Source organism: Streptomyces sp. NPDC056835 (assembly GCF_042789485.1).
Classification (GTDB): Bacteria; Actinomycetota; Actinomycetes; order Streptomycetales; family Streptomycetaceae; genus Streptomyces.
Window position 1 is genome coordinate 1 of sequence record NZ_JBHUBB010000052.1, and the last position, 42628, is coordinate 42628.

Annotated in this window: 36 protein-coding genes, 2 tRNA genes and 3 pseudogenes; 24 read left to right on the forward strand and 17 right to left on the reverse strand. The window is 67.7% G+C overall.

Features of this window, described 5'->3' with window-relative positions:
- The first annotated feature begins 660 nt into the window (after positions 1–660).
- From ACFRMN_RS36185 to ACFRMN_RS36195, 3 genes are all read left to right on the forward strand, one after another.
- Positions 661–2661: a hypothetical protein gene (locus ACFRMN_RS36185; protein ID WP_383028175.1), complete on the forward strand. Its 2001-nt coding sequence runs from the start codon at positions 661–663 to the stop codon at positions 2659–2661.
- A 959-nt stretch (positions 2662–3620) separates the two neighbouring features.
- On the forward strand, positions 3621–3989 hold the full coding sequence (locus tag ACFRMN_RS36190; RefSeq protein ID WP_383028249.1) for a MerR family transcriptional regulator: 369 nt from the start codon (positions 3621–3623) through the stop codon (positions 3987–3989).
- Positions 3990–4762: 773 nt separating this feature from the next.
- A complete protein-coding gene (locus ACFRMN_RS36195; protein ID WP_383028177.1) occupies positions 4763–6394 on the forward strand; it encodes an MFS transporter in 1632 nt (543 codons plus the stop codon).
- Between the two features lie 159 nt (positions 6395–6553).
- On the opposite strand, the gene ACFRMN_RS36200 is transcribed toward ACFRMN_RS36195, so the two are convergent.
- Both ACFRMN_RS36200 and ACFRMN_RS36205 read right to left on the reverse strand, forming a co-directional pair.
- Entirely contained in the window at positions 6554–6697 is a 144-nt protein-coding gene (locus ACFRMN_RS36200) for a hypothetical protein (RefSeq protein WP_383028179.1), read from the reverse strand.
- Positions 6698–7111: 414 nt separating this feature from the next.
- Positions 7112–7327, reverse strand: a complete 216-nt coding sequence (locus tag ACFRMN_RS36205; protein ID WP_383028182.1) for a DUF6243 family protein — start codon at positions 7325–7327, stop codon at positions 7112–7114.
- A gap of 469 nt (positions 7328–7796) precedes the next feature.
- Between ACFRMN_RS36205 and ACFRMN_RS36210 the strand changes: the two genes are divergently transcribed.
- Positions 7797–9215: a DEAD/DEAH box helicase gene (locus ACFRMN_RS36210; protein WP_383028184.1), complete on the forward strand. Its 1419-nt coding sequence runs from the start codon at positions 7797–7799 to the stop codon at positions 9213–9215.
- A gap of 80 nt (positions 9216–9295) precedes the next feature.
- Positions 9296–9634: a thioredoxin family protein gene (locus tag ACFRMN_RS36215; RefSeq protein WP_383028187.1), complete on the forward strand. Its 339-nt coding sequence runs from the start codon at positions 9296–9298 to the stop codon at positions 9632–9634.
- 961 nt (positions 9635–10595) lie between these two features.
- Here the strand turns inward: ACFRMN_RS36215 and ACFRMN_RS36220 are convergent.
- Positions 10596–10775: pseudogene (locus ACFRMN_RS36220) on the reverse strand (hypothetical protein); the annotation flags it as partial.
- A 795-nt stretch (positions 10776–11570) separates the two neighbouring features.
- Between ACFRMN_RS36220 and ACFRMN_RS36225 the strand changes: the two are divergent.
- The 4 genes from ACFRMN_RS36225 (at position 11571) to ACFRMN_RS36240 (ending at position 13627) form a co-directional block, all read left to right on the forward strand.
- Positions 11571–11990, forward strand: coding sequence for an RNase A-like domain-containing protein (locus ACFRMN_RS36225; protein WP_383028251.1), 420 nt, complete (start codon positions 11571–11573; stop codon positions 11988–11990).
- Positions 11991–12210: 220 nt separating this feature from the next.
- Positions 12211–12609 (forward strand): hypothetical protein, encoded by a 399-nt coding sequence (locus ACFRMN_RS36230; protein WP_383028189.1) that lies wholly within the window; start codon positions 12211–12213, stop codon positions 12607–12609.
- 11 nt (positions 12610–12620) lie between these two features.
- Positions 12621–12926, forward strand: a complete 306-nt coding sequence (locus ACFRMN_RS36235; protein ID WP_383028192.1) for an RNase A-like domain-containing protein — start codon at positions 12621–12623, stop codon at positions 12924–12926.
- Between the two features lie 11 nt (positions 12927–12937).
- Positions 12938–13627, forward strand: a complete 690-nt coding sequence (locus tag ACFRMN_RS36240) for a contact-dependent growth inhibition system immunity protein (RefSeq protein ID WP_383028194.1) — start codon at positions 12938–12940, stop codon at positions 13625–13627.
- Positions 13628–13826: 199 nt separating this feature from the next.
- On the opposite strand, the gene ACFRMN_RS36245 is transcribed toward ACFRMN_RS36240, so the two are convergent.
- A tRNA-Gly gene (locus tag ACFRMN_RS36245) sits at positions 13827–13900 on the reverse strand.
- A gap of 243 nt (positions 13901–14143) precedes the next feature.
- Between ACFRMN_RS36245 and ACFRMN_RS36250 the strand changes: the two genes are divergently transcribed.
- The 3 genes from ACFRMN_RS36250 (at position 14144) to ACFRMN_RS36260 (ending at position 15476) form a co-directional block, all read left to right on the forward strand.
- Positions 14144–14326 carry a hypothetical protein gene (locus ACFRMN_RS36250; protein WP_383028197.1) on the forward strand — a complete coding sequence of 61 codons (183 nt, stop codon included), beginning with the start codon at positions 14144–14146 and terminating at the stop codon, positions 14324–14326.
- A gap of 69 nt (positions 14327–14395) precedes the next feature.
- Entirely contained in the window at positions 14396–14971 is a 576-nt protein-coding gene (gene dcd / locus ACFRMN_RS36255) for a dCTP deaminase (protein ID WP_129769924.1), read from the forward strand.
- Between the two features lie 7 nt (positions 14972–14978).
- Positions 14979–15476 carry a phosphoribosyltransferase gene (locus ACFRMN_RS36260; protein WP_351394142.1) on the forward strand — a complete coding sequence of 166 codons (498 nt, stop codon included), beginning with the start codon at positions 14979–14981 and terminating at the stop codon, positions 15474–15476.
- Between the two features lie 122 nt (positions 15477–15598).
- Here ACFRMN_RS36260 and ACFRMN_RS36265 read toward each other — a convergent pair whose 3' ends face one another.
- The 4 genes from ACFRMN_RS36265 to ACFRMN_RS36280 all read right to left on the reverse strand — a co-directional run bounded on the left by ACFRMN_RS36265 (position 15599) and on the right by ACFRMN_RS36280 (position 21448).
- Entirely contained in the window at positions 15599–16579 is a 981-nt protein-coding gene (locus ACFRMN_RS36265; RefSeq protein ID WP_383028200.1) for a Yip1 family protein, read from the reverse strand.
- Positions 16580–16716: 137 nt separating this feature from the next.
- Positions 16717–17895 (reverse strand): FG-GAP repeat domain-containing protein, encoded by a 1179-nt coding sequence (locus ACFRMN_RS36270; protein ID WP_383028203.1) that lies wholly within the window; start codon positions 17893–17895, stop codon positions 16717–16719.
- A 457-nt stretch (positions 17896–18352) separates the two neighbouring features.
- Positions 18353–20662: a (Fe-S)-binding protein gene (locus ACFRMN_RS36275; protein ID WP_383028205.1), complete on the reverse strand. Its 2310-nt coding sequence runs from the start codon at positions 20660–20662 to the stop codon at positions 18353–18355.
- Positions 20663–20905: 243 nt separating this feature from the next.
- A complete protein-coding gene (locus tag ACFRMN_RS36280; protein WP_383028207.1) occupies positions 20906–21448 on the reverse strand; it encodes a sugar transferase in 543 nt (180 codons plus the stop codon).
- 272 nt (positions 21449–21720) lie between these two features.
- Here ACFRMN_RS36280 and dnaK point away from each other — a divergent pair, with 272 nt between their 5' ends.
- Genes dnaK through ACFRMN_RS36300 form a run of 4 tightly spaced genes read left to right on the forward strand, consistent with a single transcriptional unit; the run spans position 21721 to position 25947 of the window.
- Positions 21721–23580: a molecular chaperone DnaK gene (dnaK, locus tag ACFRMN_RS36285; RefSeq protein ID WP_383028210.1), complete on the forward strand. Its 1860-nt coding sequence runs from the start codon at positions 21721–21723 to the stop codon at positions 23578–23580.
- Positions 23577–24239: a nucleotide exchange factor GrpE gene (grpE, locus tag ACFRMN_RS36290; RefSeq protein ID WP_383028213.1), complete on the forward strand. Its 663-nt coding sequence runs from the start codon at positions 23577–23579 to the stop codon at positions 24237–24239. Before dnaK ends, grpE begins: the two co-directional genes overlap by 4 nt.
- 48 nt (positions 24240–24287) lie before the next feature.
- Positions 24288–25478, forward strand: coding sequence for a molecular chaperone DnaJ (dnaJ, locus tag ACFRMN_RS36295; RefSeq protein ID WP_383028216.1), 1191 nt, complete (start codon positions 24288–24290; stop codon positions 25476–25478).
- Positions 25479–25482: 4 nt separating this feature from the next.
- Positions 25483–25947, forward strand: coding sequence for a heat shock protein transcriptional repressor HspR (locus ACFRMN_RS36300; protein WP_129769915.1), 465 nt, complete (start codon positions 25483–25485; stop codon positions 25945–25947).
- Positions 25948–26097: 150 nt separating this feature from the next.
- On the opposite strand, the gene ACFRMN_RS36305 is transcribed toward ACFRMN_RS36300, so the two are convergent.
- The gene (locus ACFRMN_RS36305) at positions 26098–27075 is read right to left on the reverse strand and encodes a LuxR C-terminal-related transcriptional regulator (protein WP_383028218.1); all 978 of its coding nucleotides are present in this window, start codon (positions 27073–27075) and stop codon (positions 26098–26100) included.
- 185 nt (positions 27076–27260) lie between these two features.
- On the reverse strand, positions 27261–28280 hold the full coding sequence (locus ACFRMN_RS36310) for a helix-turn-helix transcriptional regulator (protein WP_383028221.1): 1020 nt from the start codon (positions 28278–28280) through the stop codon (positions 27261–27263).
- 102 nt (positions 28281–28382) lie between these two features.
- Here ACFRMN_RS36310 and ACFRMN_RS36315 point away from each other — a divergent pair, with 102 nt between their 5' ends.
- Positions 28383–28679, forward strand: coding sequence for a 5'-nucleotidase (locus ACFRMN_RS36315; RefSeq protein WP_383028224.1), 297 nt, complete (start codon positions 28383–28385; stop codon positions 28677–28679).
- A complete protein-coding gene (locus ACFRMN_RS36320) occupies positions 28676–28996 on the forward strand; it encodes a hypothetical protein (RefSeq protein WP_030353182.1) in 321 nt (106 codons plus the stop codon). Before ACFRMN_RS36315 ends, ACFRMN_RS36320 begins: the two co-directional genes overlap by 4 nt.
- A 182-nt stretch (positions 28997–29178) precedes the next feature.
- On the opposite strand, the gene ACFRMN_RS36325 is transcribed toward ACFRMN_RS36320, so the two are convergent.
- A complete protein-coding gene (locus ACFRMN_RS36325; protein ID WP_383028226.1) occupies positions 29179–29583 on the reverse strand; it encodes a pyridoxamine 5'-phosphate oxidase family protein in 405 nt (134 codons plus the stop codon).
- A gap of 165 nt (positions 29584–29748) precedes the next feature.
- On the opposite strand from ACFRMN_RS36325, the gene clpB reads away from it, so the two are divergent.
- The 3 genes from clpB (at position 29749) to ACFRMN_RS36340 (ending at position 33386) form a co-directional block, all read left to right on the forward strand.
- The gene (gene clpB, locus ACFRMN_RS36330; protein WP_383028229.1) at positions 29749–32367 is read left to right on the forward strand and encodes an ATP-dependent chaperone ClpB; all 2619 of its coding nucleotides are present in this window, start codon (positions 29749–29751) and stop codon (positions 32365–32367) included.
- 151 nt (positions 32368–32518) lie between these two features.
- Positions 32519–33046, forward strand: coding sequence for a YbjN domain-containing protein (locus ACFRMN_RS36335; protein WP_383028232.1), 528 nt, complete (start codon positions 32519–32521; stop codon positions 33044–33046).
- 266 nt (positions 33047–33312) lie between these two features.
- Positions 33313–33386, forward strand: a tRNA-Met gene (locus tag ACFRMN_RS36340).
- Positions 33387–33435: 49 nt separating this feature from the next.
- On the opposite strand, the gene ACFRMN_RS36345 is transcribed toward ACFRMN_RS36340, so the two are convergent.
- From ACFRMN_RS36345 to ACFRMN_RS36370, 6 genes and pseudogenes are all read right to left on the reverse strand, one after another.
- On the reverse strand, positions 33436–34296 hold the full coding sequence (locus tag ACFRMN_RS36345; RefSeq protein WP_383028234.1) for a hypothetical protein: 861 nt from the start codon (positions 34294–34296) through the stop codon (positions 33436–33438).
- Between the two features lie 128 nt (positions 34297–34424).
- Positions 34425–36095: a restriction endonuclease subunit M gene (locus ACFRMN_RS36350; protein ID WP_383028236.1), complete on the reverse strand. Its 1671-nt coding sequence runs from the start codon at positions 36093–36095 to the stop codon at positions 34425–34427.
- A 198-nt stretch (positions 36096–36293) separates the two neighbouring features.
- Positions 36294–37454: a pyridoxal phosphate-dependent aminotransferase gene (locus ACFRMN_RS36355; RefSeq protein ID WP_383028239.1), complete on the reverse strand. Its 1161-nt coding sequence runs from the start codon at positions 37452–37454 to the stop codon at positions 36294–36296.
- Between the two features lie 13 nt (positions 37455–37467).
- Positions 37468–38670: a hypothetical protein gene (locus ACFRMN_RS36360; protein WP_383028242.1), complete on the reverse strand. Its 1203-nt coding sequence runs from the start codon at positions 38668–38670 to the stop codon at positions 37468–37470.
- Entirely contained in the window at positions 38670–39029 is a 360-nt protein-coding gene (locus ACFRMN_RS36365) for an N-6 DNA methylase (RefSeq protein ID WP_383028244.1), read from the reverse strand. The genes ACFRMN_RS36360 and ACFRMN_RS36365 overlap by 1 nt, the downstream gene beginning before the upstream one ends.
- Positions 39030–39181: 152 nt before the next feature.
- A pseudogene (locus ACFRMN_RS36370) lies at positions 39182–39304 on the reverse strand (aminotransferase); the annotation flags it as partial.
- A gap of 18 nt (positions 39305–39322) precedes the next feature.
- On the opposite strand from ACFRMN_RS36370, the pseudogene ACFRMN_RS36375 reads away from it, so the two are divergent.
- The 3 genes and pseudogenes from ACFRMN_RS36375 to ACFRMN_RS36385 all read left to right on the forward strand — a co-directional run.
- A pseudogene (locus ACFRMN_RS36375) lies at positions 39323–39403 on the forward strand (aminotransferase class I/II-fold pyridoxal phosphate-dependent enzyme); the annotation flags it as partial.
- Between the two features lie 882 nt (positions 39404–40285).
- Entirely contained in the window at positions 40286–40804 is a 519-nt protein-coding gene (locus ACFRMN_RS36380; RefSeq protein WP_365974788.1) for a DUF2617 family protein, read from the forward strand.
- Between the two features lie 54 nt (positions 40805–40858).
- Complete coding sequence (locus tag ACFRMN_RS36385) at positions 40859–42475, forward strand: polyamine aminopropyltransferase (protein WP_383028246.1); 1617 nt, start codon at positions 40859–40861, stop codon at positions 42473–42475.
- Positions 42476–42628 lie beyond the last annotated feature (153 nt).

Consider the following 42628-nt stretch of genomic DNA (forward strand, 5'->3'; position numbering starts at 1 on the left):
CCGCAGCTCAGCCATCTGTTCAGAGGAAAGATCCATACCCGACTCAACGACCACGGACGCCTCAGGTTCCACAAACAGAATCACAAGACACTAGGGGACGGGTTGGCGCGGTCCCGGCTGAACAAGACGCAGCTCGCGGTTAGGACGGAACTTAGCCGCACTACCGTGCAAGAGGCATTCCGAACGGGGGCGCCTTTACCGTCGGCCGATACGGTCGCGGCCTTGGCCCGGGCCCTGCATCTGCCGGACAATGAACTGCTGGAACTGCGGCGCACAGCTGCCGCAACGGCAGATCTCGCTCGTGGGTCTGACCCGGGTTGGCCAGGCAGGCCGATCGACGAATGGAGCCCACACGACTTGGAAGTCCATCCCGCCGGACCGGCTTTCAACGGGCACCGGTCGAGGACAGAACTCGCGCGGATGCTGCCTGGCTATGTACGGCGGGCACACGATCAGATCCTCGCTGATGCGGTACGCGACGTTTGCGCAGGCCGGAGTCGGATGGTGATCCTGGTCGGGGCGTCGTCGACCGGCAAGACACGAGCTTGTTGGGAAGCCGTCCAGCCACTTTCGGGGCAAGGGTGGCAGCTGTGGCATCCCTTCGACCCGACCCGGGCCAATGCTGCGCTCGATGGCCTTGAACGTGTGCAGGCATGCACGGTGGTGTGGCTCAACGAGGCCCAGCATTACCTCGGTGCACCGTTGGTGGGAGAGCAGATCGCGGCCGCGGTGCACAGCCTCCTCACCGACCCCTCGCGTGAGCCAATTCTGGTTCTAGGAACCCTCTGGTCCGAGTACGCCAACCAGTACACAGCTATGCCCGCCCCCGGCGAACCGGACCCACACAGTCGAGTAAGGGAACTACTTGCCGGCCGGATCCTCGCCATCCCGGACGCCTTCGATCAGCAGGCACTCTGCATGGCTGCCGATCTTGCTCAAGGGGGCGACCGGCTGCTGGCCGATGCCCTGACGCGGGCTGGCAACGACGGGCGAGTGCCCCAGGGCCTCGCCGGCTCCCCCGAATTGCTGCGCCGATACGCGCACAGTAGCCCCGCTTCCAAGGCTGTGCTGGAGGCTGCGATGGATGCACGTCGTCTCGGCATGAGTCTCCAGCTCCCTCAGGCGTGGCTAATTGACGCGGCAATTGATTACCTCGGCGATCAGGACTACGACCAGCTCACCGAGGGCTGGGCGGAGGAGGTATTCGCTGACCTCGCGCGCCCTGTCCACGGCAAGCAGGCGCTCTTACGTCGCGTCGCTGCCCGCCCCAAGCACCTTCCTCCCGGCAGCGTGGCGTGGGCCCCCGCACCAGTGCCTGATACAGGGCAGACATTTCGGCTCGCCGACTACCTCGAACAGCATGGTCGCACCACTCGACGGGCGAAGTGCCCACCTGCCTCGTTCTGGCACTCTGCCCATCGCCATCTTAGGAACGCCGACGACCTCTACAATCTCGCTGCGGCTGCCAAACAGCGATATCGCTTGCAATGGGCCCACCATCTGCGCAACCAAGCCGCCAACGCTGGCAGCACCCGTGCTCTCGTCGACCTGGCGCGGGAACGGGAGGCGGCCGAGGACCACGACGGTGCCCACGTTCTCTACCGGCAAGCGGCCGAGGCCGGCGACACCGGCGCTTTGCTCTATCTGGCGAGGGAGCGGGAGGCGGCCGGGGACTACGAAGGCGCCGAAGCTCTCTACCATCGTGCCATCGGTGTCGGCAGCACTGATGCAATGGTCCAACTGATGCGGATGCGAGAGGCGGACGGGGACCGCGATGGCGCCGAAGCCCTCGCGCAGCAAACCGTCGACGCCGGTAGTGCCAAAGGCTTGGTCTACCTAGCACTGATGCGGGAGAAGGCTGGGGACTACGACGGCGCCGAAGCCCTCGCAGAGCAAGCCGTCGGTGCCGGTAGCACCCGTGCTCTCGTCGACCTGGCGAGGGAGCGAGAGGCGGCCGGGGACTACGACGGTGCCGAAGCTCTCTACCAGCGCGCGATCGGTGCTGGCAGCACTGATGCAATGGTCCAACTGATGAAGGTGCGAGAGGAGGCTGGAGACAGTGACGGCGCCGATGCCCTCGCGCAGCGGGCTGCCAATGCTGGCAACGCCGATGGACTGTTGCAACTGGCGCTGATTCGGGGATGGGACCGCGCCGAAACCCTTTACCGGCAAGCCGTTGAGGCGGGCAGTACCGAAGCCGTGGTTCGGTTGGCGATGATGAGAGAGCTCGAAGGGGACCCCGACGAGGCCGAAACCCTGTACCAGCGAGTCGTTGAGATCGGCGACGCCGACGCCCTGGCTTTGCTGGCGGTGATAAAGGAGAGGGTCGGGGATCACGATGGCGCCGACGCCGTTGCCGAACGAGCCGTTGAAGCAGGCTCTACCGGCCTCTTGGGTGTCCTATCTCAACTGGCTTGGGAGCGAGAGGAGGCTGGCGACCTCGACGGTGCCGAAGCTCTCTACCGGAAAGCTGTCGAGTCCGGGGATAGTGGCGCCTTGTTCGACCTGGCGCTGGAACGAGAGCAGGCAGGGGACCGCGGGAGCGCTGGAGCCCTCTACCGGCAAGCCGCCGACGTCGGCGACGGTCGGGTGGACGCCATTGGACCCCGCTGGTGGCCAAATGGGCTTGACCCAGATGGCACACCCACCCCCCGCTGGTAGGTGGCGAGCACGCGCTCAAGCGCAGGTCCCGAGCGCATCACTGATGGGCTCTACGCCCCGCAGACACGCTCCTTGCGTAAGCCGAGGGACCGCATACGGGATTATCGACCTATGTGCCGAGGCGGCGCTGCCAAGGCATGGGCCGTGCGTCCCCGTGAAGCCGTCCCCGACTTGGCCGCATTTTGCTCAGACTATGACCCAGGCCACTGAAAAAGGTCTAGCTATCTGGGATGCCCCGGCGTCGAAGGTCAAGGATTCGCGCCCGAGTGTCCGTGAATCGGCGCTTCGCGTGAGCTTGGGGCACGTGGAGGGTACGCCGCCCTTTAATTGGACCAGGCAACAAATAACCCCCGGGCTACTGACCTGAGGTTCGTCGAAGAGCGGGTGACGAGAATCGAACTCGCGCTCTGAGCTTGGGAATCAGCGGTGCCCAGGAACCCCGCAGGGGTCTGATCAGGGATTACTTGTGCGTACGGGCTGCTGGGGGCCTTCTTGGCCTGACCGCTTTTGACCTTGGTTTACCGCGTTAAAGGGCTGAGTTGGGGCTGGACTGCCATTGGGGGAACCGAAGACTTCTCCGGCAGCCCAGTTCCGCTTGTGGCGAGGGACGATGTGGCCAGTGTTGCCGCGCGGTGTGCTGACGCGAACGAGCGGTTCTCCCGCTGCGGCCGGGCCGGCTCGTCCCGCTCGGCGCTGGTCAGGTCGTCCTTCTCGCCTACGTCGGCCTGGGCCTGGTTGACCCACAGCCGCACGGCGGTCTCGGTCAGGTCGAAGTCCCGGCGACCTGACGGATCGTGCGGTCACCGCGGCGGCGCAACTCGACGATCTCGGCCTTGAACTCGGGTGTGAACGAGCGGCGAGGGCGTGGCTTCTTCTTCGTGGCCGGCGGGCCGATTGTGTCGGCCGGATGGGTAGGCTCAAAGCAGCGTGAGGCGGACCGGCAGGTAGTGGAGGTGCGGGTGCGGATCGGCGAGTTCTCCCGGCGTACGGGAGTCAGCGAACGGCTGCTGCGGTACTACGAGGAGCAGGGGTTGTTGCATCCACAGCGGCGCTCCAGCGGCTACCGCGAGTACCGCGAGGGGGATGTTGCCGCGGTGCGGCAGATCCGTGCGCTGCTGGCGGCAGGTCTGGGAACGTCCCTGATCGCCGGGGTGCTTCCATGCATGCGGGAGGACGGTGACCATCTCGTCCCCACTTGCGCGGAGATGCTTGACGACCTACATGAGGCAAGGGATCGGATGACCCGCGCGATCGACGAACTGCGTTCGTCTCGCGACAGGTTGGATGCGGTCATCGCGTCAGCCCCCCTGCTGGCGGAGGCTTCGTAGCAGCGCCCGTGCCAAGAGGCGTCCGCGGATCCGGACGCCGTGGTTGGCCCTTCCTCCAACGGTGGAGGTGCCCCCGGGACGGGACGTCACCCAGGCGGGACCGACCTGCGGCGGGTCGCGTCCGCTGTCCGCGCCGAATCGTTCGTATGCCTCGTTGGTCCAGCGCATGCCGGCCAGCGCCGCGGCGGCCCGGCCCCGCGCCGACTTGACCGCGAGCCCCTCGGTGCTCGTGGGCAGTGCGCCGCCGAGGAGTCCGCCGTGCAGTCGTGACCAGGGGCAGCACGGCCAGACCGTAACCCTGAGCCGTGGGCAGCAGCTCCAGCTCCGGGTAGTGGACCGCGAGGTTGTAGAGGCACCGCTCGGAGAGCAGCCCCCAGGGAATTGCGCTGATCAGCCGCCTCCCGCGCCGAGGCTATGTCCCAGCCCGCGAAGTTCGAGGAGCCGACGTAGCGGGCCTTGCCCTGCTGCACGAGGGTTTCCATGGTTGCCACACCTCCTCCCCGCGTGCCGCGCGGTCGACGTGTTGCATCTGCACTCCGCCGGCGACGACGCCGGCGGAGGCGAGGGCCTTCTGAAAGTCGGTGCCGTCCCGTCAACGTCGAGGGTTGACTCTCACATCAATGTGAAGGTCTAGCGTCGCCGGTGCGTGACGCCCGTGACGGGTCGAGAAGGTCCCGTGCGGGCGCCCTGTGCGACGTGCCGCAGCACGACGTAGGGGCCCGAGCACGTCTTTCTGACGATGTGACAACTGGGAGTTCAGGGAGGAAGGCGACGTGTCCAGAGAGGCTCCGGCGCGGGCCGGACGGCGGGAGTGGATCGGTCTGGGGGTGCTGGCCCTGCCGACCATGGTGCTGTCTATGGATCTGACGGTGCTGCACCTGGCAGCGCCCAGCCTCAGCGCCGATCTCGCGCCGACCGGTGGCCAGTTGCTGTGGATCCTGGACATCTACGGATTCCTCGTGGCGGGATTCCTGATGACCATGGGCACGTTGGGCGACCGGATAGGCCGGCGCAGGCTGCTGCTCCTGGGCGCGGCGACGTTCGCCGTCGCCTCCGCGGTGGCCGCGTTCGCCCCGACGGCCGAACTGCTCATCCTGGCCCGTGCCTTGCTGGGGATTGCCGGATCCACGGTGATGCCCTCGACGCTGGCGCTGCTGTCGGGCATGTTCCGCGATCCGGGCCAGCGGACCTTTGCCTTCGCGGTCTGGATGACGTGCTTCACTGCGGGTGAGGCCATCGGCCCGCTCGTGGGCGGGGCACTGCTGGAGTACTTCTGGTGGGGCTCGGTGTTCCTGATCGGCGTGCCGGTCATGGTGCTCCTGCTGGTCACCGGGCCGGTACTGCTCCTGGAGCAGCGGGAGAAGGTGACCGGACGTTTCGACGTGGCCGGTGCTGCGATGTCACTGGTGGCCGTGCTGGGCGTGGTCTACGGCGCCAAGCAGGCGGCGTCCTCGGGGCTGTCGGTGCAGGCCGGGGCGTTTTTGCTGGGGGGTCTGGCGGTGGGCGCGCTGTTCCTGCGCCGCCAGCGCCGGGTTGAGGAGCCGCTGGTGGATCTTGGGCTGTTCCGGCAGTCCGCGTTCAGTGCGGGACTGGCCACGCAGACCGTCGCGGTCGCGGCGATGGCGGGCTCGCAGTTGCTGGTGATGCAGTATCCGCAGTCGGTGATCGGTCTGTCCCCGTTGGCCGCCGGACTGTGGACGGTGCCGTCGGTGCTGTTCGGGATCGGTGCGACGCTGCTGGCGCCGCGACTGGTGTGTCGGGTGCGTCCGGCCGTCGTGATCAGGGCGGGGCTCGGCATGGCCGCCGTGGGAGCGGCGATGATCAGTGCGACCGCAGGGCAGAGCAGTCTGGCCTGGACGGTGGTCAGCTTCACGATTCTGTACACGGGCGTGACGCCGACGCTGGCGCTGACAACGGACGCGATCGTGGGTTCCGCCCCCACCGAACGGGCGGGCCTGACCTCCGGAATCTCGCAGAGCGGCGCCGAGTTGGGGCTGGCGGGCGGGATGGCGTTCTTCGGCACCATTTCCATGGTGACCTATCAGGGTCGGCTGTCCGACAGTATGCCGGACGGGCTGGCTGCCGCAGCGCGCGAGCAGGCACGGGAGACCGTGGGTGGCGCCCTGGCCGTGGCCGAGCGGCTGCCCGAGGAGGTCGGGTCGGCGCTGCGGGATTCCGCGCAAAACGCTTTCGCCGGAGGACTCCAGGCCGCCACCCTGCTCAGCGCGGTGGGCCTCGCTGCCGCGGCGCTGCTTGCGACGCTGTTCCTTCGTACGATGCCCGCCGCCACGGACGCCCCGGAAACACCACCGTCAGACGATGGCGGCAGCGACGTGGACAAGAGCACCGGGCAGAGCCGAGTGGAGTCCTCTGGAGACACAGAGGGTGCGCCCGCCAATGACTGACACCGCGCCAACGGGGTCCGGCAGCCGCACGAGTTGGCCGGACCTCTTCGCGTGCCATCCTGAACTCCTGACGGGCTACGGCTCGGCCTGGATGCACGGGCCGCTGCCTGTGGATCTCTTTCCCGGGAGCTGGTCGCGTACGGCGGGCTGGTCCCGCTGCTACGCCTGGCCGAGCGGTGCGGCCTGTCCGGCCTGGTCGGTGAGCTGGTGGATCTGTCGGCGTCGGCCAACGGCACCGGGGGCCTTCCTGGCGACGAAGGTGACGGGCCTGGTCGCGGGGGCGGCGGCGGGCACGGACAGCACGAACCGGCTGTGACACACGGGCGAGAAATGGTCTAGACAACAACGAAGCCCTGGGTCGTCGGCCTGGGGCTTTCGAATGGAGCGGGTGACGAGAATCGAACTCGCGCTCTGAGCTTGGGAATCACTCGGTATTGCATAGGCTTGCGCGCCTCTGACCTGGGGAAACGCGCCCCTGGGAGCGTGCCGCAGTGGCTTCGTTCGGGCCCCTGCTGACCGCTGTTCACCGTCCTGACTGGCACGTAGTGGCACGCCCATCCCCGGGTGGTCGGCTGAGACGCTGGTGGTCGGCCGAGAGCTGAGCGGGAGCGGCCGCGTTCGGTACAGCCGTAGACCCCCGGTACGGCAGCGGGGCCCGGACCGTGCGTCGCGTCCCTGGCCCTGCCCCGTGCGGTGCCGCCCTGTGACAGCGGTGCGTCAGTTCTGCGCGGTGTCATCGCCCGTCTGCCCGGCGCCCTCGGCTGCGGCTGCCTTCTCGCGGATCTTGCGCACCAGCTCCGCTTTCCGGTCGGCGGCGCCCTGGCGGTCGAGGTTGCGGTGCGGACCATTGTTCTGCCGTTCGGCGCGGGACAGCCTCTTGCGCTGGCCGCCGCCCATGCCCACAGGGTTGTTGATGTTTTTGCTCACGGTCATGGGTTCTCCCGGAAAGATGTGAAGTGATCTGGCGACGTCGAGGGACGTCAGCAGGGGCCCATCAGGCTCTCACTCGTAAATCGGCGTCCTGGCCTTCGGCCGAGTATGCGCCGTGCACGGACATGCTGGTCACGTATCAGTGCAAGGGCGAGACATCGATCACGAACTCCCCGATCGCCCGCGCCCCGAACGTGCCGCCATGGTCTCCAGCAGCGGGGCAATCGCGTCCAGCGCCCGGCCACCTACGGCAGGAACCCTTGTACCGCTCGGCAAGAGCATCCCGGATGTCGAGCGGCTTTCCGGCCTTCGGCGCGTGACGATCCCCGGGGCGGGTGCCCGGCCGGGCCGCGGGACGGCCGGCGCGAGGCACGCGCTGGTAAGGTTGGGTCACGCTTGCAGAGAGCCTGGGCCCGTGCCGGACAAGGTACGGGCCCAGGTCCGTTCAGGGCGCCGAAACGAGGAACCCCCAATGAAGGCGAAGCAGTCGGACTCCGGTCGCTCCGGATCCGGCAGGTCCGACCAGGGGAGGGCCCCGCGGGGCGAGCTCTCGGTACCGGGGACACTGGCGGCTGGCCTCCCACCGGCCGGCTCCTTCGCGGAGCTGGAACTGCCGGTCGAGCTGATGGGGGTGCTGGCGGGGCTCGGGATACGGGAGCCATTCCCGATCCAGGCGGCCACCCTGCCGAGCGCGCTGGCCGGCCGGGATGTCCTCGGCCGCGCGCGGACCGGCTCGGGAAAGACCCTCGCTTTCGGGCTTGCGCTCCTCGCACGTACGGCGGGCCGGCGCGCCGAATCGAAGCGCCCTCTCGCGCTGGTCCTGGTGCCGACAAGGGAACTGGCGCAGCAGGTGAGCGAGGCGCTGACTCCCTACGCGGAGGCGCTCGGGCTACGCTCGGTGACTGTGGTCGGCGGGCTGGCGATCGGCCGGCAGGTGGCGGCGCTCCGGGCGGGTGCCGAGGTCGTGGTGGCGACGCCGGGACGGCTGGCCGATCTCGTCGCCCGGCGGGACTGCCACCTGGACCGGGTGCGGATCGCGGTGCTGGACGAGGCTGACCAGATGTGCGACATGGGTTTCCTGCCGCAGGTCTCGGAGACCCTGGACCGGATGCCCCCCGGCGGGCAGCGGATGCTGTTCTCCGCGACGCTCGACCGCAACGTCGATCAACTGGTCAGGCAATATCTGAGTGAGCCGGTGTTCGCCACGGTCGACCGGGCGGAGGGCTCGGTCGCGACGATGGAGCACCACGTATTGAACGTCCATCCCGCCGACAAGTACGCGGCAGCCACCGAGATCGCTGCTCGGGACGGGCGGGTGCTGATGTTCCTGGACACCAAGCACGGTGTGGACCAGTTCACCCGCCACTTGCGGAGCAGCGGCATACAGGCGGGAGCTCTGCACAGCGGGAAGTCACAGCCGCAGCGCACGCACACGCTGGCCCAGTTCAAGGACGGCGAGATCACGGTGCTGGTGGCCACCAACGTCGCTGCCCGTGGCATCCACGTCGAGCACCTGGACCTCGTCGTCAACGTGGATCCGCCCTCCGACCCCAAGGACTACCTTCACCGCGGCGGGCGCACCGCGCGTGCCGGGGAGTCCGGCAGCGTGGTCACGCTGGTCACGCCCGGCCAGCGTCGGGACGTGAACCGGATGATGTCGGATGCCGGGATCCGGCCCACGGTCGCTCAGGTTCGTTCCGGCGAGGAGAGGCTGACCAGCATCACAGGCGCGAAGCGCCCGCCGGTGCAGGACGGGGCGAAGACCGGCAACGCGGCATTCCGGGGTCTGGGTACCCGCGCGGGCCGCCCGCCGAAGGAATCCCGCAAGGCCGCGGAGGCGCGCACGATGGCGGAGGCCCGCAAGGCCGCCCGAGCGCGCAGGGCCCACTGACGAGCGGTACGGCCGTCGCGGTCGGGAGACACAAGGAAGCAACCACTGCCCCGTATCGACTGGAGCGTCAAGGAGTGCCGATGGCGAACAGGGTCCAACGACCCCATGAGGAAGCCGAGTTCGAGTTCATCCTGGCGAGGGCGGACGTGCCGGTGCTCGCGTACTTCCACGGGGTGTGGCCCAAGGCCGCGGCAGCATGCAAGGAAATGGATGCCCTGGTGCGGGAGGTGGCCGACGTCTATCAGGGCCGACTGATCGTCGTGCGGGCCGACATCGCAAGGTGCCCCGGCCCCGTACGGCGGTACGGCGTCACCGGCGCGCCCTCCTTCGTGCTGATCGATCGGACCGCGGCGATGGCGGCCGGGAGCGGTCCGATGTCCAGGACAGCGCTCGGGGAGTTCCTGGACGCCCACCTGTGAGCAGGCCGCATACCGGTCGGCGAGGTTGTGCCCGCAGCGACCGGACCGGGCACCGTCGTGGCCGCAGATGTACAACTCTTCACCGAAACCGTCGAGTGACCTGGTGAGGTCCTGGTGCTCACGCAAGGCGGCTACCCGTCGTGGCTGGAAGTCTGCTCATCGAACGACGAGATCGAAGTGAACCTGGGCGCCGCGCGTCGGGGGATGAGCCACCCCGTGATCACGGAACGCCGGCGTTCAGCTCTCTCGAATCAGGACCGCACCACGATTCAACCGACGTCACGAATTCAAGTTCAGTGGCGGACGGGCCTGAGTGACCGCGACTTCCGGCTGCTGCTCGTCGGCGCCGGTACTCGGTGCGGGGGAGCCGAAATCCACGGCTGGCATCTCCGCCATGAAATGAGGGTTGACGTGACGTGGCGTCAACCCCCGAACCCGGCGCATTGCCACGTAGAGTGCTCGGTTCTGTCTGCCCGACGGGGCTGGAGCGACCCCAAAATAGCTTCCAGCAGCGGTGTTGGGTGCCGGCGGATGCTTGTGCCGCGATCAACAGTCGCGACGTTCAGTGATTTCGGAACGGCCGAAGGTGTGGCACACGTCACGTAAAGTCGATCTCAGGATTCAAGGATGCGCTCGAAGGGACACTCGGCAGGTCTCCGAGACTCGCGTCGTTGCACCGATTGACCGCCAGGTGTGGTGCACGAGTGGTGCGTGGTCTTCGAATTGGACTAGACAACAAACAACCCCCGGGTCGTTGACCTGGGGGTCTGTCGTGGAGCGGGTGACGAGAATCGAACTCGCGCTCTGAGCTTGGGAATCAGCGGTTCTTGGGCCACCGAAGGCGCTCTGAGCTGTGCTTTCCTGTTGGGCGGGATGGGTGGCCATGGTCTCTGGGAACCGTACCTGACCGCTGTTGTCCGCTCCGCTGGGCACGGACGGGGCACGGCCGCTGAGGTATGAACAGCCCGGTGGTTGCCTGCTCGTCGAGTCCGTAGGCGGCGAATTTCGTGTCGTCGATCCAGTCGGCTCTGTCCAGTCGCGCTTGCAAGTCGCTGAGGTCGAAGGAGTCGCGGGCATGGCGCCGTCCGACCTCATCGAGTTCGACATGGCTCCAGCGGTTCGCGGCGGCCTGTACGTCGAGATGTCGGGGCGAACAGCGAGAGAGGCAAACCCAAGACCTGCCCCGCTCACCAGTTCTCGTAGTCCTCGATCAGGCGGGCCACGAGCTGGTGGAGCGCTGCTCTCCGAGGACGTGAAGAAGGCGGCGGACGACTTCACGGACGTGATCCCTTACATCACCGACGCCACGGGCAATGGTGAATGGCAGGCCGCGATGAAGGCTTTCTGCCAGACGATCTGGGGAACCACGGCCTGGGGAAAGGTCCGTGATCAGCGGGCCGAGGTGACTCCCAAGAAGGGCGCCCGGAGCTGGAAGACCCACGGGAAAATGGACCCCGCCACCAGGCGCCCCATCATTGAGGTTCTCAACAAGAGCGCGAACACCATTCAGAAGCTGTTCGACGATCTTGCGGACGTGGGCCAGAAGACTACGGAAACAACCACGCGCCCGGCCAAGGAGGCCACGGACAAGACGGTTAAGGAACTCACCTCGGGCCTCGATCTCACCAAACTCACCAGGCTCGTGGCCGGGCTCGTGGTCGCGGAGGTCGTCCTGACCTTCCGGTCCCATATGGACAAGGCGGCAATGGACGCGGCGGTCGCGGCCTATCACGAGGCGTTCAGCGATGCCGCCGGCAAGCTTGCGATGCTTGAGTTCGAACTTGATGAAGCGCTCCAGAGCGTGCCCACGTTCCAGGCGGAACGGGCTCGGGCGCAGGGGTTCGGTGCGCGCTCTCTGAATGAGTTCAAGAAGGAGCACAGCTGGCAACTGCCGGAGAGTAAGTTCCCCTACAAGTACTCGGTGGACCTCGCGGCGATGGAGGGTGTGGGCGGAGCGCACGCCATCGACAAACACGTGGGGAAGACCGATGAGCAGTTGTTGCAGCGGCTTCGAGATGAGCGGAAGCAGAGCGGCGAGTACAACATTCCTGGCGCATCTACCTATGCCGACGTCGAGTCCGCTCAGCGATACACGCAGTACTGCCTCCGCGAAAATACGGCTGAGATCGATGAGTGGCTGAACGAGGACCCGCCGGACCCGACGAAGGAGATCGGGACGAAGTCCATACCCGTCCAGGGGCCTCTCGTCGGCGATGCGGTCACCGGCAGGGGCTCGACCGTGGGCGACGACGGCAAGCCCTCGAAGGTAGAAGACACCAAGGGAGTCGCGATACGTCTCCTGTATAAACCGGACTTGAACCCGCCCTATATCGTCTTCAGCTCGATGCCCAAGTGAGGGGCCCCGGATGCACAGCCAAGCCGACCACGACCCGACTTGCGGACCGTCGGCGTGTCTAGATGCCGATATGTGGTCGGCCGCAGTCGAGATGTACCGCCATCGGTACTCATTCATCGCTGTCGGTCCGCGAACTGGGGAGAACTGGCTGCCTGACGTTGCCGCGATCATGCGCAGACAGGTGGCGGATCCCCGGGGGTGGCGAGGCAAGGACCCGGAAGTGGGGGAACCGGAGTTCCTGGAGGACCCCGCCTTCCCGTTCCGCGTTCCGCCGGTGGACGAGGCCGGCGCTGCGAAGTGGCGAAGCGGACTCTTCGAGATTCCACGCCGCGCGGTGGTGCGCCTCCTCGTCATGCTGGCCACCAATGAGATGAACGTGACCAGGCAACATGGTTTCGCCGACCGCAGGGTCGGGATGGAATGCCACGCGGAGGCGATCCTTTCGCGCTTTCCTGACGGATCGACATTCTTCACCAACACTCGCCATGGCGGTGAGAATCCGGACTTCTATGAGCGGGTGTCCGGTTGCTGGCCTCTGAGCCAGTACGTCTGGGACTTCGGGCTCCTCGCGGTGTCCGATGACGAAATCGGCCTCATCTGGTCGTTCGACGCAAGCTGAAGTGGACAGACATGACCGCACGGACCCGTTCGGCTACCTACCCCGACCGAGAAACCGCCCAGTGGGCCACCCAGCAGGTGGTGACCGGAAACGAGCAGAAGATCCACCGCTGGCTCGCCCAGGGCACCCGCGCCCGCCTCGCTATCGAGTCCGCCTGGCCCTCCCGTGAGGCGCCCGTCGGCCGTGTCCTGCTTCAGGCGATGATGCTCGCCGGCCGCGATCCCGTCGACGTCCGCGCCGCGCGCGTGATCCTCAAGCGCGAACCGAACAGCCCACACGGCTTCGTCGTCCTGACCACCGTCCCGATCTACCTCTAGGAATACGCGTCGTGTTGATGAAGCCACTCGAATTCGACCGCCGGTACGGCGAGTTGGACCAGGTGATCAGCGCGTACACCGGCATGCCCGCCGACGACGAGCCGGACGCGCCGAGCGAAGCCCTCCAGGCTTACCTCCGCCACACCTGGCACACCCGCCCCTGGGCCCTGGCCACGGCCGAACAGCAGATCCGCGAGTACGCCCGCAATCCACCAGGCCGGCTGCGCCTGAGCCTCGGCGAGTTCTACCCGGTTCCGGATGTCGGCCTGCCCGAATCGGCAATCCAGGGCTGGCTGTTTGTAATCGCGGACCACCTGAAGCGGTCCATTGAGCAGGGCGAGGTCCCACCCACGTCCACCCCTCGTACCCACTGGGAGTGGCACGCCCGCTTCCCCGAGCTCGGCCAGTTCCCCGGCGGCTGGTTCTCGCAGGACATGCCGGACGAGTTCCCGGACCACGAAGCGGCCGTACGGGACTACATCGCCACCACGGACCCGCAGCTCGTTGCCTGCCTCACTGGCGAGCTCCGCGAACTGCTCGCCCTCGCCCTTGAAGAGTCCGACTACGCCCTCGCGGTGGCGGAGCTGGGTATGGAGGTCGACCCGCCCCGGCCGTACTCCCCGAGCGGCTGGCTGGCCCACCGCGCGGACGGTCTGGGCGGATTCAGGGCGGACTATGGACCGGGACCGGCCGCCGGCTGACCGGATGCCCGTCTTCGCTTACTTCGCCCTGACCAACGCCTCGACCACCTCGCCTGCTGCGCTGCCCGGCGGTCCGCAGGGGCGATGGACCAACTGAATTGGCAGGTATTGCGGTACCAGCGGCTTTCGGAGGGCCGGCGAACCAGAAGACGAGCCAGACAGCAAGGAAGCCCCAGGCCACTGGCCTGGGGCTTTTCTGTGGAGCGGGTGACGAGAATCGAACTCGCGCTCTGAGCTTGGGAAGCTCATGTTCTACCATTAAACTACACCCGCGAGGCGAGCCGCTGACCGGCTTCGCATCGTCGGACACTCTACCTCATCGCGGGCCCCGGGCGTATTGCGCCGTGGGGCCCGTGGTGTTCCCGGGGTGGCGTAGGGGGTGCTTGTGGTGGGGTGGATGTGGGGGTGGTGGGCGGGAGTTGGGGCGTAGGGTCGGGGGCGGAGTGCCGTTGACGGGTGGGTTCTGTTCATCCCCTAGTGTGGGCTTTCGTCCGCGTTTGTTGGGGAAAGGACTTGATGGACTTGATGGAGCGCACCGTCGTCCGCTGTGCCGAAGGGCACGTGTTCAGTACCGCCACGTTTCCGATGCAGCAGCTCGATTCCGGGCGGATCGGCCCCGGGCGGCTCATCCGGTGTCCGCGCTGTGCGCGATTGCGGCATGCCGTGCCCGTGGACGCGGTGACGGTGGAGCGGCACTGACCGTAGTGGTCCAGGCGCGCGGGGCTGCCCGATTGGGGCGGGCTCGCGCGCTCTGCGTATCCTCGGGGCGTGCTTCTCTCAGACAAGGACATCCGGGCCGAGCTCGACTCCGGACGCGTACGCCTCGAACCGTATGACGCGTCGATGGTGCAGCCCTCCAGCATCGATGTGCGGCTCGACCGGTATTTCCGGGTGTTCGAGAATCACCGCTATCCGCATATCGATCCCGCCGTCGAGCAGGTCGATCTGACGCGTACCGTCGAGCCGGACGGGGACGAGCCGTTCATTCTGCACCCCGGGGAGTTCGTGCTCGCGTCGACGTACGAGGTCATCTCGCTTCCCGACGACATCGCCTCCCGGCTGGAGGGGAAGTCGAGCCTCGGGCGCCTCGGGCTGGTGACGCACTCGACCGCGGGCTTTATCGATCCCGGGTTCTCCGGGCATGTCACGCTCGAACTGTCGAATATGGCGACCCTGCCGATAAAGCTCTGGCCCGGGATGAAGATCGGGCAGCTGTGTCTGTTCCGGCTCAGTTCGCCGGCGGAGTTTCCGTACGGCTCCGAGAGGTATGGCTCGCGTTATCAGGGGCAGCGGGGGCCGACCGCGTCCCGCTCGTATCTCAATTTCCATCGGACACAGGTGTGATGCGGGTATGACCGAGACCCGAGAGAACCTCACGTACGAGAAGTTCGGCCGCGCCGTCCGCGAGCTGGCGCAGACGATCGCCGACGACGGGTACGAGCCCGATGTCGTGCTGAGCATCGCGCGCGGTGGTGTCTTCGTCGCCGGTGGGCTCGCCTATGCCCTGGACTGCAAGAACATCCATCTGGTCAATGTCGAGTTCTATACCGGGGTGGGGACCACGCTCGCGATGCCCGTCATGCTCGCGCCCGTTCCCAATGTCATCGACTTCTCCAACAAGAAGGTCCTCATCGCGGACGATGTCGCCGACACCGGCAAGACGCTGAAGCTGGTGCACGACTTCTGCATAGACCACGTCGCCGAGGTGCGCAGCGCCGTCATCTACGAGAAGACCCAGTCCCTCGTGAAGTGCGAGTACGTCTGGAAGCGCACCGACGACTGGATCAACTTCCCCTGGAGCGTCGAGCAGCCCGTCGTCCGCCGCGGCGGGCAGGTCCTCGACGCCTGAGGCCTGGGGCCTGAGGGCAGCGCGTACCCGGAGTACGCCGAAGGGGCCCGGCAGTTTCCTGTCCGGGCCCCTTTCGTGTACCGGGGTACCGGGGTGCCGCGGTACCGGGGTGCCGCGGTCCGCTACAGCGTGCCCAGCTTCAGCAGTGACAGCAGCGCGATCAGCTGGATCGCCGACGCGCCCAGCGCCTTCGGCCACGGCAGGTCGTGCGACTTGCTCACCATCACCGTGAACAGCGCGCCCGCCCCGATCCAGGTGATCCAGCCGAGCACCTGCACCAGCGAGTTCTCCCCGCCCAGGAAGAGCGCGAAGACCAGGCGCGGGGCGTCCGTGATCGACATGATCAGCATGGACAGGCCCACGGTCGGCTGCCAGGCGCCGTCGCCGCCGAGCTGGCGGGCGAGCGTGTGGGTCACCGCTCCCAGGATCAGACCGCCGAAGACGAAGGCGATGCCGGTGGTCAGTACGTACGGAATGGCCGTGGAGAGGGTCGCGTTGATCGCGTCCTCGCGGGCCGCGTCGAAGCCGAAGAGCGCCAGCAGGCCGTAGACGAACGTCACGATCAGGGCGGGGCCCCAGACCGGGTAGTCGCGCATCCGCAGGAACGTCTGGGAGGGGCGCAGTACGACGCCGCTCAGCAGCTCCTTCCAGTGCAGCCGGGGGCCCGCTGGGGCCGCGGCCGCGCCGGCGCGGTAGGCGGTGCCGTCGCCGTACGGGTCCTCGTTGACGCTGAACGCCTGCGTATGACCAGGGTTGTTGGCGTACGGCTCGTCGGGCCGGCCGCCGTAGCCGCCCTGCGGGGACTGCCCGTGCTGCCCGTGCTGGCCATGCTGCCCGTGCTGGCCGTACGAGTCGCCGAAGTACTCCGGTTCGCCATGACCACCGCCATGGCCGCCACCGCCGTGCCCGCCACCGCCGTAACCGTTCGGTGCGCCGCCCGTGGGAGGCCACTGCTGCTGCCCGTACGGGGGCGCGGCTTGGTGCCCGCCCCCGTAACCCGGGGGCGGCGGCGCCTGCCGTCCGTAGGGCGGTTGCTGCTGCCGCTGCGGTTGTTGTTGCGGGGTGCGGTTGTCCCGGCCGCGTCCGATCCTGAATCCAGCCACGCGATCGAACGTACCCGGTCCGGGCGGTCCGGGCGGCAGAGGTGGCGGAACGGGGGGTCCTTTGCGGCCGAGCTGTGACATCCCCTAGGGGAACCCCGTGAGGACTGCCCCCCGGCCCACCCGGGACCTCTCCCGTCCTATCCGAGGAAGATCGATGTACTGAAGGTGATCATGGGTCGGTCGGCTCCCGACGGGTACAGCGCGATCAGGTCCGTACGCTCGCCCCGGTGGGTGCGGGTCACCAGGTCCTGGCGCCCGTCCCCGGTGAAGTCGGCCGCGCCGAGGAGTTCCGTCGTGGCCCGGCCGGACCCCGAAGGGAGTCTGGGCGCGGTCGGCGACCGTAGGGCCTTGAAGCGGTACGCGCCTCCCGCGCGGCCCGGCCCCTCCGGGCCGCCGAGCAGCAGCTCGCCCTTCGCGGCGTCGCCCGGGGCGCGGGCCCGGGTCGAGTGGACGAGGTCGTCGTAGCCGTCACCGTTGACATCGGCCTTGGGCGTGGGCGCTTCGAGGACCGGGCCGCCGCCCGGGATCGGCGCGGAGGCGGCGCGCGGGGCGCCGGTACGGCTGAAGGGGCCCCGGAGATAGCTCACCTGGCCCGCGCTCGCGGTCACCGCGAGGTCCGTCTCGCCGTCGCCGTCGAAATCGCCGCAGACGGGGTGGTCGGGCCACTCGTTTCCGGCGCGGGCCTTGGCGGGGATGCGGAGGACGACCGCCTTGCCACCACCACCACCATCACCGCCCGTTCCACCCGTGCCCAGGCCGTCGGGACCGCCGAAGAGGATCTGGAGCGGTACGGGCGGGGCGCCGATCCCGTCGTACGGCGGGTCCGTGGCGACGATCAGATCCCCGAACCCGTCGCCGTCCAGATCGCACGCGGCCTCGGCGTCGAACGCCGCCGGCAGCGCGCCGTCGACGCGGGCACCGTGTTTCCGCGGGCTGAGGATCTGGCGTACGGCCGGATCGATACCGCGGGCCGTGCCGGTGCCGTAGACGATCCCGATGCCCGCGTCATCGCCGTACGTGTCGCCCGGGGCCTTGACCAGGTCGTTCAGTACGAGGTCACGGTGGCCGTCACCGTTGAAGTCGTCGGGGATACGGCTGCCCTTGCCGCGCGGTACGGGACGACGAGGGGCGCCGGAGCGGCCGGAGAGGGGGGCGGTGTCGCCGTTCTTGTCGGCCGTCGTGCCCTTGCCCGTGCCCCGGCCATTGCCCGCGTCCGGGCCCGAGGGGGCGGTACAGCCCGTCAGCAGCAGCGCCGTACAGACGACCGCGCACACCGCCGTACACGCGGCCGTACGGAAGCCGCGCCCACGCCTCACCGGCGCCCTGGCAGCCCCTGCCGCCGCCCTGGCAGCCCCTGCCGCCGCACTGGCAGCCGCTGTCGCTGTCGCCGGCCCGGCAGCCGCTGTCGCCGGCCCGGCTGTCGCTGTCGCCGGCCCGGCAGCCGCTGTCGCCGGCCCGGCAGCCGCTGTCGCCGTCACCGTCGCTGTCACGCGTATGCGCATGGCCCCACTCACCCGTCCACCCGCCGTCCACCCGCCCGGTCCCTCTCGCCGGCCTCAGTCGTCACATGGTGCCCCAGTCCTCGCCCGTTCAGCGGCCGAAATCGGAGCCGAATCCCACCCGGCCCGGCCCCGGCCCGGCCCCGGCCCGGGCCCGGGCCCGGCCCCGGCCCGGCCCCGCACACCAAGCGGCCGGACCCGCCCCGAGGCAGATCCGGCCGCTCTCCTACCCGTGCCCGTTCACCTACGTCACCGGTACCTACGTCACCGGTACCTACTTCACCGGCTGAGGCTCCGGGTCCGGATCCGGGTCCGGCGCGCTCTCCCGCTCCTCCGAGCCCTCCGGCCCCGCGGGCGTCCGTACCGAGTCGAGCAGCAGCTGCGCCACGTCCACCACCTGAAGGGACTCCTTCGCCCGCCCGGAGCCCGCGGCGGAGCCGCCATTGGACGCTTTCTTGGCGTTGACCGAGTCGGTGAGCATCACCAGACAGAACGGGCAGGCCGTCGACACGATGTCCGGGTTCAGCGAAAGGGCCTCGTCCACCCGCTCGTCGTTGACGCGCTTGCCGATCCGCTCCTCCATCCACATCCGCGCGCCGCCCGCGCCACAGCAGAAGCCGCGCTCCTTGTGACGGTGCATCTCCTCGTTCCGCAGACCGGGCACCTTCGCGATGATCTCGCGCGGCGGCGTGTAGATCTTGTTGTGCCGGCCCAGGTAGCAGGGGTCGTGGTACGTGATCAGACCCTCGACCGGTGTGACCGGGACCAGCTTGCCCTCGTCCACGAGGTGCTGGAGCAGCTGCGTGTGGTGGATGACCTCGTACTCGCCGCCGAGCTGCGGGTACTCGTTCGCGATCGTGTTGAAGCAGTGCGGGCAGGTCGCGACGATCTTCTTCGACGACTTCGGCTTCTTCGTCGAAGCGTCGTCATCGTCTTCCCCGTACGCCATGTTCAGCATCGCGACGTTCTCCTGGCCGAGCTGCTGGAACAGCGGCTCGTTGCCCAGGCGGCGGGCCGAGTCACCCGTGCACTTCTCGTCGCCGCCCATGATCGCGAACTTGACGCCCGCGATGTGCAGCAGCTCCGCGAAGGCCTTGGTGGTCTTCTTGGCCCGGTCCTCCAGCGCGCCCGCGCAGCCGACCCAGTACAGGTAGTCGACCTCCGTCAGGTCCTCGACGTCCTTGCCGACGACCGGCACCTCGAAGTCGACCTCCTTCGTCCACTCCAGCCGCTGCTTCTTCGCCAGACCCCAGGGGTTGCCCTTCTTCTCCAGGTTCTTGAGCATCGTCCCCGCCTCGCTCGGGAAGGCGCTCTCGATCATCACCTGGTAGCGGCGCATGTCGACGATGTGGTCGACATGCTCGATGTCCACCGGGCACTGCTCCACACACGCGCCGCAGGTGGTGCAGGACCACAGCACGTCCGGGTCGATGACGCCCTTCGCCTCCAGCGTCCCGATCAGCGGGCGTTCGGCCTCCGCGAGGGCAGCGGCGGGCACCCCGGCCAGCTGTTCCTCGGAGGCCTTCTCCTCGCCCTCCATCGTCTTTCCGCCGCCGGCCAGCAGATACGGCGCCTTGGCGTGGGCGTGGTCGCGCAGCGACATGATCAGGAGTTTCGGGGAGAGCGGCTTGCCCGTGTTCCAGGCCGGGCACTGCGACTGGCAGCGGCCGCACTCCGTACACGTGGAGAAGTCGAGGATGCCCTTCCAGGAGAAGTGCTCGATCTGGGAGACACCGAAGACGTCGTCCTCGCCGGGGTCCTCGAAGTCGATCTCCTTGCCGGCGCTCGTCATCGGCTGAAGGGCGCCGAGCGCCGTCCCGCCGTCCGCCTCGCGCTTGAACCAGATGTTGGGGAAGGCGAGGAAGCGGTGCCAGGCGACGCCCATGTCGGTCTTGAGCGCGACCGTGATCATCCAGATGAAGGACGTCGCGAGCTTGATCAGCGCGACCAGGTAGACCAGGTTCTGCAGGGTGCCGAGGCTCAGCCCGTTGAACGCCGCGACCAGCGGGTACGAGACCAGATACGCCGCCTGGTACGAGTCGACGTGGTGCAGCGCGCCCTCAAGCCCGCGCAGGACCAGGATCGCCAGGCCGATGACGAGGATGACGGCCTCGACGAAGTACGCCTGGCCGAAGTTCGAGCCCGTGAAGCGGGACTTGCGGCCGGCGCGGCCGGGGAGCGAGAGCTGCCGGATGACGATGAGGGTCAGGATGCCGAGCGTCGTGAGCAGGCCGATGAGCTCGACGAAGACCTCGTACGGCGTCCAGTCGCCGATGACCGGCAGCAGCCAGTCGGCCTTGAAGAGCTGCCCGAAGGCGTTCACCAGGGTCAGTACGAGCGAGAAGAAGCCGATCGCGACGAACCAGTGCGCGACGCCGACCACGCCCCAGCGGTTCATCCGGGTATGGCCCAGGAACTCCTTGGCCACGGTCAGGGTGCGCTGGGCGGGCTCATCGGTCCGCTTGCCCGCCGGGACGGGCTGGCCGAGCCGTACGAAGCGGTAGATCTGCGCGATGGCTCGGCCGAACAGCGCCACACCGACGACGGCGAGTACCAGCGACACGATGATCGCGGCGAGTTGCATTGAGGGCTCCTCGGGCCTGTGAGGGTGGGAAACCGGCCCACTCTTCCACGGCTTCTGCTTTACGGGGACGGGCTACTGGCTTGCTGCTGCTTACCGACTGCCGACTGCTGCTGCTTACGAGTGCTGTTGCTTACGACTGCTGGTGCTCACTACTGCTTACTAAGCGGTAACTTAATCGTTTCGTGCTGAGGTTACCCACTTATCCAGCCGCAATGTAACGGCGAAGCCGGTGATCTGTGTCGCTCAGGGGACCCTCACGGACCCTCGCGGGAGCCTGAAGGCGTTGAAGGCCCTCAGTGCGCGTCCGGGCGTACGCGCGAGGATCGCGAGGTCCAGGCCGATCCAGTGGTGTTCCACGTAGTGCTGGTCGAGCAGCGGTGTCTCGTCCCACGGCAGCCCCGAGTGACGCCGTACCTGCGCGAGACCGGTCAGGCCGGGCCGTACGAGCTGACGCCAGGGCGCCGCACCCGCGGGGGAGCCGGCCTTCAGGGGTGCCGGCCCCACCAGGGACAGCTCGCCGCGTACGACGTGGGGCAGCCGGGAGAGCAGGTCGAGCCGGAACAGCCGGGTGCGCAGGGAACTCAGCAGGAAGGGGTGGCCGTTGAGCCCTGTGCGGTAGTCGCGTACGAAAACGCCCCCGGCCGGCCGGGACAGCGCGAGGGTGAGGGCGACCGCCGCGAGCAGGGGCGCGGTCAGCGCCAGGAGGGCCGAGCCGAGGGTCAGATCCAGTAGGCGCTTGGGCTCCGGGAGGTGGGGCGGGCGCCATGCCGTGGGGCGTCGCTTCAAGGTCACACCTGACCGTTCTGTTCGCTATATGTGCTCTATCGCGTTCAGTGGTGGTTTCGTAGATTTCGGTTTGTTCGGTGCTTTTGCCACGAAACGATCGCACGGTGAAGGTGTGAGGGTCGGGTAGGCGGGCCCCTCGCGCGCGTCCGGAGGTGCCCGGAGACCGGTGCGGCGCACGATAGTTGAGTCCCATCGACTCAGGTCCTTTGACTCCCTGGGATCCGTGATGCATCCTTGAGTCAGTTCCACTCAAGTCAGCTGGAGGAATCGAAATGGCACGTGCGGTCGGCATCGACCTGGGCACGACTAACTCCGTCGTCAGCGTTCTCGAAGGCGGCGAGCCCACCGTCATCACCAACGCCGAAGGCGCCAGGACCACGCCGTCCGTCGTCGCCTTCGCCAAGAACGGCGAGGTGCTCGTCGGCGAGGTCGCCAAGCGCCAGGCAGTCACGAACGTCGACAGGACCATCCGGTCGGTCAAGCGCCACATGGGCACCGACTGGAAGATCAACCTGGACGGCAAGGACTTCAACCCGCAGCAGATGTCGGCCTTCGTGCTGCAGAAGCTGAAGCGGGACGCGGAGTCGTACCTGGGCGAGAAGGTCACCGACGCGGTGATCACCGTCCCCGCGTACTTCAACGACTCCGAGCGTCAGGCCACCAAGGAGGCCGGCGAGATCGCGGGCCTCAATGTGCTGCGTATCGTCAACGAGCCGACGGCGGCCGCCCTGGCCTACGGGCTCGACAAGGACGACCAGACGATCCTGGTCTTCGACCTCGGTGGCGGCACCTTCGACGTCTCGCTGCTGGAGATCGGTGACGGCGTCGTCGAGGTGAAGGCCACCAACGGTGACAACCACCTCGGTGGTGACGACTGGGACCAGCGCCTCGTCGACTTCCTGGTGAAGCAGTTCGCCAACGGCCACGGCGTGGACCTCTCCAAGGACAAGATGGCTCTCCAGCGTCTCCGCGAGGCCGCGGAGAAGGCGAAGATCGAGCTGTCGTCCTCGTCCGAGACCACGATCAACCTGCCGTACATCACGGCGTCCGCCGAGGGCCCGCTGCACCTCGACGAGAAGATCACGCGCTCCCAGTTCCAGCAGCTGACCGCGGATCTGCTCGACCGCTGCAAGACCCCGTTCCACAACGTCATCAAGGACGCCGGCATCCAGCTGTCCGAGATCGACCACGTGGTGCTCGTGGGTGGTTCGACGCGTATGCCCGCCGTCGCGGAGCTCGTCAAGGAGCTGACCGGTGGCCGCGAGGCCAACAAGGGTGTCAACCCCGACGAGGTCGTCGCCATCGGCGCCGTGCTCCAGGCCGGTGTCCTGAAGGGTGAGGTCAAGGACGTCCTGCTCCTCGACGTCACCCCGCTGTCCCTCGGTATCGAGACCAAGGGCGGCATCATGACCAAGCTGATCGAGCGCAACACGACGATCCCGACGAAGCGTTCGGAGATCTTCACGACGGCCGAGGACAACCAGCCGTCCGTGCAGATCCAGGTCTACCAGGGCGAGCGCGAGATCGCGGCGTACAACAAGAAGCTCGGGATGTTCGAGCTGACCGGTCTGCCGCCCGCGCCGCGCGGTGTGCCGCAGATCGAGGTCGCCTTCGACATCGACGCCAACGGCATCATGCACGTGGCCGCGAAGGACCTCGGCACCGGCAAGGAGCAGAAGATGACCGTCACCGGTGGCTCCTCGCTGCCGAAGGACGAGGTCAACCGGATGCGTGAAGAGGCCGAGCAGTACGCGGACGAGGACCACCGCCGCCGCGAGGCCGCGGAGACCCGCAACCAGGCCGAACAGCTCGTCTACCAGACGGAGAAGTTCCTCAAGGACAACGAGGACAAGGTCCCCGGCGACATCAAGACCGAGGTCGAGACGTCCATCGCCGAGCTGAAGGAGAAGCTCAAGGGCGAGGACACCGCCGAGATCCGTACCGCCACGGAGAAGGTCGCGGCCGTCTCCCAGAAGCTCGGCCAGGCGATGTACGCCGACGCCCAGGCGTCCGGCGCGGCCGCCGGCGGTGCCGAGGCCGGTGCGGGCGCCGGACAGTCCAAGGCCGATGACGATGTCGTCGACGCCGAGATCGTGGACGACGAGAAGCCCAAGAAGGACGGTGCGGTGTGACGGAGGAGACCCCGGGCTTCGAGGAGAAGCCCGACGTTCCCTCCGGCGCGACCCCCGAAGATGCCGCGTCGAAGGGCGCCGAGTCCGACTCCGCGGCGGAGTCGGGCCCGGCGGCCCCGGGCGGGGACGTACAGGAAGTCGCCCTGACGGCGCAGCTGGACCAGGTCCGTACGGCGCTCAACGAGCGCACGGGGGACCTCCAGCGGCTCCAGGCCGAGTACCAGAACTACCGCCGCAGGGTGGAGCGCGACCGGGTCACCGTCAAGGAGATCGCCGTCGCGAGTCTGCTGACCGAACTGCTGCCGGTCCTGGACGACATCGGCCGGGCGCGCGACCACGAGGAACTGGTCGGCGGGTTCAAGTCGGTGGCCGAGTCGCTGGAAGCGGTCACGGTGAAGCTGGGCCTCCAGCAGTTCGGTACGGAGGGCGAGCCCTTCGATCCGACGATTCATGAGGCCCTGATGCACTCGTACGCGCCGGATGTCACGGAAACGACGTGCGTCGCGATCCTCCAGCCTGGGTACCGGTTCGGCGAGCGGACTATCAGGCCCGCCCGGGTCGCGGTGGCCGAGCCCCAGCCGGGGGCCCAGCCCAAGGCCGCGGACGAGCCGGCCGAGTCCGCCAACGACAAGGAGAGCGGTGGCCCGGACGAGGGCTGACGCGGCGGCGGGCAGTGCGGTAGCGGGCGGAGAGGAGGGACGTCGGGAATGAGCACGAAGGACTTCGTGGAGAAGGACTACTACAAGGTTCTCGGCGTCCCCAAGGACGCCACCGAGGCCGAGATCAAGAAGGCGTACCGGAAGCTCGCGCGCGAGTTCCACCCGGACGCCAACAAGGGCGACCTCAAGGCCGAGGAGCGCTTCAAGGAGATCTCCGAGGCGAATGACGTCCTCGGGGACCCCAAGCGGCGCAAGGAGTACGACGAGGCGCGCGCCCTCTTCGGCAACGGCGGGTTCCGGCCCGGTCCCGGTGCCGGGGGCAACGGCTCGTTCAACTTCGACCTGGGGGACCTCTTCGGCGGCGGCCCCGGGGGCACACCACAGGGCGGCCCCGGCGCCGGCGGCTTCGGCGGCGGGCTCGGGGACGTCTTCGGCGGGCTCTTCAACCGGGGCGGCGCCGGGACCCGTACGCAGCCGCGCCGCGGCCAGGACATCGAGTCCGAGGTGACGCTCAGCTTCACCGAGGCGGTCGACGGGGCCACGGTCCCGCTGCGGATGTCCAGCCAGGCGCCCTGCAAGGCGTGTTCGGGCACCGGCGACAAGAACGGCACCCCACGGGTCTGCCCGACCTGTGTGGGCACGGGACAGGTCTCGCGCGGCACCGGCGGCGGCTTCTCGCTGACCGACCCCTGTGTGGACTGCAAGGGCCGTGGGCTGATCGCCCAGGACCCGTGCGAGGTCTGCAAGGGCAGCGGGCGCGCCAGGTCCTCCAGGACCATGCAGGTCCGTATCCCGGCGGGCGTCAGCGACGGGCAGCGGATCAGGCTGCGCGGCAAGGGCGCCCCCGGCGAGCGCGGCGGCCCCGGCGGCGACCTGTATGTCGTCGTCCATGTCGACGCCCATCCGGTCTTCGGCCGCAAGGGCGACAACCTCACGGTCACCGTGCCCGTCACGTTCACGGAGGCGGCGCTCGGCGGCGAGGTGAAGGTGCCGACCCTGGGCGGTCCCGCGGTCACGCTCAAGCTTCCGGCGGGGACACCCAACGGCCGTACGATGCGCGCCCGCGGCAAGGGCGCGGTACGCAAGGACGGCACCCGTGGCGACCTGCTGGTCACCGTCGAGGTCGTCGTCCCCAAGGACCTCGACGCGCCCGCGCGGGACGCGCTGGAGGCCTACCGGAAGGCGACCGCGGACGAGGATCCGCGGGCGGAGCTGTTCCAGGCGGCGAAGGGAGCATGACCTCATGGACGGGCGGCGTCGGCAGTCTTCATCGTTCACCAGGGCGTATCAGCTGACCGAGGAAACGCCGGTGTACGTCATCTCGGTGGCGGCACAGCTCTCCGGGCTGCACCCGCAGACGCTCAGGCAGTACGACCGCCTCGGCCTGGTCTCCCCGGACCGCACGGCGGGCAGGGGACGCCGCTATTCGGCCCGTGACATCGAACTGCTGCGCCAGGTGCAGCAGTTGTCGCAGGACGAGGGCATCAATCTGGCCGGCATCAAGCGGATCATCGAGCTGGAGAACCAGGTCGCCGCGCTCCAGGCACGGGTCGCGGAGCTGTCGGCGGCGGTGGACGGCGCGGCGACGGCGATGAGGCAGCGCGAGGCGCAGGTGCATGCCTCGTACCGCCGGGATCTGGTGCCGTACCAGGATGTGCAGCAGACGAGCGCGCTGGTGGTGTGGCGGCCCAAGCGGCCGACGGACTGAGGACAGCCGAGGCGGGCGGTGGGTCCGGGCGGGCAGGTGACCGGGCTCCCCGTTCTTCCCGTGCAGGTGACCGGGCGTCCCGTTCTTCCCGTGCAGGTGTTCCCGCCCCGGTGACCGGGCTTCCCGTCCTTCCCGTGCCGGTGGCTCGCGTCAGTCCAGCCTGCGTTCCTTCGCGGCCGCTTCGGAGCCCCACCACACCCCGAGGGCGAACAGGGTGTCGACCCCCACGGCCTCGTAGAGCTTGTTCAGGTCGGTGTTGACGGTGCGGAGGCTGACTCCGAGCTCGCTCGCGATCTGCTTGAGCGCGCGGCCCTCCCGCAGTTTGTTGAGGATGCGGCGGGACCGGCTCGTGGTCAGGGTCTCCTGCTCCCGCCGCCGGAAGCGGCCGCCCATCCAGGGCTCGGCCCGTTCCCACTGCTGGTCGTAGACATGGTGGAAGAAGGCGAGCATCCCGGGATGCGTCACCTTGAAGGCGACGTCCCTGTTCGGCTCGTCCCGGTGATCGGCGATCACGGCGACTTTGCTGTCCACCAGGATCATGCGCTCGAAGTCAGTGGCGAGGGTACGTATCTCCGCGCCGTGTCCGCTCGCCGCCGTGGCCCATTCCTTCTCCCCGGGCCTGGTGCGAGCGGTATCCGGATAGAGGGTGCGGTAGGCGACACCCCGCTGGAGGACCGCCACATCGGCCACCAGCGCCTTGCGCAGCGTTTCCGCCTTTCTGTCCTGCGGATGCGCCGTACAGATCTGTGATGTCGCGGAATTCGCCGCCTGCACGATGGCGGCGTTGACGAGTTCGATTCGGTCGAGGAATTCGATGCCGTTTCCGCTCGGCGACTCGATATCTCTCATCTCGCGGTGCAGCTCGGACAGCCGGCGCATGCGCTGAAGATGATGGGCGATGCCCGCGCGTTCCTCGGCCAGGGCGGTCTGCTCCGCGTGCCACAGGTCCGCCGAACTCCACCGGTCGTCATGCGGGTTGTGCACCGCCAGGCCCAGGGCGGCCAGTTCCGTGAGTCCGGGTTCTGAGCCCGTGACCTGTTCGCCCTGAATGAGCCGGCGCAGCAGGGCGCGTGTTTCCTCTGATATGTCGAGCGATGCTTCGTTGTGCGACGCTATGTCAGATTTCATGTATCCCTCCTGCGAGCTTCCGCAGTGCACATCAGTGCAGGCATCTTTCGCTTGATCTGCGCGGGCCGGGCCCGCATTCTACAGAGAGTGACGGAAGATATCCGAAGGCGACATCGAGCGCCCGGACGGAATTCAGGCGCCTCTTCGCCGAGGTCGCCGGGGGCGGCTGAATGGCAATTCCTGGGTTAATCCGGCTCGGCGCCCTGGTCCAGGATTCCCGACTGCGCGATGAGATATCCGAGTTGGGCGCGGCTGCCGCTGCCGAGAGTGGTGGCGAGTTTGGCTATGTGCGCGCGGCAGGTGCGTACGTTCATTCCGAGGCGGCGGGCGATGGCCTCGTCCACGTACCCCTCTATGAGGAGCTTGGCGATGGACCGCTGGACGCCGGTGATGCCGACGGGCGTGGGCTCGTAGGAGACCTGTTCGGTGAGTGGGGTGGCGCGGCGCCACAACTGCTCGAAGACCTGCGCGAGATAGTCGACGAGCCCCGGGTGGCGCAGTTCCAGTGCGACCTGCCGGTCGGAACGGGCCGGTATGTACGCGACGGTGCGGTCGAAGACGATCAGCCGCTCGATGAGCTCTTCCAGCGTCCGTATCTCGACCTTGCCCTCGGCCAGCCGCTCCGCGTAGGCGAGTGTGCCCTGGCTGTGCCGGACGGTGTGCTGGTACAGGGTGCGGATGCTGACGCCGCGGTCCACCACCGACCGGCCCCGCTCCAGCGCCTGGGCGAGCACGTGCGCGCTCCGGCCGCCGCCGGGCTGCACGGTGAGCACTTCGGTGCGGCACTCGGCGGTGGAGAGGTCGAGCGCGGCGTTGATCCGGCTGTCGCCCTCCAGGACGGTGATCGCGTGCGTGGTGGGCGGGTCCTGGGCACTGATGGTCATGAACGGCTCGAAAGAGTCGGTCAGTTCGACGGCGAAGTGCCGGCGCTCCTGGATCTCGCGCTCGATGGGATGGAGGCGCTGGGCCAGTGCCGCGGAGGGCGGAACTGGGCGTAGCCAGTCGGCATCGTCGGGATCGGGGTGCAGCAGCGGGAATTCCATGAGGCAGGGAGCCGCGGCGGCCTCGCTGCGGGCGATCCGTCCGGAGCGCAACGCGCTGGCGTAAATGCGTCTGCCGTCATCACACAGCTCAGTCACAGCATGGGGATGTGTCTGTTTTGTGTTGTTTGCTAGCAAATCTCCACCCCCCAGGGTCCTGAACATACAGGAACATGATGCCTCGTCCCGGTGGTGTTGACGTGTCCGGGTGAGACATCGTCTAGATGGCGGGGGAGAGGAATCCATCAAGTGAGGACGAAGCCGACTATGTACAAGAGAATGCTTCGCGCGGTGGTTGTCACTGCTTTCTCTGCGGCTCTGGCCTATGGTGCGCTGGCTGTTGGGGCGGACATTGGCTGGACAACGCCTGCCGGATCTGCCGCCCAGGGTGTGGAGTCGGGCGACATCGGGTGGAACACGCCTGCCGGTGACATCGGCTGGAACGTGAAGGCTGCTGGAACAACTGCCGTGAGTTCGGGGTCCGGTGACATCGGCTGGGTGACCCCTCAGGCAACGCCAAAGGACATCGGCTGGAACATCACGTCGGCCGACACCAGCGCATGACTGTCCCGCCGGACGACCGGGTCTTCCGGCGCGAGATGGCCACGGCCTACCGGTCGGGGTGGCACTTCATCGATCTCGTCACAGCTATTCCTCATCGTGGCGACTCGCTGATGGTCACCCTCTTCGGAGAGCCGATCGTCGTTGTACGCGAAGAGGACGAGGACGTCCGTGCCTACCGCTGCCTTCGGAGGCCGCGGGGGGCTCCGCAGCCGGTACGGTGCGCCATCCGGTACGACATGATCTTCGTCAACCTCGACCAGCGTGACCACCAGCTGGTCGGATCGAATACCACCATCGCCACCCCCCGCAGTGCCTGAGCGATTCCCCCGTCGTTGTAAATCGCTCGGGCGCTTCCCCCACACAGCGGCGCCATCGTGGACCTGAAACACGATGGCGCCGTTGTGCTGTCCGCGTCCGTTTTCGCGCCGGACTCCGTGGGCTCCGTAGTCCGTGGGCTCCGCGGGCTGCGTGGCCCACGTGGACTTCCCGGTTCTCGCGGTCAGACGCGGCCGAGTGCCCGTTCCAGGGCGATCTCGATGACGACCCGGTCCGGGTTGGGCGCCGGCGCGCGGTCGTAGCGCTCCTCGTAGCGGCTTTCGGCGTCCGCGACCGCCTCCGGATCCGTACGGACCGTCGCGCGGCCCTCCAGCGTCGCCCAGTGGCCCTTCTTGACCTGGCACACGGCCACCCGCGCGCCCTCCGGTCCCGCCGCCAGGATGTTGGCGACCTTCGTGCTGTTCTTGTTGGTGATGACGCGGGCGAGCCCGGCCACCGGGTCGTACGTCACGCCCACCGGCACCACGTGCGGGCTGCCGTCCGGGCGGGGGGTGGTCAGGGTGCATACGTGGCGCTCGCGCCAGAAGGCGAGGAAACCGGGGCTGGGATCGCGTACGTCGTGGGCCATGCCGGAAGCCTAGGGCGGTGCCGCCCCGGGGCGGGCGCGGGCGCGGAAACCCCGGGAGCGCGGCCCCGTTTCAGGCTTGAGTGGAATAGACTCAACTTTGCGCACGTTCCCGATGTCAGGGTCGGACGGAGACCCGAGGTCTGTGCAGGAGAGGAGAGGGCGTACGTGGACGCCGAGCTGACCAACAAGAGCCGGGACGCGATCAATGCCGCCACCAACCGGGCCGTGGCGGCCGGGCATCCCGATCTGACCCCCGCGCATCTGCTGCTCGCGCTGCTGGAAGGCCAGGACAACGAGAACGTCACCGATCTGCTGGCCGCTGTCGAGGCGGACCAGGCCGCGGTACGGTCCGGAGCGGAGCGGCTGCTGGCCGCGCAGCCCAGCGTGACCGGTTCCACCGTCGCGCCCCCGCAGCCCAACCGCGAGATGCTGGCCGTCATCAACGACGCGGCTCAGCGGGCCAAGGAGCTCGGGGACGACTACCTCTCCACCGAGCACCTGCTGATCGGCGTCGCCGCCAAGGGGGGCCAGGCCGGGGAAGTGCTCGACGGGCGGGGGGCCGGCGCCAAGAGACTGCTTGACGCGTTCGAGAAGGCAAGGGGAGGGCGCCGGGTGACCACACCCGACCCGGAGGGTCAGTACAAGGCCCTGGAGAAGTTCGGTACCGACTTCACGGCGGCTGCCCGAGAGGGCAAGCTCGACCCGGTCATCGGCCGGGACCAGGAGATCCGGCGTGTGGTGCAGGTGCTGTCACGCCGTACGAAGAACAATCCGGTGCTGATCGGCGAGCCCGGCGTCGGCAAGACCGCCGTTGTCGAAGGGCTCGCGCAGCGCATTGTCAAGGGCGACGTGCCGGAGTCGCTGAAGAACAAGCGGCTGGTTTCGCTGGACCTCGGTGCGATGGTGGCGGGCGCCAAGTACCGCGGTGAGTTCGAGGAGCGGCTGAAGACCGTCCTCTCCGAGATCAAGTCGAGCGACGGCCAGATCATCACCTTCATCGACGAGCTGCACACCGTCGTGGGCGCGGGCGCCGGCGGCGACTCCGCCATGGACGCCGGGAACATGCTCAAGCCGATGCTGGCCCGCGGCGAGCTGCGGATGGTCGGCGCGACCACGCTGGACGAGTACCGCGAGCGGATCGAGAAGGACGCGGCGCTGGAGCGGCGCTTCCAGCAGGTGCTGGTCGCCGAGCCGACCGTCGAGGACACCATCGCGATCCTGCGCGGGCTCAAGGGCCGGTACGAGGCCCACCACAAGGTGCAGATCGCGGACGCGGCGCTGGTCGCGGCCGCGACGCTCTCCGACCGTTACATCACCTCGCGCTTCCTGCCCGACAAGGCCATCGACCTCGTGGACGAGGCCGCGTCCCGGCTGCGGATGGAGATCGACTCCTCGCCCGTCGAGATCGATGAACTCCAGCGCTCCGTCGACCGCCTCCGCATGGAGGAGCTGGCGCTCAAGAACGAGTCCGACCCCGCCTCCAAGCAGCGGCTGGAGAAGCTTCGCCGCGACCTCGCCGACCGCGAGGAGGAGCTGCGCGGCCTCAATGCCCGCTGGGAGAAGGAGAAGCGGGGCCTCAACCGCGTCGGTGAGCTGAAGGAACGCCTGGACGACCTGCGCGGCCAGGCCGAGCGCGCACAGCGCGACGGCGACTTCGACACCGCCTCCAAGCTGCTGTACGGCGAGATCCCCGGCCTGGAGCGCGAGCTGGAGGAGGCCGCCGAGGCCGAGCAGGTGGCAGCCAAGGAGCCCACCGACAAACTGGTCAAGGAGGAGGTCGGCCCGGACGACATCGCCGATGTGGTCGGCTCCTGGACCGGCATCCCGGCCGGCCGGCTGCTGGAGGGCGAGACACAGAAGCTGCTGCGCATGGAGCAGGAGCTGGGCAGGCGGCTGATCGGCCAGAGCGAGGCGGTCCAGGCCGTGTCCGACGCGGTACGCCGTACCCGCGCCGGAATCGCCGACCCCGACCGCCCCACCGGCTCCTTCCTCTTCCTCGGCCCGACCGGTGTCGGCAAGACCGAGCTGGCCAAGGCGCTCGCGGACTTCCTCTTCGACGACGAGCGGGCCATGGTCCGTATCGACATGAGTGAGTACGGCGAGAAGCACTCGGTGGCGCGGCTCGTCGGCGCGCCTCCCGGCTATGTCGGCTACGAGGAGGGCGGCCAGCTCACCGAGGCCGTGCGCAGGCGCCCGTACTCCGTGGTCCTGCTGGACGAGGTGGAGAAGGCCCACCCCGAGGTCTTCGATGTGCTGCTCCAGGTCCTGGACGACGGCCGGCTCACCGACGGCCAGGGGCGGACGGTGGACTTCCGCAACACCATCCTGGTCCTGACGTCGAACCTCGGCAGTCAGTACCTGGTCGAGCCGACCACCTCCGAGGAGACCAAGAAACAGCAGGTCCTGGAGGTGGTACGGACCTCCTTCAAGCCGGAGTTCCTGAACCGTCTCGACGATCTGGTGGTCTTCTCCGCCCTGTCGCGGGACGAACTGGCCCACATCGCCAAACTCCAGATCGACCGCTTGGCCCGCCGCCTCGCGGAACGCCGGCTCACCCTGGACGTCACCCCGGCGGCGCTGGAATGGCTGGCCGACGAGGGCAACGACCCGGCCTACGGAGCCCGGCCACTGCGCCGCCTGGTCCAGACCGCGATCGGTGACCGGCTCGCGAAGGAAATCCTCGCGGGCGAGGTCACGGACGGCGACACGGTCCGGGTGGACCGCTTCGAGGACGGGCTGATCGTGGGCGCGGCGTCCGCGGAGCCGACGGGCAAGACGCTGTAGACCCTGTCCGGCAGGGTCCGCGACCCTGCCGGCTCCGTCGTCGTACACGGACCGGACGGCGAATCCGTGACTCGCTGAGGTGTGGCCGGGGTTGCCAGGGCCTCCCCGCTATGAGGGAGGATGGAAGGAACCGTACGAAGGGAAATACACGGTGAGCATCGACCCGTCCTCGATTCCGAATTTCGGGGGCCAGCCCCAGCCGCAGGGTGCGGGACCGGCGGGCCCCGTCGTCCCCGACCAGGATCTGGTCAAGCAGCTCCTCGAACAGATGGAGCTGAAGTATGTCGTCGACGACGAGGGCGACCTCGCGGCGCCGTGGGAGGAATTCCGTACGTACTTCATGTTCCGCGGCGAGGACGACCAGCAGGTCTTCTCGGTGCGGACGTTCTACGACCGGCCGCACCCGATCACGGACAAGGGGAAGGTCCTCGACGCGATCGACGACTGGAACCGCCGCACGCTGTGGCCCAAGGTCTACACCCACATCCACGAGGAGGGTGACGGTCCGCCCACCGTCCGGCTCATCGGCGAGGCCCAGATGCTGATCGGCATGGGGGTCAGCCTGGAGCACTTCGTGTCGTCCACGGTCAGCTGGGTGCGCGCGTCGATCGAGTTCGACAAGTGGCTTGTCGAGCAGCTGGGCCTGGAGCCGGGCGACGAGAAGCCCGAGGACGCCTGAGCCCCGCGGACCGCGCCGAACGACAGCCCGGCCGGCGCCGCGATCGTCCGTGATCGCGGCCCTGAGCCGGGCTTTCGCGTACCGCGAGCGGCCCAGGACCTACAGCCGGCAGGCTGAAGTACGTCGTGGTCACAAGATCGCCACATCGACCTTGAAGTGCGCTTTCGCTCCGTGCCGCCGCCATGGCCCTCCTCTTGGTCCAGCACAGCGGGATCAAGGATCAAAGGCAGGCATGCGGTCGAGTGCTGTACGCTTGCGTTCAACGACGCGGGGTGGAGCAGCTCGGTAGCTCGCTGGGCTCATAACCCAGAGGTCGCAGGTTCAAATCCTGTCCCCGCTACTACGATCGAGTCGCCCGACAGAGTTCTGTCGGGCGACTCGATTTTCTTCTATGCCATTTCCTCTTCCTCTTGCGTCTCGGTGTCCCCTTCCGAGTCCGATACGAAGAAGTGGTGATCGCTGGAATCCATGAGGTATTGCCCCAGGCTTGTCCGGGCCTTCGCCACTGTCTGGTAGTAGCTACGGAACGGCTGCGAGACCTTCGCCGCTGTCACCGGATCGTGGGGCACCGGGATTTCGATCTCCAGGAACCGATCGCCCACGTCCTCGCGATTGGTCTGCATGAAGATGACACGCTTCCACTGCTCACGCACGATCTTAAGTGTCATTGCCCAAAGCAGATAGAAGGAGTCAAACTCCGCTCGTGCTCCCGGGCGAATCACAATGATTTCCTTGGTCAGAAGCAGTTGCTCCTGGCCCGGCATCAAGACGCAGAAGTCGCCGATATTCTTGCTAGTGCGTTCCGGGCAGAGAATATCGAAGGCTTGGAGTTGGGAGCCAGGCCCTTTCCAGAAGGCTTCGGCAATGGACCGTGGCACCCGGTTCGTGGGGTTGATGTTCACGAACCCAGCCCGCAGATCAGAGACCTTGATGTAGGGCACGTTTCCGATCCGCTGGCCGGATGAGGGGGACCCGTGGCCGCCGCGAATGGTGATTATTCCACTCTTTGCTAGTTCCGCAAGAGTGGCACTGCGGAACCCCTGGAAGCGTGCCGATTGCATCTCGGAAATAAAATGCTCGTGATATCGACGGTCGTAATAGGCAGGCACGCGGGTCCGTGGCAGCACTTCTGCGGCCGGAATGTCGCGCAGGGTGGTGGTCCGCTCTCCGCGCTGGAGCGCAAGGGCGTCACTGAGAAGGACGTCGTTGATGGCAGTCGCCGACTCGCCTGTCTCAGGATCGGTCGTCATGACCCGAGCCCCGGTCTTGGGATTGAGAAGCGGGAGGAGTCGTCCGCCCTTAGTCAGACCGCACGTCGGAGCTGTTGAGACTGTAACCGTATCCTCGGAGAACCAGGACGGTGCGTTGATCGCGGGCATCAGGCTTCATTCCCCTCTGTAAATTCCTCCTGCACCATTCCTTCAGGCCCGTTGCCAACCTTCTCGAAGACGTAGAAGTTGGTCTTTGCCCGACAGAACTCTTCGAAGGCTTCCATGGCAATGTTGAACATCCCGCGAAGCTCGAACCTACCCTCCATCCAGGAGGGGAGCCACCGGTACTTGTAGGAGAAGAAGTAGGTTTCCGGGAGGACAATTCCGACTCGGCCACCCACCTGCAGGAGGCGGTGAGCCAACTCCAAGTACATGAGGCCGATTTCCAGGTCGACGTACTCTTTGCGTCCGCTGGCGGCTGCCTTGGAGATCGTGTATCCAGCGGCACGCGCGTCTGATGCCTTAACCTTCAGGTCCTCGCCGAAGGGCGGGTTAGTGAGAACGACGGTGAATGATTCCGCCACAAAGCTGTTGCCATATCCCCCGAGCTCTTCCTTCAAGCGGGGGAACTTGGCCGGCCACGTGTGCTGCCGAACGGCGTCTCCCAGGAGGACGTGTGTGGAGCCATCGCGCATGGCGATCATCATGGCGCGAGCGAGCTTGACGTTGAGTGGGTCGAGATCCACTCCGTACAGATTGTCGTTGGCGAACTTGACCAAACGCCACGTTTCATCGTCGCCGGGGAACTCTCGCTCTTGAACCTGCCGCAAAGCTTCGACGATGAATCCGCCAGTGCCGCAAGCGGGGTCAATCACCTTATCGCGAGAGGTGATCTCCATGATGGATACGCACGGTCGGATGACGCGCTGCGGGGTAAGGAATTGGCCCTCTCCCGACTTCAGCGCCTTGGTCCGGAAGATCTGGAAAGCCTTGGACAGCAGGTCGACCTGATCGCCCAGGATTCGCCACGGGGCGAGTATGTCAACGACGGCGAAGATGGTTTCCTCCCTAAGGAGGATTTCGTCGCGATCGTCTGGGTTGAAGACTCGATTCTTCTGCCGTGCGAAATAGCTCTTGAATTGCTGCTGGATCTGATCGGCTGTCACATGGATCATGGACGCCTTGTCGCCGTAGATCCTGAAGGGGACCGGCTCGTGCTGGTTGGCCGAGCTTGATGACCAGGCATCCGATTCAACCTTGACCAGGATGACGTGCAGCAGCTCGCGCAGTTGATCCTCGCGGCGGGTCGAACGCGAGTCGCTTACCACCACTGTGGCCACGAGGCGGCGCAAGGCGGCTGACAGTTGGGCCTCGGTGGGGATCACCAAGTCGTTCCAAGTGGGCGGGGTGACCGGTGGTGCGGTCAGATCCTCGCCGGGGTGGGGCAGAGGAGCGTTCTTCTGCTCGATCCAGTCGTTGGTGTGTGACTTGTAGAGTGCCAGGCTCTCGTTGCCGTTGGTCCAGTACCCCATGCGGACCACGGGCTCCGAGGCCAGGTAGCGCATGAGCTGTTCCTTGCCCTCGGAGATCGAGGGCTGCTTGAACTCGAACAGAACCTGGAGCGCGTGTGATTCGCCCGAGTCGTCAGCGAAGGCAGCCAGGTCTGCCCTACCGCAGGCGTCGAAGGATTGTCCGCGTTCCCGCTTCGTCAGGTCATGCGGCGTGGTCGGTACACGCCACTCCTTCTGTAGCTGGGTTTCCTTCCAGCCCAACTTCTTGAGATCGGCAAGTACGCGTTGGCGTACAGCCTCCTCTGGGGCGGTGTTCTTGGCACTCAAGACCGAAATATCCTTCCTCTACCGCAATGCCCGGTATTAAAGGGTGGGTCCCGTAACTCTAGCTCAAAAAGAGCTGCTCTTTTTTCGGAGATGCGATGTGGGAGAGGCACCGATGGAGGGAGGCCGCCCGCGTGCCGAGCACCCCATGTTCCCCGTTGTCTCCCGGCGGTGGTGGTTTGTGGTCAGCGGTCGCGGCGGTCATCCTCGCTGAAGGCGTGAAGAGGCTTCTCGTAGGACGTCGTCCCTCTTGCAGAAAGCGAAGCGGACCTGGCTGCGGCCGACGTCGGGGTCGTCGTAGAAGACGGAGTTGGGGATGGCGACGACGCCGCAGCGTTCGGGGAGCGCGCGGCAGAAGGCGTAGGCGTCCTTCTCGCCGAAGGGGGTGATGTCGGTTGTGATGAAGTACGTGCCCTGGGGCCGGTAGACCTCGAACCCGGCCGCGCGCAGGCCGTCGCCGAGCAGGTCGCGCTTGCGGCGGAGGTCGGTACGGAAGCCGTCGAAGTACGAGTCCGGCAGGCGCAGGGCTTCGGCGATCGCGTACTGGAACGGGCCCGCGCTGACGTAGGTCAGGTACTGCTTGGCCGTCCGGACGGCGGAGACGAGCGGGCCGCTCGCCGTGACCCAGCCAACCTTCCATCCGGTGAATGAGAAGGTCTTGCCGGCGGACGAAATGGAGACGGTGCGCTCGCGCATGCCGGACAGGGCCGCGATGGGGCGGTGCGTGCCCTCGTAGACAAGGTGCTCGTACACCTCGTCGGTGACGACGAGCAGGTCGTGCTCGACGGCGAGTGCGGCGATGACGTCCTGCTCTTCGGCGGTGAGAACCATCCCGGTCGGGTTGTGCGGGGTGTTGAGGAGAAGGAGGCGGGTCCGCGAGGTGATCTTGGCGCGCAGCTCGTCCAGGTCAGGGCGGAAGGACGGCGCTCGCAGCGTGAGCGGCACGCGCTTCGCTCCGGCCATCGCGATGCAGGCGGCGTAGGAGTCGTAGAAAGGTTCGAAGGCGATGACCTCGTCGCCCGGCTCCAGTAGTGCCAGCATGGCGGCGGCGACGGCCTCGGTGGCGCCGGCGGTGACCAGGATCTCGGTGTCGGGGTCGAAGGAGAGGTCGTAGAAGTGCTGTTGGTGGTCGGAGATCGCGGCACGCAGTTCCGGGATGCCTGGGCCGGGCGGGTACTGGTTGCCCTTGCCCTCCCGCAGGGCGCGGACGGCGGCCTCGCGGATCTCCTCGGGGCCGTCGGCGTCGGGGAAGCCCTGGCCCAGGTTGATCGCGCCCGTCGCGGTCGCCAGTGCCGACATCTCCGCGAAGATCGTCGTCCCGAGTCCGTCCAGCCTTCGGTTCAGCAACGGCCTGGTGTTCATGTCTCCACCGTTCTCACTCGGGTACCCGTCGAGCTTCTGGGGACCATCCTGACTCATTGCCCCTCTTGCCCCCACGTGGTGCGGGGACCGCAGCGGGGTGAGGAGTGAGAGCGACCTCTTCTCCCGGCCCCGTTGCCGGCTCCCGGAGAACACCGGCCTTTGCCGAGATGTCGCGCAGGAGCGCGTCCCGCAGGGCGTGCAGCGTCGCGATCTTGGAGACCAGCAGTCGCGCTACGGCGTGCAGGGGCTCGGCCGTTCTGTGGAAGTCGGCACGCGTGAACCGGTCGGGCCAGGTGACCTCCAGGCGCTTGAGGGCGCCGGCGGAGATTTCCCGGCCGTTCTGGCCCTGCGCCAGCCGCGAGATGTCACCCCTCCGGCTCCTGAGTTCGTGGAGAAGCCACCAACCGTCCTCGTCCTCGATGGGCCGTATGGCCACGACGCCTCTGAGCGGTGTCGCCGGTCGGCACGGCATTGCGATGTGCGCGTCGTCGGAACGGGTGCTCAGCATGAAGGTGCCGGGAGGATGTGCCTCACCGGCGTTCGCTGGGCCGCTCAGACGGAACCTGACGACCTTCGCCAGCGGTCGTGTTTCCCACGGCGGATCCGTCGATGCCCAGTCGTCGTGGAGTGCGTCGGCCAGTTCCACCGCCTTGCGCGCGGTCTCCTGGTAATGGGCGGTCATCTCCTCGATGACATCGAAGGCCCGGTGGCATGCGGTGATGACGTCTGGCGGGGGCAGCGGAAACAGCATGCGGCGGAGGGTGTCGAGGCTGATGGTGGGCTCGACGTGTGCCGTCACGTCCTCGTCGATCCGGGCCTTCGCCGTAGGTGTTTGCAGCCAGATACGCAGCCACCGCACGACGTGCGGTTCAGCGCGGACGATGCCGATCGACCTGGTCGCTCTCCATCCCGCGTGCTCGGCGGTGACCAGCGCGGAATCGCCCACCCGTCTGACGAGTACGACGGCCAGGTCGCCCTCTTTGAGGGTTGCCCGGGTGCGGGGGGATTCGCCCGGCCCGCACTCATTGGTCCGGGGCGAGAGGATCCTGCCGTCCTGGACGAACGTCGAGCTGACGACTCCTGGAGTCTGATCGGCGGCCCCGTCGTCGAGGAAGCCGGAGGTGATGTAGATGTCCCTGCGGGCCCGCTCGATCCCGATGGAGGTCGTCGGCCAAGCCGCCGTACCCGAGTCGACATGGTGGGCATTGGCTTCCATCAGCTCTCCTCCAAGATGTCCAGCAGTCGGAGTTCCAGGTCGCGCATCTGGTCGAACTGATCGGCCAGTTCGAGCTTGAGCTCCTCGATCCGGGTCCGTGTGTCCCGTTCGGGACTGGGAGGCTCCACGGCGTACGACGTCGGCATCAAGCTGTACTGGCGGTCGGCGATCTCCTCGGTGGAGCGGCTTCGGGACCAGCCGGCCGCGTCGTTGTACGGCGTGGCCGCGGCACCCATCTCGTAGATGCCCCGCCAAGCAGCGAGGGTGGTCAGGATCGATGCTGTGTTCTTGTCGCCCAGCCTCCGTGCTCTCGAATCCGGGACCGGTTCGAAGGCTCGCCGCGCGTTGATGAAGAGCACCTGTTGGCGACGGTCCAGGACACCCCAGCCGGGGCGCGCGCTCGGGAATCAAGCACTCTCGGCAAGTGCACGTCGTTTGGGATTCAAGACAGTGAGTCGGCGAGAGGGTGTGCTCGGGCTTCCGCCCCACAATCTGAATAGGCAGGCGAAAAAGCCTTGACCCACCCCACCTTCCAGTCCGTGAACGAGAAGGTCTTGCCCGCCGAGCTGATCGTCAGGGTCCGCTCGCACATGCCGGGGAACGAGGCGAGCGGGATGTGCTCGCCCGAGAAGATCGACGGGACAGGGTCTAGCTGCGGGACGCCGTCACCGACCGCACCCGCCTCATCCTCCTCAACACCCCGCACAACCCGACCGGCACGGTCCTCAGCCGCGCGCGCCGGTGCGTACGGCCAGCGCCGACATCTCCGCGAAGATCGTGGTGCCGCCGAGCCATTCTTTGGTCATGGCCGCCATCCTGTGCCGAACCTCTGGACTTGCTCAAGTCGGCTTTGACCGCGGGGCGCCGGGGGGACACCCAAGTCACGCGGGAAGTTCACGCGGGAAGCCGGTCGGTGCGGAGCCGGTCGCGCGTCGGCGCGGGGCTTCGCTACGGGGGAACAGAAGGACGGTGGGGACGATGCTGGGTGTAGGAGTGGTGGTCGTACTGGTCGCGGTCGCGTTCGTCGGGGTCGTGGCGAGCGTGGGCAGCGGGGACAAGCGCGGGAAGCGGCGTGTGAAGGTGAAGAACCGCGCGTCGAGCCCGTCGCTGAAGAAGAGGGGCGCCAGGCGCCGCGCCAGCGACGGTTGGTGGGCCGGCGGTGGCGGGGGTGGGTCGTGCGGCGGCGGGAGTTCGTCCTGCGGCGGCGGTTCTTCGTGCGGCGGGGGTTCGTCGTGCGGCGGTGGCGGGGGCGGGGGTTGCGGCGGGGGAGGCAGCTGACACGGGGCAGCTGATCCGCTGTCACGACGGTGCCCGGTGGGGGGTGAACTCCCGCCGGGCACCTCTGTGTTGGCGGTGCCGACCGTTCGAACCGGCCCGCCTTCCGCGCCGGTTTTGGTTGAACAGTTGAACCCTTGGGCCCCCGACGGGATGGAAACCCCTTCAAGTTGGGTAAAAACACTGTGAGCGTCGCGTACTTCGTGATTCCCTCGCTGTGAGAGCTTCCAGCCCTCGGGCCTGATACGGAACCGAGCAGGCGATCTCCCCCCACAAGCCACTCGCTCATTGTCCGGGAAGTCCCCGGTTCACCCGTCAAGCGTGTTTGCGGAGCCGACCCATGCTCACCACCCTCAATACCGCCTACACCGACACCCGCGCCGCTGATCTGGCCTGGGCGTTGGGCCGGGAGCCGGTCCCCGCCCTGGCCGTCCTCGATCTCGATCTCGCGGGCGCCGGGCTCCAGCTGAGACTGCTCGGCGCCTCTCACCAGGTGATTCTGGAGGAGGAGCGCGGCACCTGCTCCGAGACCGTTGCCTGTATCCCGGGCAGCAGCACACCGCTGCCGCTCGGTGTCTCCAAGCGGCTCGGGGACTGGGAGTACGAATTCGCCGCGCGCGTCGAGACGTTGTCCCAGGGCTCGTTCGCCGGGCGCGCACAGGAATTGCTCGCACTGGTAGCCGACCACCCGAACGGATTAGCGGGGACGTTCCCCGGCGACCCGAACGCCTTCACCGCGATGCTGGCGCAGCGCGACGGCAGCCAGGTCCGATGGCGTACCTGGCACGCGTATCCGCAGGAAGGCCGCCTGGTCGTCACTCGGACGCGGGTGGGGGTCCGTATGCCTGCGGTGCTGTAGATGCACCCGTGTGGGTGACAAACCGCAATGAATTCGTGACGTAGCGTTACGAACATGATCGAGCAGTCCGTGTCCTCGCCGCCCCGAGGTGCCGCGCGGCTTCCCGTGCGTGCGGGCGCCGGGCGTTACCTGATCCTCACCGTGGTCTTCATCTGCGCCGCGTGCGGGCTGGTGTACGAGCTGGAGCTGGTCGCGCTCGCCTCGTATCTGATCGGGGACTCCGTCACGCAGGCCTCGGTCGTCCTCTCGGTGATGGTCTTCGCGATGGGCGTCGGCTCGCTGCTCGCCAAGCGGCTGCGGTGCCGCGCCGCGTTCGGATTCGGGCTGCTGGAAGCGGCGTTGGCGCTGCTGGGCGGCTCCTCCGCACTCGTGCTGTACGCGAGCTTCATATGGCTGGGGGAGTCCCGCTACGCACTGGTCGGCTTCTCGCTGGCCATCGGTGTCCTCATCGGCGCCGAGATTCCGCTGCTGATGTCGCTCATCCAGCGGTTCTCGCGCCAGGACGCGGAGGGGACGGTCGCGGATCTCTTCGCAGCCGACTATGTGGGCGCGCTCGTCGGCGGCCTCGCCTTCCCGTTCCTGCTGTTGCCCTGGCTGGGCCAGCTGACGGGCGCGCTGCTGACGGGCGCGGTGAACGCGGTGGCGGGGGGCGGGCTGGTGCTCTGGCTCTTCCGGCGCGATCTGACGCCGCGCTCACGCTGGGTGCTGGTGGTTGTCAACGTGCTGGTGCTGGCCCTGCTCGGCACGGCGGCCGTCCTGGTGGACGACTTCGAACGGGCGGCGCGGCGGGCCGTCTACGGCGACCAGGTGCGGGTCGCCGTCCATACCGGCGTCCAGGAAGTCGTCATCACGGGCGGGCGGAGCGGGCCGCTGGAGCTGTATCTCGACGGGCGGCTGCGCGTCAGCGCGCGTGACGAGTTCCGCTACCACGAGGCGCTGGTGCATCCCGCGATGCGCGGGCCGCACGCGCGGGTGCTGATCCTGGGCGGGGGCGACGGGCTGGCCGCGCGCGAGGTCCTGCGGTACGGGGACGTCCGGGAGGTCACGGTGGTCGAGCTGGACCCGGCGGTCGTCCGGCTGGCCCGCACGGATCCCGCGCTGCGGGAGCTGAACGGGGAGGTGTACGGGGACGGGCGGGTGAGGGCGGTGTACGCGGACGCGTTCACGTGGTTGCGGGGGGCTGCCGACGCCGGAGGCGTTGGGGGCGGGCCGTACGACGTGGTTGTCTCGGATCTGCCGAATCCCGGCGTCACGGCGAGTACGAAGCTGTACTCCGAGGAGTTCTACGGCCTGGCTACGCGGGTGCTGGCGGACGGCGGGCGGCTGGCGGTGCACGCGGGGTCGCCGACGACGGAGCGGCATACGTACTGGACGGTGGACGCGACGTTGCGTGCGGCCGGGTTCGGGACCACGCCGTACCACGCGATGGGGTGGCCGTCGGGCTTCGCGGCGGGCCCCGACCGGGTCAAGGACGGCACGCCGGCCGTGAGCGACTGGGGGTTCGAACTGGCGGAGGTGGGCGCGAGGCCGAGCCTGGGCCTGGCGCGGGACGCGCCGCGGTTGCGGTCGCTGGAGGGGGCGGTGCTGGTGGCGGGGGCGCGGGGGGTGGAGCGGACGCGGGTGTGGGGGCTGCCGCCGTCGACGCTGGTGCATCCGCGGTACGGGGGGTAGTTGGGGTGCGGGTTGCGGTCGCGTTGTCGTCGGCCGGGTGCCGGGGCCTGCGGAGGTGCGTGTCCGGACTGCTTTCCTCACCGCGCTTCGCGCGTGCTGCGACGCTTTACGTCCGGACACGCACCTCCTCCGACCCCGACCCCCTCCCCCCGG

Bases quoted from the DNA above. Each gene is read 5' to 3' on its own strand.
- ACFRMN_RS36205 (WP_383028182.1), bottom strand. From the start codon at position 7,327: ATGACCGTGAGCAAAAACATCAACAACCCTGTGGGCATGGGCGGCGGC.
- ACFRMN_RS36210 (WP_383028184.1), top strand. From the start codon at position 7,797: ATGAAGGCGAAGCAGTCGGACTCCGGTCGCTCCGGATCCGGCAGGTCC.
- ACFRMN_RS36215 (WP_383028187.1), top strand. From the start codon at position 9,296: ATGGCGAACAGGGTCCAACGACCCCATGAGGAAGCCGAGTTCGAGTTC.
- ACFRMN_RS36225 (WP_383028251.1), top strand. From the start codon at position 11,571: ATGGAGGGTGTGGGCGGAGCGCACGCCATCGACAAACACGTGGGGAAG.
- ACFRMN_RS36235 (WP_383028192.1), top strand. From the start codon at position 12,621: ATGACCGCACGGACCCGTTCGGCTACCTACCCCGACCGAGAAACCGCC.
- ACFRMN_RS36250 (WP_383028197.1), top strand. From the start codon at position 14,144: ATGGACTTGATGGAGCGCACCGTCGTCCGCTGTGCCGAAGGGCACGTG.
- ACFRMN_RS36260 (WP_351394142.1), top strand. From the start codon at position 14,979: ATGACCGAGACCCGAGAGAACCTCACGTACGAGAAGTTCGGCCGCGCC.
- ACFRMN_RS36275 (WP_383028205.1), bottom strand. From the start codon at position 20,662: ATGCAACTCGCCGCGATCATCGTGTCGCTGGTACTCGCCGTCGTCGGT.
- dnaK (WP_383028210.1), top strand. From the start codon at position 21,721: ATGGCACGTGCGGTCGGCATCGACCTGGGCACGACTAACTCCGTCGTC.
- dnaJ (WP_383028216.1), top strand. From the start codon at position 24,288: ATGAGCACGAAGGACTTCGTGGAGAAGGACTACTACAAGGTTCTCGGC.
- ACFRMN_RS36300 (WP_129769915.1), top strand. From the start codon at position 25,483: ATGGACGGGCGGCGTCGGCAGTCTTCATCGTTCACCAGGGCGTATCAG.
- ACFRMN_RS36305 (WP_383028218.1), bottom strand. From the start codon at position 27,075: ATGAAATCTGACATAGCGTCGCACAACGAAGCATCGCTCGACATATCA.
- ACFRMN_RS36310 (WP_383028221.1), bottom strand. From the start codon at position 28,280: ATGTTCAGGACCCTGGGGGGTGGAGATTTGCTAGCAAACAACACAAAA.
- ACFRMN_RS36315 (WP_383028224.1), top strand. From the start codon at position 28,383: ATGTACAAGAGAATGCTTCGCGCGGTGGTTGTCACTGCTTTCTCTGCG.
- ACFRMN_RS36320 (WP_030353182.1), top strand. From the start codon at position 28,676: ATGACTGTCCCGCCGGACGACCGGGTCTTCCGGCGCGAGATGGCCACG.
- ACFRMN_RS36325 (WP_383028226.1), bottom strand. From the start codon at position 29,583: ATGGCCCACGACGTACGCGATCCCAGCCCCGGTTTCCTCGCCTTCTGG.
- ACFRMN_RS36345 (WP_383028234.1), bottom strand. From the start codon at position 34,296: ATGACGACCGATCCTGAGACAGGCGAGTCGGCGACTGCCATCAACGAC.
- ACFRMN_RS36355 (WP_383028239.1), bottom strand. From the start codon at position 37,454: ATGAACACCAGGCCGTTGCTGAACCGAAGGCTGGACGGACTCGGGACG.
- ACFRMN_RS36360 (WP_383028242.1), bottom strand. From the start codon at position 38,670: ATGGAAGCCAATGCCCACCATGTCGACTCGGGTACGGCGGCTTGGCCG.
- ACFRMN_RS36380 (WP_365974788.1), top strand. From the start codon at position 40,286: ATGCTCACCACCCTCAATACCGCCTACACCGACACCCGCGCCGCTGAT.
- ACFRMN_RS36385 (WP_383028246.1), top strand. From the start codon at position 40,859: ATGATCGAGCAGTCCGTGTCCTCGCCGCCCCGAGGTGCCGCGCGGCTT.